This is a genomic window from Gilliamella sp. App6-5 (assembly GCF_001690525.1).
In the GTDB taxonomy this organism is placed as follows: Bacteria; Pseudomonadota; Gammaproteobacteria; order Enterobacterales; family Orbaceae; genus Gilliamella; species Gilliamella apicola_H.
Genome location: NZ_LZGT01000047.1, coordinates 1 through 49,435 on the forward strand (window position 1 = coordinate 1; position 49,435 = coordinate 49,435).

Annotated in this window: 33 protein-coding genes and 2 tRNA genes; 23 read left to right on the top strand and 12 right to left on the bottom strand. The window is 34.6% G+C overall.

Annotation, left to right across the window (positions count from 1 at the left end):
- Positions 1 to 1,568: 1,568 nt before the first annotated feature.
- A complete protein-coding gene (locus A9G24_RS06025; protein ID WP_065638228.1) occupies positions 1,569 to 2,957 on the top strand; it encodes a hypothetical protein in 1,389 nt (462 codons plus the stop codon).
- 144 nt (positions 2,958 to 3,101) lie between these two features.
- Here the strand turns inward: A9G24_RS06025 and A9G24_RS06030 are convergent, their stop codons facing one another.
- Positions 3,102 to 4,118: an amidohydrolase family protein gene (locus tag A9G24_RS06030; RefSeq protein ID WP_218056235.1), complete on the bottom strand. Its 1,017-nt coding sequence runs from the start codon at positions 4,116 to 4,118 to the stop codon at positions 3,102 to 3,104.
- Positions 4,119 to 4,574: 456 nt separating this feature from the next.
- Between A9G24_RS06030 and A9G24_RS06035 the strand changes: the two genes are divergently transcribed.
- Positions 4,575 to 4,865 (top strand): putative quinol monooxygenase, encoded by a 291-nt coding sequence (locus tag A9G24_RS06035; protein WP_065638229.1) that lies wholly within the window; start codon positions 4,575 to 4,577, stop codon positions 4,863 to 4,865.
- A gap of 70 nt (positions 4,866 to 4,935) precedes the next feature.
- On the opposite strand, the gene argS is transcribed toward A9G24_RS06035, so the two are convergent.
- Together argS and A9G24_RS06045 are read right to left on the bottom strand one after the other, a co-directional pair.
- Entirely contained in the window at positions 4,936 to 6,669 is a 1,734-nt protein-coding gene (gene argS, locus A9G24_RS06040) for an arginine--tRNA ligase (RefSeq protein ID WP_065638230.1), read from the bottom strand.
- Between the two features lie 596 nt (positions 6,670 to 7,265).
- Positions 7,266 to 7,607, bottom strand: coding sequence for a hypothetical protein (locus A9G24_RS06045; protein ID WP_065638231.1), 342 nt, complete (start codon positions 7,605 to 7,607; stop codon positions 7,266 to 7,268).
- A gap of 113 nt (positions 7,608 to 7,720) precedes the next feature.
- Between A9G24_RS06045 and A9G24_RS06050 the strand changes: the two genes are divergently transcribed.
- The 3 genes from A9G24_RS06050 (at position 7,721) to A9G24_RS06060 (ending at position 12,063) form a co-directional block, all read left to right on the top strand.
- Positions 7,721 to 8,743 carry an SMI1/KNR4 family protein gene (locus A9G24_RS06050; RefSeq protein ID WP_065638232.1) on the top strand — a complete coding sequence of 341 codons (1,023 nt, stop codon included), beginning with the start codon at positions 7,721 to 7,723 and terminating at the stop codon, positions 8,741 to 8,743.
- Between the two features lie 281 nt (positions 8,744 to 9,024).
- A complete protein-coding gene (zntB, locus tag A9G24_RS06055; RefSeq protein ID WP_176701167.1) occupies positions 9,025 to 10,026 on the top strand; it encodes a zinc transporter ZntB in 1,002 nt (333 codons plus the stop codon).
- Positions 10,027 to 10,170: 144 nt separating this feature from the next.
- Positions 10,171 to 12,063 carry a DNA topoisomerase III gene (locus A9G24_RS06060; RefSeq protein WP_065638233.1) on the top strand — a complete coding sequence of 631 codons (1,893 nt, stop codon included), beginning with the start codon at positions 10,171 to 10,173 and terminating at the stop codon, positions 12,061 to 12,063.
- A 103-nt stretch (positions 12,064 to 12,166) separates the two neighbouring features.
- Here A9G24_RS06060 and A9G24_RS06065 read toward each other — a convergent pair whose 3' ends face one another.
- The gene (locus tag A9G24_RS06065; RefSeq protein WP_065638234.1) at positions 12,167 to 12,844 is read right to left on the bottom strand and encodes a hypothetical protein; all 678 of its coding nucleotides are present in this window, start codon (positions 12,842 to 12,844) and stop codon (positions 12,167 to 12,169) included.
- 712 nt (positions 12,845 to 13,556) lie between these two features.
- Here A9G24_RS06065 and mgtA point away from each other — a divergent pair.
- The 7 genes from mgtA (at position 13,557) to tkt (ending at position 25,150) form a co-directional block, all read left to right on the top strand.
- Positions 13,557 to 16,265, top strand: a complete 2,709-nt coding sequence (gene mgtA, locus A9G24_RS06070; RefSeq protein WP_065638235.1) for a magnesium-translocating P-type ATPase — start codon at positions 13,557 to 13,559, stop codon at positions 16,263 to 16,265.
- A 1,293-nt stretch (positions 16,266 to 17,558) separates the two neighbouring features.
- On the top strand, positions 17,559 to 18,263 hold the full coding sequence (locus tag A9G24_RS06075; RefSeq protein ID WP_442902754.1) for an endonuclease: 705 nt from the start codon (positions 17,559 to 17,561) through the stop codon (positions 18,261 to 18,263).
- A 587-nt stretch (positions 18,264 to 18,850) separates the two neighbouring features.
- Positions 18,851 to 19,093: a FeoA family protein gene (locus A9G24_RS06080; protein ID WP_065638236.1), complete on the top strand. Its 243-nt coding sequence runs from the start codon at positions 18,851 to 18,853 to the stop codon at positions 19,091 to 19,093.
- Complete coding sequence (feoB, locus tag A9G24_RS06085; RefSeq protein ID WP_065638237.1) at positions 19,090 to 21,414, top strand: Fe(2+) transporter permease subunit FeoB; 2,325 nt, start codon at positions 19,090 to 19,092, stop codon at positions 21,412 to 21,414. Before A9G24_RS06080 ends, feoB begins: the two co-directional genes overlap by 4 nt.
- A gap of 71 nt (positions 21,415 to 21,485) precedes the next feature.
- Positions 21,486 to 21,728, top strand: coding sequence for a FeoC-like transcriptional regulator (locus tag A9G24_RS06090; protein ID WP_081303104.1), 243 nt, complete (start codon positions 21,486 to 21,488; stop codon positions 21,726 to 21,728).
- 326 nt (positions 21,729 to 22,054) lie between these two features.
- On the top strand, positions 22,055 to 23,005 hold the full coding sequence (tal, locus tag A9G24_RS06095; protein WP_065638238.1) for a transaldolase: 951 nt from the start codon (positions 22,055 to 22,057) through the stop codon (positions 23,003 to 23,005).
- A 138-nt stretch (positions 23,006 to 23,143) separates the two neighbouring features.
- Entirely contained in the window at positions 23,144 to 25,150 is a 2,007-nt protein-coding gene (gene tkt, locus A9G24_RS06100; RefSeq protein ID WP_065638239.1) for a transketolase, read from the top strand.
- A gap of 71 nt (positions 25,151 to 25,221) precedes the next feature.
- Here the strand turns inward: tkt and A9G24_RS06105 are convergent, their stop codons facing one another.
- The 4 genes from A9G24_RS06105 to A9G24_RS06120 form a co-directional block, all read right to left on the bottom strand.
- Entirely contained in the window at positions 25,222 to 26,796 is a 1,575-nt protein-coding gene (locus tag A9G24_RS06105) for a phosphoethanolamine transferase (protein WP_081303105.1), read from the bottom strand.
- A gap of 402 nt (positions 26,797 to 27,198) precedes the next feature.
- Positions 27,199 to 28,629 (bottom strand): MATE family efflux transporter, encoded by a 1,431-nt coding sequence (locus A9G24_RS06110; protein ID WP_081303106.1) that lies wholly within the window; start codon positions 28,627 to 28,629, stop codon positions 27,199 to 27,201.
- Positions 28,595 to 29,911, bottom strand: coding sequence for a 30S ribosomal protein S12 methylthiotransferase RimO (gene rimO / locus A9G24_RS06115; protein ID WP_065638241.1), 1,317 nt, complete (start codon positions 29,909 to 29,911; stop codon positions 28,595 to 28,597). The genes A9G24_RS06110 and rimO overlap by 35 nt, the downstream gene beginning before the upstream one ends.
- 319 nt (positions 29,912 to 30,230) lie before the next feature.
- Positions 30,231 to 31,157, bottom strand: coding sequence for a siderophore ABC transporter substrate-binding protein (locus tag A9G24_RS06120; RefSeq protein WP_065638242.1), 927 nt, complete (start codon positions 31,155 to 31,157; stop codon positions 30,231 to 30,233).
- A gap of 166 nt (positions 31,158 to 31,323) precedes the next feature.
- On the opposite strand from A9G24_RS06120, the gene A9G24_RS06125 reads away from it, so the two are divergent.
- The 3 genes from A9G24_RS06125 to A9G24_RS06135 all read left to right on the top strand — a co-directional run bounded on the left by A9G24_RS06125 (position 31,324) and on the right by A9G24_RS06135 (position 34,800).
- Positions 31,324 to 33,294, top strand: coding sequence for a TonB-dependent receptor domain-containing protein (locus A9G24_RS06125; protein WP_065638243.1), 1,971 nt, complete (start codon positions 31,324 to 31,326; stop codon positions 33,292 to 33,294).
- 751 nt (positions 33,295 to 34,045) lie between these two features.
- The gene (locus A9G24_RS13035) at positions 34,046 to 34,444 is read left to right on the top strand and encodes an endonuclease (protein ID WP_218056236.1); all 399 of its coding nucleotides are present in this window, start codon (positions 34,046 to 34,048) and stop codon (positions 34,442 to 34,444) included.
- Positions 34,445 to 34,545: 101 nt separating this feature from the next.
- On the top strand, positions 34,546 to 34,800 hold the full coding sequence (locus A9G24_RS06135; RefSeq protein ID WP_065638244.1) for a hypothetical protein: 255 nt from the start codon (positions 34,546 to 34,548) through the stop codon (positions 34,798 to 34,800).
- Between the two features lie 469 nt (positions 34,801 to 35,269).
- Here A9G24_RS06135 and A9G24_RS06145 read toward each other — a convergent pair.
- Positions 35,270 to 35,346, bottom strand: a tRNA-Val gene (locus A9G24_RS06145).
- Between the two features lie 279 nt (positions 35,347 to 35,625).
- Between A9G24_RS06145 and recQ the strand changes: the two genes are divergently transcribed.
- The 5 genes from recQ to A9G24_RS06170 all read left to right on the top strand — a co-directional run bounded on the left by recQ (position 35,626) and on the right by A9G24_RS06170 (position 43,659).
- Positions 35,626 to 37,455 carry a DNA helicase RecQ gene (gene recQ, locus A9G24_RS06150; RefSeq protein ID WP_065638246.1) on the top strand — a complete coding sequence of 610 codons (1,830 nt, stop codon included), beginning with the start codon at positions 35,626 to 35,628 and terminating at the stop codon, positions 37,453 to 37,455.
- A 605-nt stretch (positions 37,456 to 38,060) separates the two neighbouring features.
- Positions 38,061 to 38,903 carry a Rossmann-like and DUF2520 domain-containing protein gene (locus A9G24_RS06155; protein WP_065638247.1) on the top strand — a complete coding sequence of 281 codons (843 nt, stop codon included), beginning with the start codon at positions 38,061 to 38,063 and terminating at the stop codon, positions 38,901 to 38,903.
- On the top strand, positions 38,900 to 39,742 hold the full coding sequence (gene panB / locus A9G24_RS06160) for a 3-methyl-2-oxobutanoate hydroxymethyltransferase (RefSeq protein WP_065638248.1): 843 nt from the start codon (positions 38,900 to 38,902) through the stop codon (positions 39,740 to 39,742). The genes A9G24_RS06155 and panB overlap by 4 nt, the downstream gene beginning before the upstream one ends.
- An 11-nt stretch (positions 39,743 to 39,753) precedes the next feature.
- Positions 39,754 to 40,602 (top strand): pantoate--beta-alanine ligase, encoded by an 849-nt coding sequence (gene panC / locus A9G24_RS06165; RefSeq protein WP_065638249.1) that lies wholly within the window; start codon positions 39,754 to 39,756, stop codon positions 40,600 to 40,602.
- A gap of 198 nt (positions 40,603 to 40,800) precedes the next feature.
- Complete coding sequence (locus A9G24_RS06170; RefSeq protein WP_065638250.1) at positions 40,801 to 43,659, top strand: valine--tRNA ligase; 2,859 nt, start codon at positions 40,801 to 40,803, stop codon at positions 43,657 to 43,659.
- A gap of 43 nt (positions 43,660 to 43,702) precedes the next feature.
- On the opposite strand, the gene A9G24_RS06175 is transcribed toward A9G24_RS06170, so the two are convergent.
- Both A9G24_RS06175 and A9G24_RS06180 read right to left on the bottom strand, forming a co-directional pair.
- Positions 43,703 to 45,036, bottom strand: a protein-coding gene (locus A9G24_RS06175; protein WP_255307229.1) for an IS1182 family transposase whose coding sequence is annotated in 2 segments (ribosomal slippage) — positions 43,703 to 44,463 and positions 44,463 to 45,036 — 1,335 coding nt in all. Because the reading frame shifts where the segments join, the coding sequence is not laid out codon by codon here.
- Between the two features lie 114 nt (positions 45,037 to 45,150).
- Complete coding sequence (locus A9G24_RS06180) at positions 45,151 to 45,822, bottom strand: OmpW family outer membrane protein (protein WP_065638251.1); 672 nt, start codon at positions 45,820 to 45,822, stop codon at positions 45,151 to 45,153.
- 301 nt (positions 45,823 to 46,123) lie between these two features.
- On the opposite strand from A9G24_RS06180, the gene A9G24_RS06185 reads away from it, so the two are divergent.
- From A9G24_RS06185 to A9G24_RS06195, 3 genes are all read left to right on the top strand, one after another.
- A tRNA-Lys gene (locus A9G24_RS06185) sits at positions 46,124 to 46,199 on the top strand.
- Positions 46,200 to 46,391: 192 nt separating this feature from the next.
- A complete protein-coding gene (locus A9G24_RS06190) occupies positions 46,392 to 47,624 on the top strand; it encodes a tyrosine-type recombinase/integrase (RefSeq protein ID WP_065638252.1) in 1,233 nt (410 codons plus the stop codon).
- A gap of 37 nt (positions 47,625 to 47,661) precedes the next feature.
- On the top strand, positions 47,662 to 48,180 hold the full coding sequence (locus A9G24_RS06195) for a helix-turn-helix transcriptional regulator (RefSeq protein WP_065638253.1): 519 nt from the start codon (positions 47,662 to 47,664) through the stop codon (positions 48,178 to 48,180).
- A 413-nt stretch (positions 48,181 to 48,593) separates the two neighbouring features.
- On the opposite strand, the gene A9G24_RS06200 is transcribed toward A9G24_RS06195, so the two are convergent.
- Entirely contained in the window at positions 48,594 to 49,085 is a 492-nt protein-coding gene (locus A9G24_RS06200; protein ID WP_065638254.1) for a hypothetical protein, read from the bottom strand.
- Between the last annotated feature and the right edge of the window lie 350 nt (positions 49,086 to 49,435).

The window sequence follows — 49,435 nt, forward strand, 5'->3', positions numbered from 1 at the left end:
AAGCGGTTTATGAATGATTGCTACAATGGTTATCACAGGTTTTAAGCCATAGTGACTACAAATTCTTAATTAATGACGAAACGGTATAGAATCCTGAATATTTTTTACAAAAATATAACCTAAAAGTGAACATCACATCTTTATTAAAGCCCTATCGCTTTCAGCTTGCCTACTTGTTAGTGAGCAAGCGGTTTATGAATGATTGCTACAATGGTTATCACAGGTTTTAAGCCATAGTGACTACAAATTCTTAATTAATGACGAAACGGTATAGAATCCTGAATATTTTTTACAAAAATATAACCTAAAAGTGAACATCACATCTTTATTAAAGCCCTATCGCTTTCAGCTTGCCTACTTGTTAGTGAGCAAGCGGTTTATGAATGATTGCTACAATGGTTATCACAGGTTTTAAGCCATAGTGACTACAAATTCTTAATTAATGACGAAACGGTATAGAATCCTGAATATTTTTTACAAAAATATAACCTAAAAGTGAACATCACATCTTTATTAAAGCCCTATCGCTTTCAGCTTGCCTACTTGTTAGTGAGCAAGCGGTTTATGAATGATTGCTACAATGGTTATCACAGGTTTTAAGCCATAGTGACTACAAATTCTTAATTAATGACGAAACGGTATAGAATCCTGAATATTTTTTACAAAAATATAACCTAAAAGTGAACATCACATCTTTATTAAAGCCCTATCGCTTTCAGCTTGCCTACTTGTTAGTGAGCAAGCGGTTTATGAATGATTGCTACAATGGTTATCACAGGTTTTAAGCCATAGTGACTACAAATTCTTAATTAATGACGAAACGGTATAGAATCCTGAATATTTTTTACAAAAATATAACCTAAAAGTGAACATCACATCTTTATTAAAGCCCTATCGCTTTCAGCTTGCCTACTTGTTAGTGAGCAAGCGGTTTATGAATGATTGCTACAATGGTTATCACAGGTTTTAAGCCATAGTGACTACAAATTCTTAATTAATGACGAAACGGTATAGAATCCTGAATATTTTTTACAAAAATATAACCTAAAAGTGAACATCACATCTTTATTAAAGCCCTATCGCTTTCAGCTTGCCTACTTGTTAGTGAGCAAGCGGTTTATGAATGATTGCTACAATGGTTATCACAGGTTTTAAGCCATAGTGACTACAAATTCTTAATTAATGACGAAACGGTATAGAATCCTGAATATTTTTTACAAAATCTAACCTAAAAAGCGAATATTTAGCTTGCTGTCTTATTTTATCTTCAATTGAGCTTTTTAGCTGGATATAAAGGGTTAGACGGCTGATCATAAAGCGTTTAGCCAAATAGGTGACAGTTATTTTTCTTTGTAATATCAGGGCTATATCGTTTGTCTGTGATAAAGCGTTAGTTTGTTTTAAAGATGATTAATTTGTGGCTTAACTTTAGCAAAAAAAGTTAATAAATTAGAGCGAATTTATAATAAACTCACCAATCAGCTTATTAATTAAGCTTAATTAAAATAGTTTTCATCTTAATAAATAGATGAACGAGCACAAAATTAAAATGAACTGAAAGGAAAATTATGCGTATAATCATAGCTGTTTTTTTTATGTTTTTATTAACTGCTTGTCATACACGTACAGCAGAAGATGCTTATAAAGAAGGAAAATATTTAGAAAGTATCAACCTATTAGGTGACAGTATTGAGGACAAAGGTCCAGCAGAATTTGGAAAACAAGATATACAACGACTGCAAAATATCGTCAGTAGCGTTATGCAACATTACGAAACAAGCCTTTTAAACACTAATAGTTTGGATTATGCCTCACGGATAAAATGCTACGAAAACCTATTAGCTATGAAAATGCGATTAACTGATCGTTTTTATAGCCAAGAAATCAGTTTTTTCGATAACAAATATGACGCTACGCAATTACAACAAAATATAGCTAAAGAGTACTATAATTATGGCAATTCAATTACTGGCACCGATAGCGAAAGTTATAGAATAAGAGCCGATTTATATGGAAAAGGGCTTGAGCAATACAACTATAAAAATATTGAAAGCTTGTACAAAAATGCCAATAAAAAATATATGCAACTTGCGGCTAAAGAGTATTATGATCAAGGGAAAATGTTCGAACAGCAAGGTAATTATAAAGCTGCTGCGGATGCATTTAGTAATGCCTCGGATGTATATAAACCACTTGGCAAATACAAAGATAGTGATAAACTTTCTATTGATAATGATAGAAAAGCCTGTGCTCAAGAAGCAGAAAATGCTTATGAACAAGCAAAACAACTAGAAAAAACAGCAACACACCGTTATCAATTTCGTGAAATTGCTAGATATTACGCCTCGGCTGCTTCTGCTTATCGTCAATACGGATCTTTTCGCGATGCAGATTTACAAGCAGATAATTATACAAAAAAAGGGAAAATTAAAGTCTATTATAATTCTTCAGAATTAAGATCTTTTGTATTAGATATATTAAGTAAGGACTTTATAGAATTTGTTATTTATCAACCAAGTCAGGCAGATGTCAAAATTCGCATTACGACAAATGTTGAATTTTCTGATCTTGGAGAATCCGTTAACAATGAAACCAAAACCGAACAAGTCTTTGATAAATTTGTTGAAGTGTCTGACGAAAACGGTAATAAAAAGCAAGTTAAAACCTACAAAGATCAGCAATTTAATTTAAAAACGGTGACGCATAGCAATAAATTAACCCTGACTACTGAAATTGAGGTTCATGGCGCTTATAGTTACAGTAAAAAATTTGACATAGTTCAAACATCAGCAAAACATGATTACATCTATTCTGGCAATGTGCCATCAAATTTGCGTAATCACAGTAAAGGAACATTACAAAGCAAAGATAGCTTGCTTCAAGCAGCAAAAGAACAGCAATTAACCGAACTAAAATCAAGGTTTGAGGATATTATTAGAGATCTTTCATATTTATAACTAATTAAAGTTTATATTGAATTTTTTAGAAAAGATAATCTAATCACATCCGTGTGCATAGTATTTATATGCAAAGCAAAAATAAAATCCCACAAACAACAGCATTTATTGTTTGTGGGATTTTTATTTAATATAGATGATTAGCTATTCAAGCCCAAGCACCATTCGTCCATTTTTGGTTGCCACATTAACGACATTATCTAAATCAGTATAACGACATCCAGTCACTAGTAATTTAAGTTCTTCCCACATATTGCCAGTTGAAAATGGTAGCATATAGTCACTGACGTTATCCGTGCCAATAGCAACAGGAATACCAGCAGCAGCTAGTTCATCAACTGGGGTGAGTGAGTTACGAGTAGGGCCTTGTTCTTCACGGCGTGGGCTATCGATCCAAGCAAATGGGCAGGCAATTACCATCATTTTTGCTTCTTGCATTTTTTTATAGAGTTTTTGGCGATATTCTAAACTGTGGGCTGTGATCGAAATACTATGAATGGCAACAACGCGACCATGCATACCATGTTCAAGGGTTTTATCGGTAAGTTGTTCCGTTTCGATCTCATCTTGAGAATTAAACTGGTCAACATGTACATGCACCATTTTGCCTAATGATTTACCCGTTTGCATTAGCACATCAAGATGTTTCAGTCCCATGCCTTCACCATGATCGCGCTCATCACGACGTGGTAAACCGCCAATAATATCAACTAAATCAGCGCCTTTATCGAACCAATAACGAGCCTCTTTATCGATAACGCCTTTAAGTGTTTGATTGACTAATTTTATGGTGATGTCATTTTTATAGGTTTCGCGTGCTCTTAACGCCCCTTTAATGGCCCGTTCTTGCGCGATAGGGTCAATATCAACAAACGATCCCATTGCACTCACCCCTTGCTCAATCATCCGCTCAACCGCCATACTAAAATGGCGATAGTAATCATCTTCGCTCATTGATGCTTTGACTTTATCTAATGTATCCCATTTTTCAATTAAGGTCTGTTTTTGATAGACATCAAAACTATCAACCGAAATAGTAAAAGCACGATCGGCATGCATATGAGCATTAACCCATCCGCCATTTTGTTTAATTTTATTCATTAAATAGGCTTTTAAACTTTGGTCTCTTGTGGTTAACAACATGTTTTTATGTTCAATCATAATGTGCCTCTACAATGCAATCATTTTAAAGAAAGTGGATAAAATCGAGCGCAATAGGCAAAAAAAATCCCCCAAAAAGGAGGATAAAAGTCTTATCAATAATTTTATTGGTTAAGATTATTGATTTACAAGTGTTCATTGCGCTTATACCTTATCGATTAAAAATTGCAGAAATTCTAACCAAAATATTTTTAATAGCAAGGACTATAATTGATAAAATATATAAATAAATGAAATGGTTAAAGTATTATTTTTTAGATTTTCTACTGCAAAAAAAGCGTTCAATAAATACAGTTTACCCATAAAATAAAAAATTAAATGATAACTTATTATTTAATAATAATAATTGAACGTCACAAAAATGAGATTATTTATCTTATTATTCTGTTTTGGATTATTGGTGATGCCAAGCGTATACTGTGCTAACCAATTATTGTGAAATATAGGGCAGTTAACATGAGCCAATTAAATATCGTTGCCACAATCGCCGTTAAACCAGAATTTTATGAAGCATTTCAACCGATATTGAAACGATTAGTCACAGGTAGCAGGGCCGAAACAGGTTGTGTGCGCTATGAGCTTAATCAAAGTATTGATAACCCCAATATCTTTATTGTGATCGAAACATGGGCTTCACAGCAGGCGATTGATTTTCACAATGCAACGCCTCATTTTGTCGAATTTGCCAACTTTGCTAAAGATTATGTTGATGGATTAGAGATTAATATAGTTAAACAAATCATGTAACTTAAAAGTACAAAATATTAAGTATATTAGCAAAACTGCCACCCATGCATTCACATCGGTGGCAGTTTACTTACATTTTATCAACTGTCTTAATACCTAACATATCAAGACCAATTTTCAGTGTTTTTGCTGTTAAACAAGCCAATTTCAAGCGACTTTGTTTTAAGCTCTCGCTGTCGGCCGTTAAAATAGGGCAGTTCTCATAAAAACTTGAAAATAGCGTCGCAATTTCATAAAGATAAGCACAAAGTACATGCGGCGTACCGTCCCTTGCTACGGTTGAAATTGTATCGTCAAATTGAATTAAACGTGTTGCTAAGGCACGCTCTTTATCGGTTTCTAAACGAATATTACCTGTTAAGCTCGCTTCGGTAATATTCGATTTTTTAAATATCGATAACACTCGGGTATAAGCATATTGTAAATAAGGTGCGGTATTGCCTTCAAATGACAACATATTATCCCAATCAAAAACATAATCGGTGGTACGATTTTTAGAAAGATCGGCATATTTAACTGCACCAATAGCCACTGCATCGACGATTTCGGCAAGCTCGCTTTCAGTTAAGTCAGGATTTTTGCTACGAATTAATGTTGTCGCACGTTCACAAGCTTCATCGAGCAAATCATTTAATTTAACGGTATCGCCAGAACGTGTTTTAAATGGTTTACCGTCTTTACCTAGCATCATACCAAACATATGGTGCTCAAGTTTTAATGATTCTGGCACATACTTGGCTTTATGAACAATAGCCCAAACTTGTTCTAAATGTTGATGTTGGCGGGAATCAGTATAATAAAGAATACGATCGGCATGTAATGTTTCGTAACGGTATTTAGCACAAGCAATATCGGTTGTGGCATAAAGATAGCCACCATCCCGTTTTTGGATGATAACCCCCATCGGTTCGCCTTCTTTGTTTTTATACTCATCTAAAAACACAACAATCGCGCCTTCGCTTTCAACGGCAAGTCCTTTCTGTTTTAAATCGGCAACGATACCCGGTAGCATACTGTTATAGATGCTTTCGCCCATGGTGTCTTCAACGGTTAAGGTGACATTTAAACGTTTATAAGTGGCAATATTTTGCGTCATGGTAATATCAACTAGCTTACGCCACATATCGCGACAATATTCATCGCCACCTTGTAATTTCACTACATAATTACGAGCTTTTTCGGCAAAAATTTCGTCTTCGTCATAATGTTTTTTAGCGGCGCGATAGAATGACTCTAAATCTGAAAGATCCATATCATTGGCATGTTCATTTTGCATCTTTTCAAGATACGCAATTAACATTCCAAATTGCGTTCCCCAATCACCAACATGATTAGCACGAATAACATTATGACCTAAAAACGATAAAACGCGAACGCTAGCATCACCAATAATGGTTGAACGCAAGTGCCCGACATGCATCTCTTTGGCGACATTAGGCGCTGAATAATCAACCACAACTGTTTGTGGTTTCGCGGGCAAAGTGATATTAAGTTTATCGCTGTTTAAAGCAATTTCATTTTGCTCAGCAATCCAGCTATTTTTTAAAAAGATATTGATAAAGCCTGGGCCGGCAATTTCCACTTTTTCGGCGATATCATCGATATCTAAATGTTGCAAAACAGCTTGGGCAAGTTCTCGAGGTGGCATACCTAGTTTTTTGGCAACAGCCATAATGCCATTCGCTTGGTAATCACCAAATTGTGCTTTGTTTGATTGCTTAATTAAAGCGTCACAGTTTTTATCAGCACCCGCCATAATCATGGCTTGCGAAACACGTTGCGTTAATAATTGTTGAATATTCACACTAAACCTAACCGATTATAATAAAATGTCCCATATAATACCGACAAAGTGATGAATTGTCACTTATCGCATTAAAAGGGGAGGTCTCCTTTTTATTAAAAGAGTGTAAAAAGTCGAATAAATTGATGCTCCAGCCAAAATATTTTAATCAAGCCTTATTTTTCATCAAAAAACAAAAATATAATGTAATTGTTTAATTTTTCTAAAAAACACCTTCTTGTAAAAACTTTAATAAAATCAATAGTCTACCTGAGAAATTTTAGAGCGAAAAATACTCACACAACACTGTGTAAGATCAATATGAATTTATGTCCAGACTAATATAGACAAATACCCACTTGGAAAAAGAGATAAAAATTAATACTAAATACAGGCTAAATTGGATAATAAATAAGCGTATTGTAATACGTTAGAAGGTATTTTTTATCAAATTTGAATTGGTTGTCTGTGATGAGGTGATGAGATATTTCAATAAAAAACTCACGAAAGGGTCATATTACTAGAGTCTATAAATATCCTCAATTGGTATAACGATATTAGCATGTTGTATGATGCGGTTAAAAATGTTAAAGAAGGATCATGATGAATACAAAAGCTCAACATCCCCGAGTAATATTTTTATTGCACATTTCTTTTAAAAACATATCTGAATAAGAGCTTAAATCATCTTGATTTTTACCGTGCGAGTATTTTTTCCCTAATTTGAGCAGCCAATCACTAAAATGATGTAAAAATAATTTATTATCATTATCGATTTCAAATATTGCGGAATCAGAATAAGAATCAACTAATGAATCTAATATCTCCAAAAAAGCTTTATCATTTTTCAAAATCTCATCAACTGTAATTGCTTGAAGATATTTTATTATGTCTATTATCTGAGATAATGTTAAAATAGTTGGACCATTTTTTATATTATTTAATATTTGTTGGATCATAGCATTTATCTAAAAATTAACATCTCATTCTTTTTATATAGTAGATGAATTTTGTACTTTTTGAACAATTTTTAGAACGATAGTTACATATGTAATATAATTGGGGAATTAATATGATTAATGTAGATAACTTTTATGACTGCGAAAAAAAACTGACTGATAAAGATTTAAATGCTTGTGAAAAGAAGTTAGGTATCACAATTCCAGATTCTTTAAAACAGCTTTACCTTAATTGTAATGGCGGAATGGTATATAAAGATATTTGGAAAACAACTGTTCCTCCATACAAACTTCAAGTTTTTAATTTTATTCCTATAAAATATAATAAAGCATTTAAAAATGACCCAGATTTTATCATGGAAGGTATTGCTTTCAAACATTGGGACAATAAAAAGTTACCTAAGGAGCTGTTACCTTTTGCTCGCGATTTAAGCAATGGTTTTTTATGTATAAATATTAATACTGGTGCGATATATCAATATCTCAGACTAGAATGGGACGACACTCTAAATACAGAACAAAATTTTAAAAAAAATAGCATTTATTTATCTGATTCATTAGAAAATTTTTTAAATGCTTTAACTTATGATGAAGAGCAAGATAAAGAAGAAATCGTTGAATATGAAGATATTAAACCAAGAGCAAGTAACAAATTCTACGATTCTGAACAATCAATTAACACCGCTGACCTAAATGAGGTTGAAAAACTCTTAAAGATAAAAATTCCTGTTCAATTAAGACAATTCCTGTTACACCACAATGGTGGAATGCCAGAGAATAATACTTGGCTGGATCCTGAAGGTGAATTTGAAGAGGTTGTAATTCATGAACTAATTCCCATCAAATACTATAAAAAGTTTAATAATAACAAGAACTATTTAATGCCTTCCAAAGCAGAAAATTTATGGGGTAGAAAGTTATTACCGGAAACTTTTTTACCTTTTGCGATTGACGCGGGTGGTAATTATTTCTGCATCGATATTAATAATGGAAAAATATACTATTACACTCTTGACACATGGTCTGATAATTTATCTTTAACGGATAATCAAGATAAGAGTACTCTTTTTCTATGCAATAGCTTTAATGAATTTGTTTCTAAATTAGTGTGTGAAGATGATCTAGATGATTTATAAATAATAGCCGTCAGGTTAACCTCATCCCAGTTGATATTGAAGACAATATTTATACATAAAAACTGGCTTATATTACAATACTTTCAGGTATTATCCCCCAGATTTTGTCCACTTTATTCAGCTTGATCCGTTTTAGTTTTTTGGGCGGGTTTAGCCTGTGTTAGTATGAGCTTAACGGATTGGTTTTAATGCCTTAAGTAAAATAATAAAACGCTAGTTGATGGCTCCAATTTAAGTTAAATTAGGTATATAATTTGAAAAAACAATAAATGAGATCGGTAATGACTAATCAAAATAGTGTAAGTTCTATTTCTGTTTCACATCTTTTAGAAGCTAAACCAGCTTTTTGTTGTCAGTTAGATGGTAAAGGCAAAGCGCTACCACTTAATGAACAGAGTAAACCTTCAATTTCACAACCATTTTGGATTCATTTAGATTTTGCTAAACAAGAAACCATCAATTGGGTAAATAATACAAATCTAGTTCCAGATTTGATTAAAAATGAATTGCTAAAACCTAAGCAAATATCCAAGGAAATTCGTTTTGAGTCGGGTGTTTTAGTGGTTTTAAAAGGTGTTAATTTTGTTCCCAATGAGCTTCCCGATCCTATTGTTACCTTTCGTTTTTATATAACTGATAACATGATTATTTCAACACGGCATCAACAAATTTCGGCTATTGCCGAATTAAAGGATCATCTAGAAAAGGGAATTGGTCCTGTAGATGTGGCGGATTGGTTGATTCAAATGTCTGATTTAATTAGTGATCAAGTTAATTTATCTTTTGATAGTGTTCACAATAAAATCATTAAGTTAGAGGAATCTGTTTTAAACCAACGTATCTTTTCTTATAAAGAAATTGGTCGAGTTCGTAAACAGTTGATCGTCTTACGCCGATTGTTATCACCACAACGCGATATTTTTGTAAAAATTTCGACTGAAAGAATATCGTGGATTGATGATAACGATCGCCAACGCTTGCATGACATTTCCTATCAACAAAATCATTATGTATCTGATATTGATAGCTGTTTATTAAGAATAGCTTCAATTATGGAACAAATTAATAGCTTCTTGGCTGAATCAACCAATAAAAGAATCTATTTAATGTCACTCTTTACCATAATTTTTACACCCATTACGTTTTTAACCAGCTTGCTTGGCGTCAATTTAGCTGGTATTCCTTTTAGTAGTGAAGGTTGGTCTTTTGTAGGATTAATATTACTACTTGTTATTATTTGTGTTATTTCAGTTATTTGGCTTAAATACAAAAAATGGTGGTAATAAAGCATCGTTAAAAAATGGATGAAAATTTATGAACGCTTATAAAGTTGAGTATAAGGATATAATTGGCTTTTTATTTAAAACCATGAAATTAACACCGATTCAAACTTATCTTGTTTGAAATTTTAATGAATAATTATTCTTATGCAACCTAATCAATCTTATCGTTTGTTTATTGCCGAAAAGCCCAGCTTAGCAAGGGCTATCGCTGACGTATTACCTAAACCTCTTCAAAAAGGTAATGGTTTTATTAAAGCGAGTAATGGCGATGTGGTTAGTTGGTGTATTGGTCATCTTCTTGAGCAAGCTACACCAGAAGTTTATGATCCTCGATATAAAAAATGGGTGATTAATGATTTACCCATAGTGCCTGAAAAATGGATATTAATGCCTAAAGGCAATACACAAAAACAATTTAATATTTTGGTAGATCTGATTAAGTCAGCAGAGCAAATAGTACACGCTGGTGACCCAGATAGGGAAGGGCAGTTACTAGTAGATGAAGTTTTAAATTATTGCCAATTATCGCCAGATAAGCGCAAAGCAATTCAACGCTGTTTAATTAGTGATTTGAATGCTAGTGCTGTTGAAAAGTCATTGCAACAATTACGCAACAATCAAGATTTTATTCCTTTATCAACCTCGGCATTAGCAAGGGCTAGAGCCGATTGGCTGTATGGAATTAATATGAGTCGGCTTTGTACTATTGTTGGGCAAAAAAACGGTTATCGAGGCGTATTATCAATAGGGCGAGTGCAAACGCCTATTTTAGGATTGGTGGTTAGGCGAGATTTAGAGATAACGCAATTTGTACCTAAACCATTTTATGAAGTTTTTGCTGTGCTGCAAACCAAAGATAATGAAATATTCAAAGCGAAATGGCAACCCAGCGAAGCCTGTGCGCCTTATCAGGATGAAGAAGGGCGTGTATTAGTCAAAAAATTAGCCGAAAATGTTTGTCAGCGCATTAATAATCAATCTGGAAAAATTGATAAAGTCAGTAATAAAAAGAAAGAATTAGCGCCACCAATGCCATTTAATTTATCGGCATTGCAAATTGAAATGGCCAAAAAAAATGGATTGAGCGCTCAAGATGTGCTCGACATTTGCCAATCGTTATATGAAAAACACAAATTAATCACCTATCCAAGGTCGGATTGTCGCTTTCTACCTGAAGAACATTTAAAACAAATTACAGGCATAAAGTCCGCCATTGAAAATAATTGCCCTGAACTACAAACCGCTATTGGTGATGCTAATTTTGCATTACGTTCCAAGGCTTGGAATGATAAAAAAGTTGAAGCACATCACGCTATTATTCCAACTTTGCGCAAAGCTAGAATGGAAAACTTAACTGATAACGAAAAAGCGGTGTATCAAGTTGTGGCAACGCAATATTTAGCTCAATTTTATCCAGCTTATAGATATGCTGAATTGCAAATTGATGTTGACATTCAAGGAGGAAAATTTATTTCTAAAGCCAACCAGATGCTTGACGAAGGTTGGAAAGTTTTATTTAGAAGTAAAAACTATCAAGCTGAAACCGAGACAAATGACAATGAAAGTAATGGTTTATTAACTAAATTAGTTAAAAAGGGCGAAATTGTGCAATGTATTGATACCGAGCTGGTTAGTAAAGAAACTCAACCGCCAAGACCTTTTACCGATGCCACATTATTGTCTGCCATGACAGGAATTGCCCGATTTGTTAAAGATCCCGAAATCAAAAAAATATTGCGAGAAACCGATGGCTTAGGTACTGAAGCAACAAGGGCCGGTATTATTGAATTGTTATTTAAACGCCAATTTTTAACTCGTCAAGGTAAAACAATTCGCTCAACTGACGTGGGTAAAAATCTGATTTTATCGCTACCCGATATCATGTCGATGCCTGATATGACCGCACATTGGGAATTACAATTGGACGAAATTAGTAAAAAAGCGTTTTCATATCAGCAGTTCATGCATCAGCTCAACATATCACTATTAGAGCTGGTTAATCAGTTAAAAAATACCAGATTGAATATTCGGGCTTGATTTCATGTCAACAAAAAGCAGGATAACTTTTAACAATAACGTTTAATCCTGTTTATTAAAATAGTCATATTGACTGACTATTTTAATCTCGTAGCTGAATTTGTTATTTTTCTGATGTGCTAATTTCTTCTAAAATAGTGGTATTAATTTTATTTTTATCTTGAATGATTTTAGCTAATTCATTATTCGCTCGTTGTAAAAAGCTGCTGTCTTTTGAAATTAAAAGATAGGTTTTAAATCGTTTAACCGGCTCTAATGCAAAGCAAAATAAAGCGATCATAATAATAAAGACTGTTAAAATAGCAATAATGACATTAATTATCCAAGTTGAACTAAAAACGGTAATTATATTAGATAGCAACATAATAAATGCGAACGCAAATGCAATACCGCTAAGCATAACTTCTTTAATTAAATAGGGTTTTAGTGGCGTAACACGATTTTTTACAATCCCAAAATATTGAGTTAAGGAATCTAATTGAGTCAGTTTAATAAGATGATCAATATCGGCATTCACTAGTGAAATGGCAATACTTTCTTTGTCAATACTGCCGGATTTGTAAAAGCAGACCTTTTCCCAAATGAGCCTTTTTTTAATGTTATTTAGATAATCTGTCTGATATTTTGGATAAGGGATTTTTTCTAAAATATCGGTATATTTAATGATATTATCAAAACCGTCATGTTTAGTGCGTTTTTTATAAATAAATGCAACAAAAGAAAGTACAAAAATAATCACTAAATTGAACCAATTATCATGGAGTAACTCAGAAAGTTCCATTTAAAATATTCCTGTTAATTAATCATGAAGTGATTGTATCTTATATTAGGTAAGTTAGGTATAAATTCGATATAAAATGAAGATAAAAACGGCGATAAATGCTGTTTTCCGACAATTATCACTCTTTTAAGGGGGTATGGGTTGACTTCTGTTTCGGAAAGGCGTATAAAATGCCCGCCTTTTGAGCTTTTCTTCCTTTTTTAGCTATTATGGAAGTTAAAAATGAGGGTGAAGGGAAGTTGAAATACAAAGTGAAGAGTTCAATTTACAGGAGAAATATGGACACTCAATCGGGTCACCCCAAAATGCGGGGAGACAATTTTAAACACATCATTATCGGTTAATGAACCTGTCTAAATCACCATTTTTTCAGTTCACAAGCCGAAATTGATAAAACGGTAATGGTGAACGATATGCATTTTTTTATACGCTATCACACAAACTCAAAACATCAATGCGCACAAAGCTTAATGTTGCGTGTTTTACATCTTTCAGAAAAACATTTAGAACCGCCGAGTTGTATCTAAATTCTTAATTAATTCTATTTGCTAATTAAATTTAATGCTCAGCACTAGCTATACAAAATAGCTTTATGGGCTAGTTTTGCTATGCACTAAAAATTTTAGCTCATCTCAAAATTTAATGACTTATCGTTATAGGATAACAATGAGTTGGCATGTTTTTGCCAAAATTATGAATATAGGTACTCATGATGACAAAAAATACATCAAAAACCAAAGCACAAAATAGTGTAGATATCAAAGCTATCAACGAAGCACAAAACAGCCTAGATAGCATTTTATCTAAATTTCAATCCAGCCTTTCAGGATTAACACAAGAAAGTGCCAAATCGAGAATTGAACAATATGGTAAAAATGAAGTCGCACGAGAAAAAGCGCCATCAGTGATAGTGCAACTATTAATGGCATTTAATAATCCATTTATATTTGTATTATTAGCATTGGCCATCGTCAGTTTTGTAACTGATTTTTGGTTGCCTTTGCAAAATGGTGAAGAAACTGATTTAACTGGGATTATTATTATCCTAACCATGGTATCGCTCAGTGGGTTATTGCGTTTTTGGCAGGAGTTTAGATCAAACAAAGCGGCCGAAGCGCTAAAATCAATGATTCGCACAACCGCAACCGTGCTAAGACGTGCACATAAAGATATGGCCCCAGAGCGCATTGAAATTCCATTAAGTGAAATTGTTCCGGGGGATATTGTTTATTTATCAGCTGGTGACATGATCCCAGCGGATATCCGATTAATCGAATCTCGTGACTTATTTGTTAGTCAAGCTGTACTCACTGGTGAATCGATTCCGGTTGAAAAATATGACACATTAGGCGCGGTAACACAAAAAAATACCGATAATATCGAAGCATCAGACATTAATAAAGATAATTTACTTGATGTTAATAACATCTGTTTTATGGGCACTAATGTTGTCAGTGGTACCGCTACTGCCATTGTAGTTGCAACGGGGGCCGATACGCATTTTGGCTCATTAGCAAAATCAATTGTTGGATCGCGTGCTGAAACCTCGTTTGATCGGGGGGTTAATAGCGTTAGCTGGTTGCTTATTCGCTTTATGCTAATCATGGTGCCAATTGTCTTTTTTATTAACGGTTTTTCAAAAAATGATTGGGGCGATGCGGCACTTTTTGCATTAGCTGTTGCGGTTGGTTTAACGCCTGAAATGTTACCAATGATCGTCAGTGCTAACCTAGCCAAAGGCGCCGTTGGTATGGCAAAACGTAAAGTTGTAGTTAAACGACTTAACGCTATCCAAAATTTTGGTGCGATGGACATTTTATGTACCGATAAAACAGGTACCTTAACGCAAGATAAAATCATTTTAGAGCATCACCTTGATATAAAGGGCCAAGTTGACTCTTCTGTTTTAGAACTCGCTTGGCTTAACAGCTATTATCAAAGTGGTATGAAAAACTTAATGGATAAAGCGATCATCCGTTTCACCGAAGAAAAGACCAACATGAAAAAAGTAGGTGTTGGCTTGTACAAAAAAATTGATGAATTACCATTTGATTTTGTACGTCGTCGTTTATCGGTGGTTGTGCAAAATGGCAGTGATAACCATCTAATGATTTGCAAAGGCGCAGTTGAAGAAATGCTATCTATTGCTAGTCATGTCTACGAAAATGGTGAATATTTACCATTAGATGAAAAACGAAAACAAGCGTTAATTGCACTCGCGCATGACTATAACAAAGAAGGTTTTAGAGTATTAGCGGTTGGTGTAAAAGATATTCCAGCTAGCGAAACAAAAACACAATACACAGTGCAAGACGAAACAGCACTTGCTATTCGCGGCTTTTTAACCTTTTTAGACCCTCCAAAAGAAAGTGCGTTCGAAGCGATTTCAGCCTTAAATGAACATGGTGTGGGTGTTAAAGTCTTAACAGGTGATAACGAAATCATCACCATCAAAGTCTGCCGAGAAGTTGGTTTAGAGCCAGGCACCCCATTACTTGGCACTGAAATTGAAAAAATGGATGATGCTGAACTCAAAATACAAATCGAACAACGCACCATTTTTGCTAAATTAACACCGCTGCAAAAATCGCGAATTATCCGATTATTGCAAGATAACGGTCATACCGTTGGTTTTTTAGGAGATGGTATAAACGATGCACCGGCACTGCGCGATGCTGATGTAGGAATTTCGGTTGATACTGCAACAGATATTGCTAAAGAATCTGCCGATATTATTCTGCTTGAAAAGAGCTTAATGGTATTGGAAGAAGGTGTAATATGCGGCCGCGAAACCTTTGGCAATATCATGAAATACTTAAACATGACCGCAAGTTCGAATTTTGGTAATATTTTTTCAGTATTAGTGGCTAGTGCGTTTCTACCATTTTTGCCTATGCTAGCGATACATTTACTTATTCAAAACTTACTGTATGATATTTCTCAACTCTCATTGCCATGGGACAAAATGGACGATGAGTTTTTACAAAAACCACGCAAATGGGATGCACTAAATATTAGACGTTTTATGATTTGGATTGGACCAACATCGTCTATTTTTGATATCACAACCTATGCACTAATGTGGTTTGTATTCAGTGCAAACAGTGTTGAAGCGCAATCGCTGTTTCATTCAGGCTGGTTTATTGAGGGGTTATTGTCACAAACATTGGTTGTGCATATGCTTAGAACACAAAAAATTCCATTTGTGCAAAGCACCGCAGCATTTCCTGTTATTGTGATGACCTTGTTAATTATGGCTGTAGGTATTTATATTCCGTTTTCTCCACTGGGTGGGTTAATTGGTTTACAACCATTACCTTGGTCATACTTTCCATGGCTTTTAGCAACCCTATTTAGCTATTGCTGTGTTGCACAATTGATGAAACGCATTTATATCAAACGCTTTGGTCAATGGTTTTAATTGACTAATAATAGCTAAGCGATATTAACATCGCTTAGCAATCTTAAAATTTATATAGTAAAAAATTATTAAAAATTAATTTATTCACCCTATAATTATAACTAAAAGGAAATAATCTATGAAAACACCACATAAAAATTTAATTATGTTAATCAAAAGCCGCAAACAAAAGAAAGCACAACAGCAATTAAAAGTAAAATGATTTGCTTTAATAATTTAAGTTAACATGCAATAAAAACCCTCAAATTATTGAGGGTTCATTTACCGCCTCACTTGCTATTTACTATTAACCGAACAAAATTATCCAGTACCAAGTTATCGTCGCCTCACACGTAAATCAGCCAATCAGAAATGGGCATTTATCTATAATAGCCAACACAATACCTATACTTGACTGGGCAAACAATGCTAGCTCATAAAATCACTAGTCGAAAAAAGGTTATCATCATAATCATTCTGAGTCGATACGGTGTAAATAATACCCTTTATTATCAAAATGTACTAAAGTAAAAACCACTAAAAAGTTATTACGCGACATATTTGATAGACGGATTAAGGCAAAGCCAATGAAATTTGCTCAAGTAAATAGGGTAAAAAGTTATGCCAGATAAAAAGAACCAATAAAACCACTTTTATTTCGACGGTTTGGCCTATTATTTTTTTACTAATTTAACAAAATATTGATTGAAATATGAGTGATAAATACGGGCATAAATTCCGAATGATATTAAGATTTGTCCGCAATCTGAAAGCCTTATCTAGAGACTTTTTTGTTATTTATCAAAATTTAATGCTTTCGAATACAAACTTAGTTTCTGAGATGTTTAAGTCTAACGTGGTTTGTTTAATCATTGCGTTATTGTTTATATTTAATTTAAAAGTTTTGCTGTTGATACCTCATTTTTATTACTCGATTTGTTAATTTTGGATCGAGTTAATACCCTATAATCGCCTTGATTTATTAAATAATAGTTGTTATATTGAAAGGCATTGATAGGCCGTCACTCTCAACTTTGAACTATTTTAGAATGCTGGGGAGCTAAACAAAAGTAGCGGTATTTTTAACTTCATGTTAATTCTTGTTAAACTTTTGTCTCAGTTAGGGGATTACTTTATCAATTATCTCATTTGATAGCTAACGTTGTAAGTTATCTTATATTAAAGGTCAATGCTTTTTATATAAAAATATTAAAATTTTTATATGTTTTGGAGTTGTTTTTAAAAGGATTTATGAAAAAGCTATTCATCGCATTATTTATCTTATCGTGCTGTAATCTTAGTTATGCTGATACCATGGGTGTTTATGTTGTAAATTCACGCGATGGTTCGGTTTCATTGGTACAAGTCGAGCAACCAATCGTTAATAGCAAGCAAAATTTTAATTGGGCAAAAAACCAGTTAGTTAAAATCTATAACGAAAACTCTGAGCAAACGGAATTTTATTGCGGATGTGAATTCAGTTTTAATAATAAAAAAGGGACTGTTGACTTCACTAAATGCGGTTACAAGCCAAGAAAAAATCAAACAAGAGCAGAACGCATTGAGTGGGAACATGTTATGCCAGCCGAAAATTTTGGACGTCACCTACAGTGCTGGCGCGATGGTGGACGTAAAGCGTGTAAAAAAGATGTTACGTTCAACTTGATGGAGGGGGATATACACAATCTACAGCCCGCTATTGGTGAAGTAAATGGTGACAGGTCTAATTATCGCTATTCGCAATTCACTAAAGAATTTAATCAATATGGAAAATGCCAATCAGCCGTTGATTTTAAAGGAAGAAAATTTCAACCGCGCGACGAGATTCGAGGAACAATAGCACGAACCTATTTTTATATGTCGAATAAATATAATATAAATTTATCAGATGCTGATTATAAGTTAATGACCGAGTGGAATAAAATGTATCCGCCTAAACAATGGGAATGCAAGCGCAATCAACAAATTAAACAAATTCAAGGTAATGATAATAAACTTATTACCTCACAATGTAACTAACCAAATTAAGCTGACTCAAGTCGATTTTTTATACAAAAATTTAAATACTTTGCTTAAACATTATCGCCATTTAGAGGTCTCAAGTCTAGCAAAGCTGCGATTCCTCAAACGCATAGAGTTGGTATACAATCCTATAAAACGTCGAAAACCGAATGTGATGACATAAAGCGCTAGTCAGGGAAAACAACTAGAGAATTTATTTTCACTTCTTGGTTTCTCATTTTGCTAACATGAATTCCGATGAATAATTAGCGTGTGTCGGGTTAAGCTTGAATCAATCTATATAAAATTTAATTAAAATCAATATTCTATTTGATCTTTTTTTATGAAAACAATAACGCTTTTAAAACAATTGAAAACCATTGTTACGATTTATCTTATAGATAAAACAGAGCAAAACCGAATGAGTTTGGTTTTGTTTTTTCTATGATTTGACTATTTTTGCGATTTTTTTACTTATTATTTGTTGTTATTGAGAATAATTCGCATTTTTACACTAAAAATAATTCTGATTATTTTTTAAGATATGTATCTTTAATTTAATACGATTACTTTTATCAATACTATTGTTATTTTTAGGAAACATAATGTCATCTCTTACCCTTAATCAGTTACCTTTAGGCCGCGAGGCGGTGATTACTCGCTTGTTACCTGAATCGTTCCCCTTTCGTCGAAAGTTGCTAGCAATGGGCATTACGCCAGGTTGTAAGGTTTTGGCTGTGCGTGTTGCGCCGCTTGGTGATCCGATTGAAATCAAAATGCGTGGATTTTCGCTTTGTTTACGTCGCAAAGAAGCGCAATCCATTGAGGTTGTGGAGGTAATTGCGTGAAGATAGCGTTAATTGGTAACCCTAATAGTGGTAAGACAACGTTATTTAATATACTAACGGGTTCAAAACAGCGAGTAGGGAACTGGCCGGGCGTGACTGTTGAACGTAAAACCGGTATGTTCACTTATCATCATACACAATATGAAGTTATCGATTTGCCTGGTACGTATTCAATTGAGCCTGATCTGCTTAGTGTTTCGCAAGATGAGCTTATTGCGCGCCAATTCGTGCTGTCCGAAAGTGAATGCGTGATTATTAATATTATTGATGCAACTAATTTGCAACGTAGTTTGTATTTAACTTGTCAGTTGATTGATTTACAAGTACCGATGATTGTTGTGTTAAATATGAGCGATGCAGTTAAAGCCATGGGCGAACAGATTAATGTTGATCTGTTGTCAACGTTGCTCGGTTGTCCTGTGGTGGCAATATCATCTCGTCAAAAAACCGGTTTGCAGGGCTTTTATCAACAAATCGAAAACATGGTAATGCATCCATATGCAGCTCAACCATCGATTGATCTGCTTGGCGATGATCAGCAAGCGGTGATTCACCATTATATTTGCGATCTGCCTGAAGATAGTGTTGTGCGCCAATTAAATCGCTGGCAATTGATAGATGCCTTATTAGATGAATCGCGCTATCACTTATCACAACGTGAAACCAAAATGTTAGCGGACTGCCGCTTGTCGCTTGCAAAGTGGTGTGATAATGAAATCGATGTGGCACTTGCTAGCGCTCGTTATGACACGATTGATGTAATTTGTAAGGAAGTCATTGAAAAACCGCGCGAGCTTAGCGGTCGCTTTTCTGAAATTCTCGATAATATTACCTTGGGGCGCATTACTGGAATCCCGTTCTTTTTGTTAGCTATGTATGCCATGTTTATGGTGGCGATTAATTTTGGTGCGGTGTTTATTGATTTTTTTGATGTGCTTTGTGGCACTATTTTTGTTAATGGCACAACCGAGCTACTTCATGCCATCAATGCTCCAAATTGGATTACAGCTATTTTAGCCAATGGTATTGGTCGTGGCATTCAAACTGTTTCAACATTTATTCCTGTTATTGGGGCGATGTTTTTTTGTTTGTCGTTTCTAGAGGATTCTGGTTATTTGGCACGTGCCGCAATGGTAATCGATCGGCTGATGCGCAGTATCGGGTTGCCGGGTAAAGCGTTTGTGCCAATGCTAGTGGGGTTTGGCTGCGGTGTGCCAGCCATTATGGGCACGCGAACGCTTGAAAGTACACGTGATCGCATTATGTCCATTTGTATGATCCCTTTTATGTCATGTGGAGCAAGGTTGCCGGTTTATGCATTATTTGCGGTGATATTCTTCCCTAAAAACTCCTCTATAGTGGTGTTTGCTTTATATTTGCTAGGCATTGCAGTGGCAATGGTGACGGGATTTGTGCTCAAATTCACTTTATTAAAAGGTTCGCTCACACCATTTATTATGGAAATGCCTGTGTATCGTATTCCGACTTTACGCAGCCTGCTTAGTTTGACTTGGCAGCGCTTAACGTCGTTTATTTTTAGAGCAGGTAAAGCCATTGTGTTGATGGTAACGGTATTAAGTGTGCTTAACTCATGGGGAAGTGATGGTTCGTTTAAGCAAGAAAGTTCACAAAACTCTATGCTTTCTGTTGTTAGTCAAAAAATCACTCCTGCATTTGCACCGATGGGGATTAAACACGATAATTGGCCAGCAACAGTTGGTATTTTTACTGGTATTTTTGCTAAAGAATCGGTAATTGCAACACTCAATTCGCTTTATTCTATCGATGATGATAACGAGCAAGACGAACCATTTAGTTTGTCACAAGGGATTTTAGAGGCGCTAGCAACCATTCCAAAAAATCTGGCAAGTTTGTCGAATGCTGTTTTAGATCCATTAGGATTTAATACTGCTTCACAAGATATGGATTCACTACAGACTGATTTAGAGGTGGATTCGACAACAATTTCACAAATTAAAAATGGGTTTAGTTCACCTTCAGCTGCGATGAGTTATTTAATTTTTATTTTACTTTATACTCCTTGCGCTGCGGCGTTGGGTGCAGTTTATCGCGAAGCTGGGTTTAAGTGGATGGTGTTTGTGGCAATTTGGACTTTTACCGTTGCGTGGCTTACGGCAACCATTTATTATCAATTTACGTTGCTTGGGCATTCGCCTGTAGCCGTTTGGTGGCTGTTTGGGTGCAGTGCATTTATTACTATAGTGGTACTGTTTATGCGTACTTTAGGGCGATATTCGTCTTTTAATCAATCAACAGCGCCAAATTCATCCCACTGTAAAAAATCATCGTGCTGCCAGTAAATAAATGGCTGGCTAATTTGTAAAATATAAATAGAGGAAAAGTATGCAGGGATCACCCTGCAACTTTGGTTATGGCTATGTTAATAACATCAATTCGTGATTATGTACAATTAAAAGGTCGTGCACCATTGCAAGATATTGCCAGACACTTTCACCTACCTGAAAGCGCAACTGAGCAGATGTTACGTTTTTGGATCAGGAAAGGGGTGATAAAGTTAATAGCGCAAGATCGACCATTGTCTTGCCAAGCTAAACAGTGCCGTTCTTGTACCAGTTGTGATTTAACCAGTCAACTTGAATATGTTTGGGCTTAATTCAATTAAATGATGATTTAGCGGATTTTTAAATCTGCAAATTTTTTTGTTAAACATTTGTCGATTTAAAGAACGATTAATGCAAATTAATCCTAATTTGATTTTGTGATTTAATTCACATAATTGAATTTATTTATACGATAAAAATAGTAAACTTGACTAATATTAATTAGTGATAAAGCCTGATTCCACCTTTTTTGTCCGCATTTTGCGGTGTTTTTTGCCGATAATAAAGATGAATCTTCAGCCAATGACAATGTCGTTTTATTATTGAATAAATGTTATTATACTTCCATTATAATAACACGCTGTATGAGGATAAAAGTATGAGTCAATTAGATGAGTTTAAAAAATTAACTGTGGTGGTAGCTGATACGGGTGATATCGATTCGATTAAGCAGTTTTCCCCCGAAGATGCAACAACGAATCCCTCTCTTGTTTTGAAAGCAGCTCAACTTCCTCAATATCGCAATTTAATTGATTCTGCAGTGCAAACCGCTAAAAAGTTAGGTGGTAGTAAAGAACAGCAGTTAGTTAATGCGTGTGATCAAGTTGCTGTAAATATTGGTGCTGAGATTTTAAAAACTGTTCCAGGGCGGATTTCGACCGAAGTCGATGCGCGTTTGTCCTTTGATAAACAAGGTTGTATTGAAAAAGCGCGTAAAATCATTGCACTTTATCAAGAAAAGGGCATTGATAAGTCTCGTATTTTAATTAAAATTGCGTCAACGTGGGAAGGCATTAAAGCGGCTGAAGTGCTCGAAAAAGAAGGTATTAACTGTAATTTAACGTTATTGTTTTCGTTCGCACAAGCGCGTGCATGTGCAGAAGTCAATGCCTTTTTAATTTCACCTTTTGTAGGGCGTATTTACGATTGGTATCAAGCTAAAAAACCGATCGATCCTTATGTGGCTGATGAAGATCCGGGCGTTGTTTCTGTGCGTAATATTTTTAATTATTATAAACAGCATGGTTATAAAACTATTGTCATGGGTGCAAGCTTCCGTAAAGTCGATCAAATCTTGGCGTTAGCAGGTTGTGATAGGTTAACTATTTCGCCTAATTTACTTGCCGAAATGCAACAATCAAATGCGCCTGTTGTGCAAAAACTCAATCCAAATCAAGCTGTGGTTGCTCGCCCTGCGCCAATGACCGAAGCTGAATTTAGATGGCAACATAATAGTGATGCTATGGCAGTTGAAAAATTAGCCGAAGGCATTCGCGCATTTGCCGTTGATCAAGGAAGATTAGAAGATATGATTGGTGCACTGCTATAATCATTTGCACATGATAGGGGAGTTAGCTCCCCATTTTTATACTAAATTTTGTTAATTTAACTAACTATTTTGCAAGTGATATCAACCTTGCAGGCATTAACAAATTTTCACTCAAAAAATTTTTTTGGAGATTATAATATGAATGCAACCACACTATCTCACCGCGATCTGGCGAATGCGATAAGGGCATTGAGCATGGATGGCGTACAGAAAGCAAAATCAGGGCACCCTGGAGCGCCTATGGGTATGGCGGATATGGCTGAAGTGCTTTGGCGTGGCTTTTTAAAACATAATCCAAACAACCCTAAATGGGCCGATCGCGATCGTTTTATTTTATCAAATGGTCATGCTTCTATGTTGATCTATAGTTTATTACATTTAACTGGTTATGACGTGACCATTGATGATCTAAAAAACTTTCGTCAGTTGCATTCAAAAACCGCAGGACACCCTGAATATGGTTATGTGCCGGGTGTTGAAACAACAACCGGACCACTAGGTCAAGGTATTGCTAATGCCGTTGGTATGGCTATTGCCGAAAGAACGTTAGCTGCACAATTTAATAAACCTGATCATACTATTGTTGATCACCATACTTATGTGTTTATGGGTGATGGTTGTATGATGGAGGGGATTTCACACGAAGTGTGTTCGTTAGCAGGTACTCTTAAATTAGGTAAACTTATTGCGTTTTATGATGATAATGGTATTTCAATCGATGGTGAAGTCGAAGGTTGGTTTACTGATGATACCGCAAAACGTTTTGAAGCTTACGGCTGGCATGTTATCCGTAGTATTGATGGTCATGATGCTAAAGCGTTAAAAGAAGCCATCGAGCAAGCGCAGGCGGTAACCGATAAACCATCATTATTAATGTGTAAAACGGTGATTGGTTTTGGATCGCCAAATAAAGCCGGTAGCCATGAAAGCCATGGTGCACCATTAGGCGATGCCGAAATTGAAGCAACACGTAAGGCTCTTGGTTGGAATTATCCTGCTTTTGAAATTCCTAAAGACTATTATGATGCTTGGGATGCCAAAGCTAAAGGTAGGCAGCTTGAAGATGAATGGAATGTTCGTTTTGATGCTTATGCTAAGGCCTATCCTGAATTAGCTCAAGAATTTAAGCGTCGTGTTAATGGTGATTTGCCAGCAAACTGGTCACAAATTGCTAATGATGTGGTAAATAAACTACAAGCAAACCCAGCAACAATTGCAACTCGTAAAGCATCACAAAATGCTATTGAAGCTTTTGCCCCTGCTTTACCTGAGTTTTTAGGCGGTTCGGCTGATTTAGCGCCAAGTAATTTAACCATGTGGTCAGGATCTAAAGAGATCTTAGCTAATGCGGATGGTAATTATATCCATTATGGTGTGCGTGAGTTCGGTATGTCCGCTATTATGAATGGTATAGCATTACATGGTGGATTTATTCCTTATGGTGCGACATTTTTAATGTTTATGGAATATGCACGTAATGCTATTCGGATGGCGGCATTAATGAAGATTCGTGCTTTATTTGTTTATACTCATGATTCAATTGGCTTAGGTGAAGATGGGCCAACGCATCAACCTGTTGAACAAATGGCAAGCTTACGTGTTACGCCAAATGTGAGTACTTGGCGACCATGCGATCAAGTCGAATCAGCTATTGCTTGGCAATATGCGATAGAGCGTAAAGACGGTCCCACAGCGTTGATTTTTTCACGACAAAATCTTAAACAGCAAGATCGCACTGCTCATCAATTAGCTGATGTGTATCGCGGTGGTTATATCTTAAATGATTGCACAGGTACACCTGAATTAATTATTATTGCGACGGGTTCAGAAGTTGAGCTTGCCGTTGAAGCTTATCAGCAATTGACTCAAGCAGGTAAAAAAGTGCGGGTGGTGTCAATGCCATCAACTGATGCGTTTGATAAACAAGATCAGGCGTATAAAGAGTCAGTATTGCCATCGTCAGTAACAGCTCGCCTTGCCATTGAAGCAGGTATTAGCGATTATTGGTATAAATATGTTGGTCTTAGTGGCAAAGTAATTGGAATGACCAGCTTTGGCGAATCAGGCCCAGCAGATCAACTGTTTAAAGAGTTTGGCTTTACTGTTGAAAATGTACTTGCGCAAGCAAATAGCTTGTTGAAATAGTTATTTATTACATTAAAAAACGCCATCAGCGAAAGTGTTGATGGTGTTTTTTTGTTTTTTTATAATGGGTATTAATTAAAAGGATTTGGATCCTTTTTTAATTTATTAAATGGAAATAGTTTATTTGTTGTCCATTTTTTTATTTTTATATTATCTTGCTCTGGTATTTCTAGTAACTCATTTTGCATATAATCATGTTTTACCTCTAATTTAATTCCCATCCAATGACTTAATAAATAAACTAGTTGGAATCCCGATATTTGTTTATTAATTTTTTGTTGAGGTGATTTATCTGAATCAAAAAAGATAAATGGAACCCGATAACTTTCTTGATAGTCTGAATTGTGTCTTAAGTCATTATATTGGTCTGTATGCGCAAGTCCATGATCGGCAAAGTAAACGAGTGAATAGTCTTGCTTGTATTTTTCTAACTTATCGATCGTTTGTGTAATAAGATCATCCGTTTCTTTGATGCTACTAACATAACATGATATGTTTTTATTATTCAGATCAAATTGTACTTCAAATTCTAATCGCTTACAAAAGTGGGGATGAGAGCCTATTAGATGCATAACAATAAGTTTTGGTTGGTTACTGTTTTTTAATAAAATATTGTCTAATTCAGGTAATAATAAGGTATCATGTTTTCCTCTTGATGATTTGCCATTATATTCCCCTTTTTTGGTATAAAACGAATGCTTTGCATAAGAGGCAATTCGTGGCACAGTAATCTCCATTTTTCCTAATCTTCCTTGATTTGAAAGCCAATAAGTTTCAAATCCTGCATCATTAGCAATACTTATAATATTATTACTTAATAGTGCATTAACTTCTTTGTCATCTGAAAAAATCGATTGGCTAATGAGGTGTGGGATTGATGCTTGAGTATTTGGGGCGGGCGCAATTAATCCATCCCAAATAACATTGGCATGGGTGCGGGTAAATGGTGTATTGTCATATTTAAAACCATAAGCACTCATATAGTCTTTCCGAACGCTTTCACCAATGATAATAACATAGGTTTTATGCTTTGGGTTAACCGACACAATTGGTATGCTATTGGATTGTTCAATCTGTTTAAGTTGTTGTTCTTTTTCGGTTAAATATAGTTTACTACTTTCATTAAACCCAATGCAGAACTCTAAAATAGGATATTTGATATTACTAAAAAAAGAATAAACTATTGAACTGAAAGTGTTTGGGCGATACTGGGCAATTATTTTTATCGGCTTATAACAACTTAATCCTAATACAAAAATAATTAAATATTGGTTGTTTATTTTTGGAAACGGAAACTTTTTAAATAAGATAATAAAAAATACCGCCAAGAATAGCGAAACAAAATAGAAATAACTAGGCAGTTGTGAACAAAACTCTGTCATTTCATCGATATCTGTTTCTGCAATAGAACTAATCACGGCAACATTGGGTGAACCATAATAAAATCCTACTGGTAAATAGAGTGCTGCTATGACAAACCATATGCCAAAAAAGATTCGGAAAAAAGTAAATCGCGCTAAAAAGATAAGAGAAAAGTAAGTTAGAAATATGCGGTCAAATCTTTGAGGGAAACCTAATAAATAAACCAACAGAATAGAAAGACAAATACACACGCCGTGCGAAAATAGATTTTCTTTTTTTATCATAACAGTAACTATATTAATAATATCAATTTTTGGATGTAAAGATTATAGATTCATTCAAATTTTTAGCAATATTTTTTATTTAATCGAATGAATAATCAGATATCTTAATTTGCGTATTAATAAATGTTAATTTAATAGAAATATCATTGGACAAGTTTATGTTTATTTTAGTGAGAAACTTGTTTGAGGGATGGATAACGACGATGAGAAAGCAAAGAAGTTCCTTTATTGGGTGGTTTGCTATCTTGGACTAATGCTCGAATTTCAGCTGGAACAGCTGATCGCCCATAATTATTGAAGAATTAACCTATTTTCATTTAACTATTGAATATTCAATAATTGATTTTTAATAAAAACGTGGTTAATCCTTCTTATTTTATTAAATATCTTATATAACTAATATTATCTTGATGCGCGTTCTAAAATAACTTCAACTGCTTGTTTTTGGATGTAGATCATCCTAGCTATTAATAGTAATGCTGCAACGGCAAGTCCTAATATGATGCCTATCCAAAATCCAGCCGCGCCAATTGGCTCTATGATTAGGTCAGTTAATCCTAGAATATAGCCAACAGGTAATCCGACTACCCAATAAGAAAGTAGCGTGATAAAAAAGATGCTTTGAGTATCTTTGTAACCTCGTAGTACATTACTTGCCACAACTTGTAAATAATCTGATGCTTGATAAATTGCCAGTAATATAATGAGCTGCATACAAATAGCCATAACGGCTGTTTCTTTGGTAAATAGCGCTACAATCGGTGCTTTAAAAATAACTAAAATTAGCGCAACAATTATCGCCATGCTAAGTGATATGGCTAAACTAATATAAGCAGTTTGTTTGGCTAAAGCTGGTTTTTTTTTGCCCAGCAAATAACCAACTCGAATACTGGTTGCAACACCAAGAGATAATGGAATAGCAAAGGTTAAGCTACTAATAGTAAATATAATTTGATGTGCAGCAACGGTTATTTGACCTAAAGGGGCAATTAATAATGCAATCACAGCAAATAGGCTCATTTCAAAAAAGTAAGCCAGTGCAAGTGGGGTGCCAAGCATGACAATTTTTTTAATTATATCAAAATCAACTAGTTTAGTGATGGGGGTTTGACGAATATCGCGTTGGCTTGCGCTAGTGAGTGTATATAAGCGTATTAATATAAACATGAGCCAAAATATGATTGTCGCAGTAATGCCACAGCCTACTCCTCCAAAAGCCGGTAAACCTAATTTTCCATAGATTAAAACGTAGTTAATTGGAATGTTGGCAAGAAGGGCAATAAATATGATCACCATTGCTGGTTTGGTGTTTGATAGACCTTCACATTGATTTCGATAGACCAAAAAGAGTAAGAAAGCAGGTACACCCCACATTATAGCGCGTAAAAATGAAACAGCCACGTTAACCATTTCAGGATCGATAGGGTGATCAGCTGAGCTTCTTAAATTAATTATTTTGTCGGAATGATATAGAAACAACATCATGAATATTGATAATATTAGCGCTATTACTACACCTTGACGAGTTTGATTAGCAACTTGATTTCGTTTAGCAGCACCATTTAAGTTTGAGATAATTGGCGTTAACACTGTTAACAAACCTTGTCCAAATAAAATCGTTGGTAACCAGATTGACACTGCAATAGCCACACCAGATAGAGCTGTTTTGCTATAATTCCCAGCCATAATGGTATCGACAAACGTGATTGCTGTTTGTGATACTTGAGCAACGAGTACAGGAACTGCTAATTTAACGAGATTTTTTATTTCGTGTTTATAATGTTGTTTCATGGTTTTATTACCGTTTAACCGTTCCCCATAAGTCGTATTCATCAGAATGTTCAATGTTAACTTGAACTATATCGCCAACGTTGACTTGATTTTCTTCGTTTAAATAAACAACGCCATCAATTTCAGGGGCATCAGCCATGCTGCGACCTATTGCGCCTTCTTCATCAACTTCATCAATAATGACAGCGAGTGTTTTGCCTATTTTGGCTTGTAATTTTTGCGTTGAGATTGTTTGCTGTAATTGCATAAAACGATCAAAACGTTCTTGTTTGAGCGTTTCTGGAATTTGGTTTGCCAGTTCATTCGCCACGGCACCTTCTACAGGGCTATATGGGAAACAGCCAACTCGATCTAATTGTGCTTGTGACAAAAAATCAAGCAGTAGTTCAAAATCCTGATCGGTTTCGCCAGGATATCCAACTATAAACGTTGAACGTAATGTAATATCTGGGCAGATTTCGCGCCATTTGTGAATACGTTCTAAGGTTCTTTCAATAGATCCGGGGCGTTTCATTGATTTTAAAATAGTTGGGCTTGCGTGTTGTAATGGCACATCTAAATAAGGCAAAATTTTACCATCGGCCATTAATGGAATTAGATTATCAACACTTGGATAAGGATACATATAATGCAATCTGACCCAAATTCCTAAATTTGCTAGTTGTTCACATAGTGTTTGGATATCCGTTTTTAATGGCATTCCATTCCAGAAATTGGTACGGTTTTTGATGTCGATACCGTAAGCCGAAGTATCTTGCGCTATGACCAATAACTCTTTAACTCCACTATCAGCTAGACGTTTAGCTTCATCTAAAACATTGCCAATTGGTCGGCTGACCATGTCTCCACGCAAAGAGGGAATAATACAGAATGTACAACGGTGATTGCAGCCCTCTGAAATTTTAAGATAAGCATAGTGTTTTGGTGTTAATTTAACGCCTTGTTGTGGAATTAAACTCGTATAAGGATCATATGCTGGTTTAGGTGCATATTTATTAACATGACTAAGGACTGCTTCATAACTATGTGGACCTGATATTTCAAGCACTTTGGGGTGTACTATTCTAATTTGATCTTCTTTGGCTCCAAGGCAGCCAGTGACAATGACTTTACCGTTTTCGTTTAGTGCTTCGCCAATTGCTTCAAGTGATTCTTGTACTGCACTGTCAATAAATCCACATGTGTTAACAATGACCAGATCAGCGTTGTCATAACTCGGTACCACTTGATACCCTTGTGTGCGTAGTTCAGTTAAAATTCGTTCAGAGTCAACTAAGTTTTTAGGACAGCCAAGGCTTACAAATCCAATTGTAGGGGGTGACATATTCATAGTATTTATAATAGTGTTTTATATTTAAAGAGGTATTGTTTGAGAATTAATAAACTATATTTGTTAATTATCATTTGCAAATCAAAATGACGTCGGCATTTTATCACATTTCATCATAGTTGATACAATGATTTTCTAATTTGAAATTTCTATTAACAATGCTTTGGATTATCTATTATTTATGACTCGGAACGTACCCCGTTTGTTTGAATAAGAAAGATTATTGGTTGAGAGCTATAGGACAATAAAATAGAGCCTTTATTTTTGATAAAGGCTTTTAAAAAAGGAAGTTAAACTTGCTAATTAAACGTTATTATTTTAATGCATTAATCACTTCGTCTATTTGACGATTTATGCTTTCTGCGCCACCACCAGATAAGTACCATAGATCAGGCGTTAAATAAACAACATGTGTTTTACTTTTGTTTAGTACTTGCTGAGAAAAATAGTGTTCAGCCATACCTTGGTTGCCGATTGCTTTACTACGATCAACAACAAAGACAATATCAGGTTTCACCGATTTAATGTAATTATCATCAACAAAAATTGGTGTTGGCTTGCCTATTGCGTTATGCGCAGGCATAACGGTGAGGGGGACCGCTCTTTTAACGTTTAGTACGTCATGAATCAGTGTCGCACTTGAGCTTGAATTGATAAGAATCATCTTTCCATCATTATGAATAACAACGATAGCCTTTTTAGCACTGGTTTGGGCTATAGCTTGGGCATCTTGAATTGTTTTATCTAATGACTGAAGAATATTATCTGCCTTGCTTTCAGTGCCTGTAATATTTGCCAGTACTTGGATATGATTTTTGGTTGATTCAACGTAATTTTTGGCATCAACACTTAAATTAATAACAGGGGCAATTTTGGATAAATCATCAGCTTTACTTGCTTGACGTCCATCAATAATGATCAAATCAGGCTTAACTTGCTTGATCTTTTCAATATTGGGGTCTTTCATATTGCCCGTATCGGTAATCGATGCGTTATTATATTGTTGCAAATATGATGGGATCACTGACAGTGGGGTGGCTGCAACTATTGAACCTTTATCTAATGCATCTAACGTATCTAATGCGCCATAGTTCATTACCACTACTTTTTTAGGATCTTTAGGAACGACCACTGTTTGGCTATCAGCAGTAATGCTCATTGTTTGTGATGATTGGCAGCCGGTTAAACTTAATGCCATCACTACAATACTACTCAAAAGTAACTTTTTTTTCTTGTTCATTTCTAATCTCTCTCATTAATGTAAATAATAATAATTATCATTCAATAAAGTGAAATTGTCTAGACCTAAATAATTTTTATAAAGATATTGATAATCATTCTCATATGGTGTAGTGTTTTATGGTATATAAACTATAAATATCATTATAAATAATGGGGTTATAAAAATGAACGCAAAAAAGAAGTTTAAATTGGCAAAACATGTCATCAATACGGGCATTTTGTTGTCATTATCAAGCACTGCTATCGCGGCTAGCAATATAGATACTGACACTATGGTTGTTACTGCATCAGGGTTTTCTCAGCAAGTTAAGGAAGCGCCAGCAACTATTTCGGTTATTACACCTAAAGAGATCGAAAATAAGCCATATCGCGATGTTACTGACGCGCTAAAAGATATCCCAGGTGTAAATATCACAGGGGGGGGGGATTCCACTGATATTAGTATTCGCGGGATGGATGCTAAATATACGTTAATATTAGTGGATGGTAAAAAAATTAGCACTCGTGAAACCAGACCAAACAGTGATAATTCCGGATTTGAGCAAGGTTGGTTACCACCATTAACAGCAATTGAACGTATTGAAGTTGTGCGTGGTCCTATGTCGTCGTTGTATGGTTCTGATGCAATGGGGGGCGTTATTAATATTATTACCAAAAAAGTATCAAATAAATGGCAAAGTGGTTTGCGTCTAGAATCGGTTATTCCTTATCGTTCAAAAGAAAAAGATACCTACACGGGCAGCTTTTCAACCATAGGACCAATTATTGATGATGTTTTAGGTATTCAACTGTATGGACAGTATTCAAAACGTCATGAAGATGAATTTCTCAGTGGTCATGCTGGGCAAAAATTACGCAGTTTAAATGGTAAATTATCGTTAAATGCCACAGAGACGCAAAAATTTGATCTGGATTTTGGACGAGCTTTACAAAATAGTAACGCAACGGCGGGTAAAACAAGAGATAAATCTAGAAGTGACTTTAATAGAGATAATAGACGAAATACATTTGCACTAACACATAATGGCTTGTTTGGTGATGTATCCACCACTTCATTTGTCGCTTATGAAGGTAATAATAACCCTAAAAGACAGATGAAAATTCGAAATACGGATGTAGATACACGTGTTACTATTCCTTTTAGTATTAATATGCTGACTTTAGGTGGAAAATATAATTATCAAGAGTTGCACGATAAAGGAAATCAATTAAAAACCACATTATCTAAAATTGATCGTTGGAATTATGCGCTATTTGGTGAAGATGAATTACGTATTTTAGAAAATTGGAGTTTAACATTAGGGTTACGTTACAACAAAGACGAAAATTATGGTAGCAACTGGAACCCTAGGGTTTACAGTGTTTGGAATATTGATGATAACTTTACCTTAAAAGGTGGTTATTCAACGGGTTATGCGACTCCACAATTACGTTATGTTGTAACGGATTGGGGGCAAGTCACTGGAGGCGGATATTCTGATGGGGTAATCATTGGAAATCCAAATTTAAAACCAGAAAAATCAAATAATTTTGAAATTGGTATAGGTTATACCAATGATTATGGTATCGATGCTTCGGCAACCGCATTTTACACAAAATATAAAGATAAAATTCAATCCTATTATATTTGTGATCGTAAAAGTGGCAGAAAATGTTTGTTAAAAGGTTATAGTAAAAAGTTTGACTTTATACAAGGTCGTGAAAATGTGGGTAAAGCTGATCTTAAAGGCCTTGAGCTCTCATTTAAAACACCTTTATTTACTGATTTCTTATTAAGTTCTAACTATTCTTGGACAAAAACAGAACAAAAAAGTGGTCAATATAAAGGACGAGCTTTAAATCGAACGCCTAAACAAAAATTCAACACTCAACTCGATTGGTATGCTACACAGCAATGGGACTTATGGGTTAAATTGGCCTATTATGGCATGGAATCATCGAATAATCGTAATGGTACAAAAGTTGACTATCCAGGCTATACTTTCTGGGATATAGGGGCATCTTATCAAGTACATAAACAAGCTAAGGTTTATGCTGGTGTTTATAACTTATTTGATAAAGATGTCAGTAACGAAGATTTTGGTAAAACATTAGAAGGTAGACGCTATTTTGTCGGTACTGAAATTAATTTCTAATTAACCAATATGTTAGTTTGGTTTATTCTTCTAAGGCAGCTTTAATTTAGCTGCCTTTTTTATAAATAATCCATTAGCTTATGCGTTTATTTACTAAAAAATCATCAATATAACATATTAATTTTACTTGAGTTTTTTATTTTTGATAAAAATACTCTGTATCAATCATGAATTGAGTTTGTGATATATCTAAGCTTTTACTTACTTGCTCAATTAATGCAATATTGTCAATGTGTTGTTTTAAATCTTCTACTTCAATCCCCGTTTTGAGGCGTTTCAGTGACTGATTTTGCCATAAATCACCTTGATTGATTAAATATCTGTTGATATATTTAAAACTAGAGGTGGGTACGTCCCACCTTTGATGGTTAATTGACTGGAAATGATATCAATATTATAAACAAGAGAATTAAGCGTATATTTATTCTTTTACTCTTTTAAATCCTTATCGAAAGCTGAGGGTTTATTTTATCAAGTTCCTTGCTGGATGGTTGCTGTTGCAGGATGCTTACTATAAAAGTCGATGTTTTATATAACATTTTACATTTATTGGATTTATTTTAAATGGATTTTATGGGAAAAATAGCTATCTTACTTTTATTTACACCGTTATTAGTTTATTCAGCACAGAACTTTAATTCAGCTAAAACACATTTAACTAAATTATATAAATCAAACCCTAATCAAACTACATTTTATTGCGGCTGAGAATTTTCGTGGATAGATAAAAAAATGTTGTTGATTTTGACAAATGTGGATACCAGACAAGAAAAATCAGGCTAGAGCTGAACGCATTGAGTGGGAACATGTTATACCTGCCGAAAATTTTGGTAGACACCTAACATGCTGGCAAGCAGGTGGACGTAAAGCGTGTAAAAAAGATGCTACCTTCAATCAAATAGCAAGTGATATGCATAACTTTCAAGCGGCTATTGGTGAAGTGAATGGCGATAGGTCTAATTATCGTTATTCGCTATTCACTAAAGCATTTAATCAGTATGGAAAGTGTAAAAGTGCTGTGGATTTTAAAGCTCGCATATTCCAGCCACATGACGAAATTCGAGGAATGATAGCACGTACATATCTTTACATGTCTGATAAATATAAAATCAATTTATCTAATCAAGAAGAAAAGCTGATGAGGGCGTGAGATAAAATGTATGCACCTGAAAATTGGGAATGCAAGCGTAATGAGCATATAGCAAAAGTGCAAGGTAATGATAATAAGTTTGTTACTGGGTGGTGTACACAATGAAAAAGTTAATCGTATTATTTTTAATTATTTTTTGGTCGCAAATTGTAGATGCGGCGGTAATCCATAATATAACGTATCGTGGTTCAGATCCTGATGCAATTAGGTTGATCGGTGGTGTATCTTTTTTTGCTTTGATTTGTATCTGTTTTATTATGGCCAATTTTCTATTAGAAGAGAGTGACAAACCAAAGGATGAGCAAGACAAATTAAAGCAAAATGGAGTGCGTTCTAGCAAAAAAACAAGCCAGTGAACGAGAAATTCAAGAAATACGAAATATATACTTCTAAGAATTTTAAAAAGAAAAAATGAAGTCGCTTGACTGTGTTTTTTTGTGTCCAGATTTTGAGTAATTCACTCAATACCAAGTCGACAGCAATGCTATGTACACATCTACATAATAAACAGTATTAGACTAAAGAGCGATTTAAATTTATGAAAAAATTAGGGAAGTAAGCAGGTAGAATGTTATTAAACTGGAAACGAGTTAAGTCAATTATTGAAAATAAGACCCATTCCTTTCACCAAAATAAAACTCAAATTTTAAGCAAAAAATCAGTCATAAAAATCGCCGATTTTATTGAAATTTTTTCATGTGGAAATTCGTTTATTTTGAAATTGTTAGCATTTAAAGGGCTATTTAATGGTATCCATTTTATCCTACTAATAAAATCTGAATTTAAGGTAATCACTTTAAAGGCTTTTTAGATAAGGCTTTAGAATGGTACGCCCGGGTGGACTCGAACCACTGACCCCCACCATGTCAAGGTGATGCTCTAACCAACTGAGCTACGGGCGTATATTTGAAACACGCAAATATTAGCTGGCAAATTGATTTGTAGCAAGTAAAAAAATAAAAAAATAGCTGATTTTTTAATCTTTTGAACTAAATGGATTGTAAAATAAACATTTTTGCTTCTGATTTTAAAAAAATTATAATATTTGAATCCAAAATCTTTTCTAAAAAATTTTTTATTATTGGGATGAATTGTAAATTTATGTAATTTCGTGGTGGTTTGTTTAAACTAATTTAGCTATACTCGCTACTTCAAGTTAGGCGCAACATATTTAGGTTTGTATGTCGATAAAAGATCAGATTGAAGATGTTTTGCAAAATGTTTTTGGTTACAAGTCATTTAGAAATCAACAAAGAGAAATAATTGAATCTATTATCGATGGACGTGATACTTTAATAATTATTCCTACAGGCGGCGGGAAATCTTTATGTTATCAAATTCCCTCAGTATTATTGCCGGGAACAGCAATTATTGTATCCCCTTTAATTTCTTTGATGAAAGATCAGGTTGATCAGCTATTAGCCAATGGTATTTCTGCTGCCTATCTTAATGCCTCACTATCATCGACCGAGCAACAAGAAGTTATCAAAAAATATTTGGATCACTCTATAAAGCTGTTATATGTTTCTCCTGAACGATTAGCATTACAGGCTTTTTCTACATTAATCGATGAATATCCACCTTCATTAATTGCTATTGATGAGGCACATTGTATTTCACAATGGGGACATGATTTTAGGCCTGATTATCGTCAATTAGGACAACTTTCAACGCGTTTTCCTAACGTACCCATTGTTGCATTAACCGCAACTGCCGACAAAATGACGCAGACTGATATTATTCATCAATTAAATTTGGTCGATCCATTAGTAATAGTGCGAAGTTTTGATCGGCCAAATATTCGTTATACGGTGGTCGAAAAATTTAATCAAACTGAGCAAGTTGTTTCGTTTATTGAGACACAAAAAGGCAATAGTGGCATTATTTATTGTTCTAGCCGTTCAAGAGTGGAAGATATGACCACTAGACTTGCTGCGCGAGGATTTTCCGTTAAAGCTTATCATGCAGGGCTGTCTAATAATGAGCGCCAACAAGCACAGGAAGATTTTTTAAAAGATAATGTGCAAATTATCGTAGCAACTGTTGCATTTGGTATGGGGATTAATAAACCCAATGTGCGTTTTGTTGTTCATGCAGACTGTCCGCGAACGATTGAAGCTTATTATCAAGAAACGGGGCGAGCGGGGCGTGATGGCTTACCTGCTGAAGCGATGCTACTATTTAATAGCAAAGATCTTAATTGGTATCAGCAACAAGTTATTGAGAAAAGAGAGGGTCAACATAAACTGGTCGAATTGCAAAAGATTGATGCAATGGAGGCTTTTGGGCAAAGTTTGACTTGTCGGCGCATTGTGTTGCTTAATTATTTTGGTGAACAACGGGAAGAGCCTTGTAATAACTGTGATGTTTGTTTGTATCCACCTGAACTTTATGATGGCTTAATTGATGCACAAAAAGTTTTATCCTGTGTTTATCGCGTTGAACAACGTTATGGGGCGCAATATATTGTGGATGTTTTACGTGGCTCTGGGCGCTCTCAAATTAAAGATAATGGTCATAATAAATTATCCGTTTATGGCATTGGTAAACAGCATTCATCTGGCTATTGGCTCAGTGTTATTAGACAACTGGTTTATTTGGGATATTTAAACCAAAATATATCAACTTATACAACCCTTCAATTAACACAAAAAGCACGTTTAATTCTTCGGGGGGAAACATCATTATCATTGGCTAAACCTCGTTTAGAAATTGTTAAGAAAAGCCGTATAAATCGTTACGCTAGAGCAATTAATTTAACAACTATTCTAGCTTACGAAGAGCGAATTTTATTTAATAATCTTAAACGATTGCGTAAAGATATTGCCGATGCTGAAGATATTCCACCCTATATTGTTTTTAGTGATGCGACATTGCTTGAAATGGTTCAAACTAAACCAGAAAGCAAAAAGCAGCTCATTAATATTACTGGTGTAGGTAAAATCAAGTTGGAAAAATATGGTAATTTGTTCTTAGATGAAATAAATGAATTTATGATAAAAAATATGTAATTTGTAGGAATAGGTTTTATAAATGTTTGATTGATAAGACGGTTATCTCCCGTTTTAACTAATAGATGTTGCGAATTCTCAATTAACCATCAAACGGTATAGAATCCTGAATATTTTTTACAAAAAATATAACCTTAAAAGTTAACAGTTGTATAAATATCCCATAGTGAGTACAAAATTCATGTAAAAAATACGTTTCCTGTATTCGTGTTTTATTTTCTAATTTAACCAGACGTTTAATGTCATCACTGTGGTATTTTTACTGATTAAGGGGACAAATAGCTCTAATCGGGCTTTTTTAGCTCATTATTAATAGTCCGATGACTAACCATAAAATGTTTAACTTAATCAGTGATGGTTGTTTTTCTCTATGATATAAGCACCATGCACCACCATATCGCTTGTTTGTGATACGACATTAATTCTGTATATTCATTACAGTATTTTCTTAAATTACCATAAATAGTGCGAGTAATTCCTACACTTTGTCATTATTAAAAATGATAATTTTCCATTCAGTTCCATATGTTATTGGTCTCTAATTTAATTGAATATTAAGCTAGTTGAGCTATAATGCGACAATTATTTAATAAGTTACAGTTACAATGATTATCGGTTTTATTGGTGCGGGTAAAGTAGGTTGCACCTTAGCTAAGTATTTTTCTTTATGTGGAATGCGGATTGCTGGGTTTTATAGCCGATCTTATGAACATGCAAAAGAGGCAAGTGATTTTACTCACAGTCAAGCTTATACATCGTTAGCTGATTTAGTTAATGATTGTGATTGCTTATTGGTTACTGTATCAGATAGCCAAATAGCCACTGTTTGGCAAGAACTTTGCCTGTTACCTATTGCTAATAAGTGGATCGGTCATTGTAGTGGGCTGTTAACGTCACATATATTTAGCCTGCATAATATCGTTCATCCATTTGCGTTTTCATTGCATCCTTTATATGCCATTTATGATAGATTTGATTGTTATAAAGCTCTGTCAGGTGTTTCTTTTACGCTTGAGGCAAATGAAAATGTTATCCATCAATTACAGACTTTTTTAACCCCACTAAAAAATCCTTTAGCCATTTTACCAGCAAGTAAAAAAGTGCTTTACCATGCGGCTTGTGTTATGTTGAGTAATCAAGTTATTGCATTGGTACAAATTGGTATTGATTTGCTTAGTCAATGCGGATTAAATGTTGAATTTAGTGAACAAGCTTGGCGTTTATTATTCCTAGAAAATGCTAAAAATATATGTGAAGTAGGCGTCATTGATGCTCTAACTGGACCTGTCGAACGAGGCGATATTGAAACGATCAAACATCATATAATGACTATGCCGGTCGAACTAAAAATTATTTACCAGCAGTTATCTGCTATTTTACTTAATATTAGTCGAACAAAACATCCAAGCAAGGACTATCGACAATTAGAATTGGAGTTGTTACCTTGAAAAACACGATTGCCATTTTAAAAGAACGTAAACAAAATCGACAAAAAATTACAATGCTAACCGCTTATGATTACACTACAGCCAAATTAATGGACGAAAGTGGTGTAGATTGTTTATTAGTGGGGGATTCTTTAGGTATGGTGATGCTGGGTTACGATAGCACGGTATCGGTTACTATGGAAGATATGATCCATCACTCCAAAGCGGTTGCAAGAGCAGCTAAGTCCGCATTTGTTGTCACTGATTTACCTTTTATGTCTTATCAAACATCTGTGTATGATGCAGTTTTAAATGCTGGTCGCCTAATTAAAGAAGGTCAAGTTCAAGCGGTTAAACTTGAAGGCGGACAAGCATTTTTTGAACATATCAAAATGATTACACAAGCTTCCATTCCGGTTGTTGCGCATATTGGGCTTATGCCTCAATCCGTTCTTGCTTTAGGGGGATATAAAGTTCAAGGTAAAGATTATCAAGAAGCTAAAAATATTGTTCTTGATGCATTAGCGGTTGAACAAGCGGGTGCAATTGCGATTGTACTTGAATGTGTACCTGCTGATTTAGCTAAATTGATCTCACAATTAGTGAGTATTCCAACTATTGGTATTGGCGCAGGTGTAAATTGTGATGGACAGGTGCTTGTTTATCAAGATATGCTGTCTATGTATGATGGTGTTGCATCAAAATTTGTCAAATCTTTTGCCCCAATTGGTAATCATATGAAACAAGCGTTTACTGACTATTGCCAAGAAGTAAAACAGCAACAATTTCCTACTTCAACCCATGAATTTGCCATTGATGGTGAGGTAATGAACAAACTTAAATCTGAGTTTCAATCATAAGGGATAACTAGATGAATGTTGTAACGACAATAGGACAAGTACGAGAACAAGTTAAAGCTTGGCGTCAAGCAGGGGATAGTATCGGACTTGTTCCAACCATGGGTTATTTGCATGAAGGCCATCAAAGCTTAATGGCTGCGGCTAAAAGGGACAACCAAAAAGTTATTGTGACGATTTTTGTTAACCCTATACAATTTGGACCTTCAGAAGATCTTGCTAGTTATCCACATGATTTAGAACGGGATAAAATCGCTTGTGAGAAGATGGGGGTAGATTTGATTTTTTGTCCAACTGCCAGTGAAATGTATGATGCTAATTTTAATAGCAATGTTGATGTTAAAGGTTTAACAAATGCTTTATGCGGAAAAAAGCGCCCAGGGCATTTCAAAGGCGTTTGCACTGTTGTCACAAAATTATTCAATATCACACAACCTGATCGTGCTTATTTTGGACAGAAAGATGCACAGCAGTTAGCGGTAATTAAACGAATGGTCAGTGATCTGAATTTCGACATTGAAATTATTGGTTGCCCTATTGTGCGTGAAGCAGACGGACTGGCTAAAAGTTCACGTAATAGCTATTTGTCTGAACGTGAACGATCCGCAGCTGTGTGCCTTTATCAAGCAATTGAATGTGCCAATGCAATGATAAAGCAAGGGGAAACGTCGGTAACTGTTATAACAAAAGCTATGCATGATCTGATTGTCAACCAACCTTTAGCCAAGATTGACTATATTGAATTTGTCGATCTAGCATCATTAACATCGGTTGATAGGCTTGAACAAGATAGTTTATGTGCGCTAGCGGTTTATATTGGTAAAACACGATTAATTGATAATTTTATTTATCAACATTACTAATTACCAATTATATTTACAATGATAGATATAAAAAACCGCTTAATACAAGGCGGTTTTTTTATGCTATTCATCGTATTCTAAAAATTTTTACAATTCGATTAAATCAATGAGTTTATTGTTCTGCTAATTTATTGTTTGTCTATTTTACTGTAGAATAGCAACCATTTTATGCCTTAAATCAGGATTTATGCATTAATTATGAAAAACACGACTTATAATCCACAAGAAATTGAACAACCTCTTTATAAGCATTGGGAAAAAAGTGGTTACTTCAAACCCAATGGTGATAAATCGCAACCAAGTTATTGTATTGCCATTCCACCGCCGAATGTGACAGGTAGTTTACATATGGGGCATGCTTTTCAGCAAACCATTATGGATGCATTAATTCGTTATCATCGTATGCAAGGTAATAATACCTTGTGGCAATCGGGTACCGATCATGCCGGTATTGCAACGCAAATGGTGGTAGAGCGCAAAATTGCGGCTGAAGAAAATAAAACTCGCCATGATTACGGACGTGATGCTTTTATTGACAAGATTTGGCAATGGAAAGCCGAATCAGGCGGTAGCATTACTAAGCAAATGCGTCGCTTAGGGGATTCGGTTGATTGGGATCGCGAACGCTTCACCATGGATGAAGGTCTATCAAATGCAGTGAAAGAAGTCTTCGTTCGTTTATATCAAGAAAATCTTATCTATCGTGGTAAACGTTTAGTCAATTGGGATCCAAAACTACGTACAGCTATTTCTGATCTTGAAGTTGAAAACCGCGAAGTTAAAGGTTCAATGTGGCACTTACGTTATCCATTAGCTGATGGAGCTAAAACAGCCGACGGTAAAGATTACTTAGTGGTGGCAACCACTCGTCCTGAAACCTTATTTGGGGATACAGGGGTTGCGGTGAATCCTGAAGATCCTCGTTATAAAGATCTGATTGGTCAATTTGTTATATTACCATTTGTTAACCGCCGTATTCCAATTGTGGGGGATGAACATGCCGACATGACCAAAGGTACTGGATGCGTAAAAATCACCCCTGCGCATGATTTTAATGACTATGAAGTTGGGCGACGTCATCAATTACCGATGATCAACATTTTAACGTTTGATGGGGATATTCGTCAGCAAGCTGAAGTGTTTGATACTAATGGTGAGCCAAGTGGGGCTTACGAACCAACCATTCCGGCTCAATTCCAGAACCTAGAACGTTTTGCCGCGCGTAAGGCAGTCGTTGCAGAATGTGAATCATTGGGTATTTTAGAAAAAACCGAACCGCATGATTTGACCGTTCCATATGGTGACCGTGGTGGCGTTGTGATTGAACCTATGCTAACCGATCAATGGTATGTGCGAGCAAAAGTGCTTGCCGAGCCTGCTATTGATGCAGTAAAAAATGGTGATATCCAATTTGTACCAAAACAGTATGAAAATATGTATTTTTCTTGGATGAATGATATACAAGATTGGTGTATTTCACGTCAATTATGGTGGGGGCACCGTATTCCTGCTTGGTATGATAAACAAGGTAATGTTTATGTTGGTCGTGACGAAGCTGAAGTACGACGCGAGAATAATCTGTCGAATGATATTGAATTATCGCAAGATGAAGATGTGCTGGATACTTGGTTTTCGTCTGCGCTTTGGACATTTTCAACGTTGGGTTGGCCGAATAATACTGATGATTTAGCCACCTTCCATCCAACTAATGTGCTGGTGACGGGGTTTGATATTATCTTCTTCTGGGTAGCTAGAATGATCATGATGACCATGCACTTTATTAAGGATGAACATGGTAAACCACAAGTTCCTTTTAAAACGGTGTATGTCACAGGTTTAATTCGTGATGAAGAAGGACAGAAAATGTCTAAATCTAAAGGAAACGTTATCGATCCTTTAGATATGATTGATGGTATCTCACTGCCAGCTTTATTAGAAAAACGGACTGGCAATATGATGCAGCCTCAATTAGCTGAAAAAATTGCTAAACGCACTCAAAAACAGTTCCCTAATGGCATTGAGGCACACGGTACAGATGCGCTACGCTTTACTTTAGCCGCGTTAGCCTCAACTGGGCGTGATATTAATTGGGATTTAAAACGTTTAGAAGGTTATCGTAATTTCTGTAATAAACTTTGGAACGCTAGTCGTTATGTGCTGATGAATACAGAAGGGCACGATTGTGGCTTTAAAAGTGGGGATTTAGATTATTCTTTAGCAGATAAATGGATTTTAGCCGAATTTAATCAAACCATTAAATCTTACCGAGAAGCATTTGATACTTATCGTTTTGATTTAGCCGCTAATATTTTATATGAGTTCACATGGAATCAATTCTGTGACTGGTATTTAGAGCTAACCAAATCCATTTTAGCCAATGGAGAACCATCACAGCAACGCGCAGCTCGCCATACGTTAATTACGGTATTAGAAGCTCTATTACGTCTTGCGCACCCGATTATTCCATTTATAACCGAAGCAATTTGGCAAAATGTAAAAGGCTTAATGAATATAACTGCTGACACTATAATGTTACAGCCAATGCCTGCTTTTGATGAACAGCATTCAGATGATCAAGCAATAGCCGATATTAATTGGATAAAAGATGTCGTAATTGCCGTACGAAACATTCGTGCCGAAATGAATATTGCGCCAAGTAAACCACTACAATTATTGATTCGAAAAGGATCTCCAACGGTACATCGAATCATCGCTGATAACATCAATTTTATTGAATCATTAGCAAGATTGTCTGAAATTGTTTTACTTGGTGATGGTGAAACTGGACCATTATCGGTCACAAAACTGGTTGATGGCGCCGAGTTGCTAATCCCAATGGCAGGATTAATCAATAAAGAAAACGAACTTGCGCGTTTAGAAAAAGAAATTGAACGCATCAATGGCGAAATTTCTCGTATTGAAAATAAACTGTCTAATGCCAGCTTTGTCGACAAAGCCCCTGCGGCAGTAGTTGCGAAAGAAAAAGAAAAACAACAAGGTTATATTGATGATAAAGCCAAACTGCAAGAGCAGTATGTTGCCATAAAAAATCTTTAATCTTTTTTTAATCTTTGTAATAAAAACCTCTCGTTTGAGAGGTTCAGATTGATGACAAACCTCGATATAATTCGGGGTTTATTTTTTTATTTAAACCATAAATAGGCTTTTTAATTTGGATTTGATTAAATAAATTAAAAAATAGCTTAAAAAAACGTAACAAAAATAGCTTTATCGCTATTTTCTTGATATTTTGAGCCATTGCGGCCAATAAACACTGCATTTGAACCTGCGCTCTTCCTCTAAATCGTGCATAGCGATGTCCGTGGTGTTGTTTAGCATCAGCAAAGCTGCGCTCTATGGTTTCTTTTCGCCGAGCATAGACTTTTTTACCCCACTGACTTAAACGAATTTCGTTGGCTATCTCTTTATCTGCTTCCCAAATATGCCGTGTGATGACTTTCTGTGTATTTTTACTCTGTGTACACTGTGACAATAACGGACAGATTTTGCAGGTTGTTGCATCAGAATGATAATGACGATAACCCAACACCGGATATATCTGCTTTGCCAGCAGTAAATGGCAAATGGGAGCCGTAAAATAACCCGCATCAAGACCGACACCAACCGGATTAAAGCCAAACCGCTCTAGCTGGCGTTTTAATCGAGCCATGTAAGGCTGGGAATCATGGATATTTCCGGCAGTGACATAGGTATCGGTAATTAAATTATGTTTGCCATCAACCGTTCGGTGATCTAAGTAGAAGAATCCTTTAGGCTTGCCTTCCCGATGCATAAAGCCACTGTCTGGATCTGTTGTACTGACTTTAACCTCCTTGTATTTCTCTACCGTCGATGGCTTTAAGGCTTTTTTCCGTTTAATTCTCTTTCTGCGTTGATGGCTTGATTAAGCGCATCAATATATTGACTGGGCTCAACAATACGCTGCTCATTACGTGCTTTGCCTTTATTGGCATTTGCTTTTAGGTGAGTACTGTCCGTATATAAAACCCGACCACTTATCAACCCTTTGGCAATGGCCTGCTCAACAATATTATCAAAAATCTGTTGATAGATTTCACTGTCATTAAACCGACGGCGACGATTTTGGCTAAGTGTTGAGGCGTCAATCACTTTTTCGGTTAATCCCATTCCCAGAAACCAGCGGTAAGCTAAATTGACCTGAATTTCCTGAACCAGACGACGTTCACTGGGGATACCGAAAAGATACCCCAATAACATGATTTTAAACAGTCTGACCGGATCTTCTGCTGGACGACCATTATTAGGGCAATAAAGTGGTGCTACCGCTTCTCGAATAAATTCAAAATCAATGACTTTAGCTATTTTACGAACAAGATGATTTTGAGGGACAAGCGCATCTAGCGAGATTTGCTCTATTTTTTCTGGTGTCGCTGGAGTTGGTTTTTTTAGCATAGAAGAACTTCTCTTATAATGGACTCCTCTCTATTAGATCAAAGAACTCGCCAAAAAGCGAGTTCTTTGTCATCAATCTGAACCTCTCGTTTGAGAGGTTTTTTGTTTGCTAATTTAAAATTTATAACCCACACCAATCATTGCAACCCATGGATCAAGCTTATAATTAGCGGTAACTTTAGTATTGCCTAAATGGGTTGTCGCTTTAGTCTCAATATCAATATAACGAATTTGAGCATTCAAAAGCCAATTGTCATTTAAAGAATAATCAGCACCGACTTGTGCTGCCCAGCCCCAAGAACTGTCAAGATCTAAACCATGAAATCCCGCTTTTTTGGCTTCACCACTAAGTTTTTCATCAAAAAAGAAGGTATAGTTAATACCCATTCCAACATAGGGTTGTAACTCATATTGTGAATCAAGTGGATACCAAACAGCACTTAATGTTGGCGGTAGATGTTTAATTTTCCCTAAATGAGCACCAGAAAGTCCCGTTGAATTGCCCCCACCTAGCTTAACCTGATGGCTAAAAGGTGTTGCGGCTAACAGTTCGACACCAATATTATCGGTCACCATATATTGGAAATTTAATCCAAGTTGTGTATCGTTATCGGCTTTTGCTTTTAGATCACTTTTGGCTCCGCCTACTTTAACATGATCACTTTTATCTTGAGGATGAACATAAACAGGCCCACCACGGACGATAATTTCATTTGCAGTATGCGCATAAGTTACTGCGCTGGATAATCCCATTGTGATAAGCATAGCAACTGACGATATTTTCATTTCTTTTCTCCCAATTCATTTATAATTCATTATATAATATTTAATTATGTTGAAAAACGCACTACAGTAAAACATAGACTTATTTAATAATCTAGCAATATTGAAATTTACTTGTTAAATTTAATTTTTATTGATTTATAATAAATTAAACTTAAGTCGCATAATGATAAAATTCTAATGATATTTAGAATATTAAATTTGATTTTTTTGCGATTTATCTCAAAATTTTAGTAAATAAAAATCAGATTAATGATTTGCATTATTGCTTAAAACTATATATAATATAGGCGAATATTTCGGTGGGTTGTTAGCTCAGTCGGTAGAGCAGTTGACTCTTAATCAATTGGTCGCGGGTTCGATCCCCTCACAACCCACCATTCCTCTTTTTTAATCCCTTATCCAATCATTAAAAATCATTAAAAAACAAAGGTTTTAGCTAAAAAATCACTTGCACTAAGTTGCACTAAGTTGCACTGAATTGCGCTAAATTGCATATATGTTTGTATACGTTTTTGTATACGACTATAATGTGACTAAAAACGTATACAAATTTTTAGATGTGAGTTGTTATGGCTAGTAATAAACTAACTGATATAAAAATTAAAAATTTAAAAATTAAAGAAAAAAATTATGAAATAAGTGACGGTAATAGTTTATCAATTTTAATCAAAAAAAATGGTTCAAAAATTTGGCGATTTAGATATTTGAGACCTAATACAAAAAAAGCAAATCAACTTAGTCTTGGTGAATATCCTTTAATTTCTTTAGCTGAAGCAAGAGAAAAAAGGGATGAATTTAAAAAATTATTGTTGAATGGAACAGATCCTGCTAATTACAAATATGAAGAAGAAGAGCAAATACAAAAAGAAGAAAAAAGAAAATTCATTAATATTTTTTGGGATTGGGTAGAAGATCAAAAGTTAAATTTAGATAAAGGTGAGATTACAGAAGGAACTTTTAGAAGAAATAAAAATATTATAGTTAATCATGTTTTAATTCATCATGATTTAGTTAATAAATCTGTTAATGAGTTAATACCAGCAGATTTTAAAGAGTATTTACAACCCTTAATTAATCAAAATAAAACCGATTTAGTTGCTCGAATTTGTCAAGTTGTAGGTAGAGTTTTTAATTATGCTAAAAATCTTGGTTTTGTTGAATATAATAAATTTGAAAATTTAAGATTTGCTACGCACAGATCTAAAAATATGCCAACTTTACCACCTGCTCAGCTACCTCAAATTTTAAAAACAATTAATGATTATCCTGCCACTAAGCAAACTAAACTATTAGCCTATTTTCAACTTTTAACACTGGTGAGACCTGGGGAGGCAGCAACGGCTAAATGGATGGATATTGATTTAAAAAAATCAATTTGGACAATTCCAGCAAATAGTATGAAGATGAGGCGTGAGCATGTAGTACCTTTATCAAAGCAAGCAATAAAAATACTTCAAAAAATGAAGGATATAACACCACCAGATTTTGAATATGTATTTATAAATAGAAAATATTTAAATGATAAAAGTAAACACACAAGTAAAGAAACAGTAAATACAATGCTGAAAAGAGCAGGATTTAAAAATAAATTAGTAGCGCATGGTTTTAGATCTATTGCTTCTACCATTTTAAATGAAAGTTTAAAATTTCATCAAGAATTAATAGAAATATCGTTGGCGCATGTAGATAAAAATATTGTAAGAGCTACTTATAATAATGCTCAATACCTTGAAAAAAGATTTGAATTAATGGGGTGGTGGGGTGATTATGTAGAAAATGTAAGTAATGTTTCAGTTTTATAGTATTATATTGTAATGTAAATTATTTTTTGGAGTATTTATGGGTAGTAAAACAACATTATCAAGTTTTGTGGAAACATTACAAACAATAAGTATTGGACAGCTAGCAACAGCACTAGGTTGTGATGAATCAACGATATATAGATGGTTAAAAGATGAAACATTACAATTACCAAAACCTATACAAGTTGGCAAAAAAAAGGTTTGTTTTATTTATGAAGAAGTAAAAGAATGGTTATATAACAGACCTCGAATTGTTTGTTTTTATAATAGTAGTTTAAATAAAATTGAAACAACTGAAACTATAAGTTTAGTAAGTATTGATGTGGATAATTTAATACCAATGGATGAAGCTTTAGAAAAAATGAAAAAGCATAATATTAATATTAGCCCAAATGCTAAATTAACAGCTATTAATATAAAAGGACATTTATTTGTAGATAGAAATCGATTTGAATATGAATTTTTATTAAATCATTTTACAGCAAATAATTCAAAAAAAGAAAAAAAAGAAGATGGTAAAGTTAATATTAAAAAAATAATTAAAACAACAATATAAAATAACATTTACATGCATTTGCTGGAACAGCTCAAGGTAATGGTATTAGTGGAGGAACAGCACAACAAGGTGGTGCTGAAAATGCTAGCCAAGCTAACAATCCAAATACTGGTACTGATGCTACAACCAACAATGGCAACTCTGGAAATTCTAAAAACAGTATGCCAAATCAGAGTGGTGCTGGGACAGGTTCAAGCTCACCATTAGTAGATAAGGGTGACGGACAAAACAAAAATTCGCCTTTAGTTGATAAAGATAATAAACCAAAACTTGATGATTAAAAATAAAAAGTAAAAAGAGGGAATTCCCTCTTTTTATTAATAAATCTAATTTAATTACAAGTAATTAATATATAAAAAAGGTGACTTATGTGTCACCTTTTCTTTTGAATTAAAAATTTATTTATAATAGGACTATTTTTTAGTTACATCAGGAAAATATAATGTAGCTGTATAGTCAATCTTATCTTGATTATTTACTTCCCATAATAAATTGGTAGAAAAATTATCTTGATTACACCATGCCCACATTTTTTCTCTATAATCTTTTTTATTTTCTTGAGATTGCTTAACCTCTTTTAGAGTATCTAAAAAAATTTCTTTTGTTCTATTATCTACTTTTTCTAAAAATTTTCTACTTGCTGTTTCAAAAACATCTCTTTGCATAATCAATCTATACATTACTTCTGTATCATTAGACAAAGCTAATTTATAATTAGCAATTTGATTTTGATAATAAATAATATCTTGTTTATTTTTTTTAATTTGTCTTTTTAAATTAATATTTGATGAAGATATTCCTTTACCAAAAGGATTATCTATTTCCTCACATACTTTCCTATGTTCTTCTTTCTTTTTAGCATAATGATTAGCAATATCTTCAACAACAGCAGCGCCCCATAGCATAATTCTGTACCTCTTTACCTTAAATCAGATTTTACTGATTTTGTCAACTTTTAATTAATTATAACATTATGTTTTTTTAACTATATTTTGTTAAAAAAATGTCTATTTTTACTTCAAATATAGTATAGTATGATCGATTTAACAGATCAATACAATTAATTACAATAGTTTAAACCTATTGTAATTAACCGCACTGATCGATAAAATCTTTCGAAAATTTTTAAAAAGTAACAAGTTAAGTAAAAAAAAGGCTTTTAGTCTTTTGTTTGTTTAATCAAAATTGGATATGTAAAAAAATGATAGATAAGATTTTTTTAATAACAAGAATAGCGTTTATAATTACAGCAGTT

What these genes read in the sequence shown, in the direction of transcription:
- A9G24_RS06025 (WP_065638228.1), top strand. Translation starts at nt 1,569, where the DNA reads ATGCGTATAATCATAGCTGTTTTTTTTATGTTTTTATTAACTGCTTGT.
- A9G24_RS06030 (WP_218056235.1), bottom strand. Translation starts at nt 4,118, where the DNA reads ATGATTGAACATAAAAACATGTTGTTAACCACAAGAGACCAAAGTTTA.
- A9G24_RS06035 (WP_065638229.1), top strand. Translation starts at nt 4,575, where the DNA reads ATGAGCCAATTAAATATCGTTGCCACAATCGCCGTTAAACCAGAATTT.
- A9G24_RS06045 (WP_065638231.1), bottom strand. Translation starts at nt 7,607, where the DNA reads ATGATCCAACAAATATTAAATAATATAAAAAATGGTCCAACTATTTTA.
- A9G24_RS06050 (WP_065638232.1), top strand. Translation starts at nt 7,721, where the DNA reads ATGATTAATGTAGATAACTTTTATGACTGCGAAAAAAAACTGACTGAT.
- zntB (WP_176701167.1), top strand. Translation starts at nt 9,025, where the DNA reads ATGACTAATCAAAATAGTGTAAGTTCTATTTCTGTTTCACATCTTTTA.
- A9G24_RS06060 (WP_065638233.1), top strand. Translation starts at nt 10,171, where the DNA reads ATGCAACCTAATCAATCTTATCGTTTGTTTATTGCCGAAAAGCCCAGC.
- A9G24_RS06065 (WP_065638234.1), bottom strand. Translation starts at nt 12,844, where the DNA reads ATGGAACTTTCTGAGTTACTCCATGATAATTGGTTCAATTTAGTGATT.
- mgtA (WP_065638235.1), top strand. Translation starts at nt 13,557, where the DNA reads ATGACAAAAAATACATCAAAAACCAAAGCACAAAATAGTGTAGATATC.
- A9G24_RS06075 (WP_442902754.1), top strand. Translation starts at nt 17,559, where the DNA reads ATGGGTGTTTATGTTGTAAATTCACGCGATGGTTCGGTTTCATTGGTA.
- A9G24_RS06080 (WP_065638236.1), top strand. Translation starts at nt 18,851, where the DNA reads ATGTCATCTCTTACCCTTAATCAGTTACCTTTAGGCCGCGAGGCGGTG.
- A9G24_RS06090 (WP_081303104.1), top strand. Translation starts at nt 21,486, where the DNA reads ATGGCTATGTTAATAACATCAATTCGTGATTATGTACAATTAAAAGGT.
- tal (WP_065638238.1), top strand. Translation starts at nt 22,055, where the DNA reads ATGAGTCAATTAGATGAGTTTAAAAAATTAACTGTGGTGGTAGCTGAT.
- tkt (WP_065638239.1), top strand. Translation starts at nt 23,144, where the DNA reads ATGAATGCAACCACACTATCTCACCGCGATCTGGCGAATGCGATAAGG.
- A9G24_RS06105 (WP_081303105.1), bottom strand. Translation starts at nt 26,796, where the DNA reads ATGATAAAAAAAGAAAATCTATTTTCGCACGGCGTGTGTATTTGTCTT.
- A9G24_RS06110 (WP_081303106.1), bottom strand. Translation starts at nt 28,629, where the DNA reads ATGAATACGACTTATGGGGAACGGTTAAACGGTAATAAAACCATGAAA.
- rimO (WP_065638241.1), bottom strand. Translation starts at nt 29,911, where the DNA reads ATGTCACCCCCTACAATTGGATTTGTAAGCCTTGGCTGTCCTAAAAAC.
- A9G24_RS06120 (WP_065638242.1), bottom strand. Translation starts at nt 31,157, where the DNA reads ATGAACAAGAAAAAAAAGTTACTTTTGAGTAGTATTGTAGTGATGGCA.
- A9G24_RS06125 (WP_065638243.1), top strand. Translation starts at nt 31,324, where the DNA reads ATGAACGCAAAAAAGAAGTTTAAATTGGCAAAACATGTCATCAATACG.
- A9G24_RS13035 (WP_218056236.1), top strand. Translation starts at nt 34,046, where the DNA reads ATGTGGATACCAGACAAGAAAAATCAGGCTAGAGCTGAACGCATTGAG.
- A9G24_RS06135 (WP_065638244.1), top strand. Translation starts at nt 34,546, where the DNA reads ATGAAAAAGTTAATCGTATTATTTTTAATTATTTTTTGGTCGCAAATT.
- recQ (WP_065638246.1), top strand. Translation starts at nt 35,626, where the DNA reads ATGTCGATAAAAGATCAGATTGAAGATGTTTTGCAAAATGTTTTTGGT.
- A9G24_RS06155 (WP_065638247.1), top strand. Translation starts at nt 38,061, where the DNA reads ATGATTATCGGTTTTATTGGTGCGGGTAAAGTAGGTTGCACCTTAGCT.
- panC (WP_065638249.1), top strand. Translation starts at nt 39,754, where the DNA reads ATGAATGTTGTAACGACAATAGGACAAGTACGAGAACAAGTTAAAGCT.
- A9G24_RS06170 (WP_065638250.1), top strand. Translation starts at nt 40,801, where the DNA reads ATGAAAAACACGACTTATAATCCACAAGAAATTGAACAACCTCTTTAT.
- A9G24_RS06180 (WP_065638251.1), bottom strand. Translation starts at nt 45,822, where the DNA reads ATGAAAATATCGTCAGTTGCTATGCTTATCACAATGGGATTATCCAGC.
- A9G24_RS06190 (WP_065638252.1), top strand. Translation starts at nt 46,392, where the DNA reads ATGGCTAGTAATAAACTAACTGATATAAAAATTAAAAATTTAAAAATT.
- A9G24_RS06195 (WP_065638253.1), top strand. Translation starts at nt 47,662, where the DNA reads ATGGGTAGTAAAACAACATTATCAAGTTTTGTGGAAACATTACAAACA.
- A9G24_RS06200 (WP_065638254.1), bottom strand. Translation starts at nt 49,085, where the DNA reads ATGCTATGGGGCGCTGCTGTTGTTGAAGATATTGCTAATCATTATGCT.